This is a genomic window from Streptomyces mexicanus (genome assembly GCF_902506575.1).
Taxonomy (GTDB): Bacteria; Actinomycetota; Actinomycetes; order Streptomycetales; family Streptomycetaceae; genus Streptomyces; species Streptomyces mexicanus.
This window is the reverse complement of the sequence record NZ_LR732544.1, coordinates 3,224,955-3,271,187: the sequence shown is the minus strand read 5'-3', so window position 1 is coordinate 3,271,187 and position 46,233 is coordinate 3,224,955. Positions and strand designations below refer to the sequence as shown.

Sequence of the window (46,233 nt, the reverse complement as noted above, 5' to 3'; positions counted from 1 at the left end):
CGCCCCGCCGCCGTGCAGGACCCGGCCGGGTGCATGGGCATCTCGGTCAGGCCGGGGAAGTAGACGTGCAGGCTGACCGCCGGGCGCAGCGTGTCGTTGACGACCTCGTGCGCGTACCCGGGGGCGAACACGCGCTGCGCGCCGGCGCCCAGGGCGCGCGTGCCCCGGCGCGTGTGCTCGGTCAACGTGCCGCCCAGGACGGTCAGCACACCGGAGGAGGGCCCGTGGTCGTGCCGACCGGTGCCCTGGCCGGGCAGCCAGGACAGCAGCCAGACCTCGTAGCCGGGGCCGGTGCGCAGCCGGTGGTACCAGCGGGTCGTCGCGTCGTATCGGACGAGGGGCTCCCACTGCGCGCGGTCGGCCGCGACGGCGCGGGCCAGGCCGACGAACTCGGCCACCGTGGCCGGGTGCTCGCGCGGGGTCTGCAGCAGGTGCGGGACTTCGAGGAGGTCACCGGCGATCTGGAGGTCGCTGTCGCTGTTCATGGGTGCGGTGGTTCCTGGGAGAGGGAAGAGGGAGGCAAGGGCAGGGCGGCGGAACGAGGCGCCGGGCCGGAAGGAACGGAGAGAAGCGTCAGGCCCGGACGGCGGCTGGAGCGCGCGTGTGCGCGTGGCTCAACAGCCGCAGCAGCGACAGCTACAGCGGGCGCGGGCAGCACCGTGGGACCCGGCGGTGCGGGTCGAGACGAGTGCTGAAGGCGCGAGCATGCCCACAAGGAGACCGGCTCACACCTCCACTGTCAACTCGACGCCCGGTATGTGGGACATGTTTCACCTCATCCGGTTCATCTCTCAGGTGAAAGGTTTGCTCGCCGGGAAGGCGGGACACATGGCGCACATGCCGGGCGCGCAAACCCCGTTGCGATCCCGTGATCCGACTGTGATCCGGTTCGCTTCGGGGCGCGTGTCGGAACGGGATCGAAGGCCAGGGCGTCCTTCCTTTCGCGGGGCCCGAGAGGACTCCGCGCGGAGGGGGAGGCTCGTGGGGCCCTCGACTCTGTGTCAAGGTTTATGCCGATTTGAACACTTTCCGCACGGCCTTGGTTCCGCAGAGTGAATAAGGGGCTCAATAGCAGATCTCGGCTTGACTCGCCCGGAGCAGCACACTTGTAATTTCACTCGTGTCGTTCAGCCGAGATCGGTAACGGCTACATCACGGGGACGCGAAACAGACGAGGGGCGCACATGACCGAGCTGGTGCAGCAACTGCTGGTCGACGACGCGGACGAGGAACTCGGCTGGCAGGAGCGCGCGCTGTGCGCCCAGACCGACCCCGAGTCCTTCTTCCCCGAGAAGGGCGGCTCCACCCGCGAGGCCAAGAAGGTCTGCCTGGCCTGCGAAGTCCGCTCCGAGTGCCTTGAGTACGCCCTCGCCAACGACGAGCGTTTCGGTATCTGGGGCGGTCTGTCCGAGCGTGAGCGCCGCCGCCTGAAGAAGGCCGCGGTCTGAACCCGCGCCGGCACGGACGCCGGCCGGAACGCACACCCGAGCGAGCAGCCGGGCAGGCACACGGGCAAGCAGCCGAGCGAACACCCGGGCCGGCAGCCGAAGAAGCGCCACATCTCCCTGGAATCGTCACGAACGGCCCGTCGCCAGTGGGTTGTCCACAGGCGGCGGGCCGCTGTCCTGGTCAGCCAGTAGTGTGGTCGCTCGTCCGAGACGCCCCGCTGCCCCCAGGGAGCACGGGCGTCCACCGCAGTCCACCGAACCGGGGCCGTGTATCTCGATGTCCGTGCACAGCCATACGGCAGCCCACTACGACGTCGCCGCCGCAGCGCCGTCGGACCCCGCGCGCGCGACGCAGTTCGCCCCGGCGGCGTCCGACCCGACCCGCCCGCCCGAGTATCCGCGGCACGTCGTCACCGCCGTCCTCGTCTCCCACGACGGCGCCCGCTGGCTGCCCGACGCGCTGGCCGGACTGCTCGGCCAGGAACGGCCCGTGCAGTACGCCGTGGCCGCCGACACCGGCAGCGCGGACGACTCCGCCCAGGTGGTCGCCGACGCGCTCGGCCCGGACCGGGTCCTGCACTTGGCTCGCCGCACCGGCTTCGGCCAGGCCGTCGAGGAGGCCGTCCGCACCGCCCCCGTCCTCACCCCGGAGGAACTGCCGTACCTCAAGCGCCCCAGCGGCTGGGACCCCGTCTCGCGCACCTGGCGCGACGACGCCTACGACGTGCCCGACCTGCCCCACGGTGAACCGGTGCAGTGGCTGTGGCTGCTGCACGACGACTGCTCCCCCGAACCCGACGCCCTCGCCCAGCTGTTGAGGGTCGTGGACAACGAGTACGAACTCGGCCGCGAGGACGTGGCCGTCGTCGGCCCCAAGCTGCGCGGCTGGTACGACCGCCGCCAGCTCCTCGAAGTCGGCGTCAGCATCGCCAACTCCGGGCGCCGTTGGACCGGCCTGGACCGCCGCGAACAGGACCAGGGGCAGCACGACCACGTCCGGCCGGTGCTGTCGGTGTCCACCGCCGGCATGCTGATCCGGCGTGACATCTTCGAGCAGCTCGGCGGGTTCGACCGGCATCTGCCCCTGATGCGCGACGACGTCGACCTGTGCTGGCGCGCCCACGCCGCCGGCCACCGCGTCCTGGTCGCGCCCGACGCCGTCGTACGGCACGCCGAAGCGGCCTCCCGCGAGCGCCGCACCGTCGACTGCGTGGGCCGTACGGCCGCGTCCCCGCACAAGGTCGACAAGGCCGGTGCCGTCTACACCCTTCTCGTCAACACCCGTACGGCGGCGCTTCCCTGGGTGCTGCTGCGTCTGGTGCTGGGCACCCTGCTGCGCACCGTCGCCTACCTCGTCGGCAAGGTCCCCGGACAGGCCCTGGACGAGGTCCGCGGTCTGGTCGGCACCCTGCTGCGGCCCGAGCGGATCCTCGCCGGCCGGCGCAGGCGCGGCACACCGCGGATCGACAAGGGCGAGCTGCGCGCCCTGTTCCCGCCGCCCGGTGCGACCGTCCGGATCACCGTCGAACAGGTCGCGAGCAACCTCGTCGGCCGCTCCGACCCCGAGGTGTCCTCCGCCGGCCGGCACGGCGGCGGGCTGGAGTCCGGACCCGGCGGCGACGACGCGGACTTCCTGGAGATCGAGCAGTTCGCCCGGCTCAAGCGCATCGCCCGCAAACCCGGCCCGGTGCTCTTCCTGGTGCTGCTGCTGGTCTCCCTCGTCGCCTGCCGCAATCTGCTGGGCGGCGGCGCGCTCGCCGGCGGCGCCCTGCTGCCCGCCCCCGCCGACGCCTCCGACCTGTGGGCGCGCTACCTCGACTCCTGGCATCCGGTGGGCGCGGGCGGCACCCCCTCGGCGCCGCCGTACCTGGCGCTCGTGGCGCTGCTCTCCTCGCTGCTGCTCGGCTCCACCGGGCTCGCCGTCACCGTCCTGCTGGTCGGCTCGGTGCCGCTGGCCGGGTTCTCCGCGTACTTCGCCTCCCGCCCGCTCGTCCCCTCGCGGCTGCTGCGCGCCTGGGCGGCCGTCGTCTACGCCGTGCTGCCCGCCGCCACCGGCGCGCTGGCCGCGGGCCGCATCGGCACCGCCGTGCTGGCCGTGCTGCTGCCGCTGATCGCCCGCGCCGGCATCGCCGCGAGCGGCCTGGCCGGCCCCTCGGGCGCACGCGGCAGCTGGCGCGCCACCTGGGCCTACGCCCTCCTGCTGACCGTCACCACCGCCTTCACGCCCATCGTGTGGCCCATCGCGCTCGTGCTCGGCCTGGGCGTGCTGGTCGTGCGCCGCGGCGACCTCGTGGCCCAGGCCCTGCGCCTGCTGGCCCAGGTGGGCACCCCGCTGCTCGTCCTCGCTCCCTGGTCGCTGTCGCTGCTGCCGTTCGGCTTCTTCCAGGAGGCCGGACTGGAGTACGGGCCGTCGGCCGCCTCCGCCCTGGACCTGCTGGGCGCCTCCCCGGGCGGCCCCGGCACCGTGCACGGGCTGATGCTCATCGGCATCGTCCTGGCCGCGCTGGCCGCCCTGCTGCGCACCGAGCGCCGGGTCGCCATCCACGCCGCCTGGACCACCGCCCTGGTGGCACTCGTCTTCGCCGTCCTGGCCAACGACTCCGCGTGGGCCGGACCCGCCACCCTCGTCTACGGCCTCGCGCTGCTGGCCGCCGCCCTGCTCGGCGCCGACGGCGCACGCGCGCGCGTGGCCGAACAGAGCTTCGGCTGGCGCCAGCCGGTCGCCGCGCTGATCGCCTTCGCCTCCGCCGCGGGCCCGCTGCTCGTCGTCGCCGGCTGGATGATCCGCGGCGCCGACGACCCGCTGCAGCGGCGCACCGCGGTGCAGGTGCCGGCCTTCGTCGCCGAGGAGAGCCGCACCGGCGACCAGGCCCGCACCCTGGTCCTGGACAGCCGGTCCGCCGACCGCGTCCGCTACATGCTGGTGCGCGGCTCCGGGGTCCGCATGGGCGACGCCGAACTCGCCTCGGCGGCCGGCGGCAACAGCCGGCTCGACAAGGTCGTCGCCAACCTGGTCGCCGGCTCGGGCGCCGACCAGACCGACCAGCTCGGCGGCTTCGCCGTGCGCTACGTCCTCGTCCACAAGGGCGCACCCCGCGAGATCGGCCGCGTCCTGGACGCCACCCCGGGCCTGACCCGGCTCAGCCAGCAGGACGGCAACGCGCTGTGGCGCGTGGACCGGGAGGTCTCCCGCGCCACCATCCTGACCGGCTCCGGCTCCGGTTCCGGTTCCGGTTCCGACTCGGCATCAGGCACCGGGCAGCCCGTCACCGCAGGCCCCGTCGAGATCCACACGAAGATCCCGGCGGGTTCCGCCGGCCGCGTGCTGCGCCCGGCCGACACCGCCGCCCCGGGCTGGACGGCCCCCCTGGACGGCCAGCCGCTGACCCGCCCCACGGTCGACGGCTGGGCCCAGGGTTTCCGGCCCCCCGCCTCCGGCGGCCGCCTCGACGCCACCTACGACGACCCGATCGGCCACACCGCCTGGCTGTGGGCCCAGGGAGTCCTCGCCGTCGTCCTCGTCGTCCTGGCCCTGCCCGGCCGGCGCCGGGACGTCGACGACGACCTGCCCGAGGAGGAGCCGCTGCCCGCACAGCCGGTGGCCGGCGAGGGTCGCCGCGCCCGCCGGCTGCGCGCCCAGGCCGAGGCCGAGCAAGCCGGTCAGGCCGATGCGCAGACACCGCCGGGCCCCGACGCCGTGCCGCCGCTGCCGCCGCACGCCCCCGCGGCCGTACCCCATCAGCAGCCCTACGACGGATGGGACACCACCGCCCACGCCGACGCCGCACCGGCGCCCGGGTACGACGCCTACGGCGACCAGGGCTACCCGGCCGCCCCCGCCGACCCCGGCCCGTACGCCGAGGGCGGCTACGACCCGGCGTACCAGAGCGGCCCCACCGGTCCTTACCAGGGCGGCCCCGCCGACCCCTATCAGGGCGGCCAGTACGACCCGTACGCCTACGACGCCCACGCGCCCGCGGCCCCCTACGACCCGGCCTACCACCAGGGCTATGAGGAGCCCTACGACCCGGCACAGCACACCGCGCACGGCGTCGCCGGCGAGCACCCCGACGGGAGCCAGCAGTGAACCGCACGACCCTGTCCCTGATCGCCGGCGTGGCCGCCCTCGCCGCCGTCACCGGATTCGCCGCGCTGGACGCCCCGGACGCGGCGGGCACCGGCCCCGCCGGGGGGGACACCCGGCCGCCCGTCGAGCGCACCACCCTGGTCTGCCCGGCGCCCAGCACCTCCGACATCGCCGACACCTCGTACACCTCCTTCACGCCGGTCACCCAGGGCACGGCCGGTGCCGGCAAGGCGGAGCTGCAACCGGTCACCGAGCAGTCGGCGAACGGCACGGACAACGACGCGAGCGGCAAGGACGGCAAGGGCGGCAAGAAGGCCGACGCGCCCGAGCTGAAGCCCGGACAGCCCGGCACGCCCGCCACCGGCGACATCTCGGGCGGCGACGGCCCCGCGCTGATCGGCACCGCCGACGGCAGGTTCGCGCCGGGCTGGACCGTCCAGGAGACCACCGAGGTGGCCGCAGGCACCGGCCGCGGGCTGCTGGGCGTGGACTGCACCGCCCCGGACACGGACTTCTGGTTCCCCGGCGCGAGCACCGCCACCGACCGCACCGACTACGTGCACCTCACCAACCCCGACGACTCCGCCGCGGTCGTCGACATCGACCTGTACGGCAAGGACGGCGCCGTGAAGTCGACGCTGGGCGAGGGCATCACCGTGCCGCCGCACGCCGCCGAGCCGGTGCTGCTGTCCACGCTCGCCGACGCCCCGCAGGACGACCTCACCGTGCACGTGAGCGTGCGCAGCGGCCGGGTCGGTGCGGCGGTGCAGGCCCTGGACGACAAGCTCGGCGGGGGCTGGCTGGCCGCCGCCGCGGACCCGGCGGACACCCTGGTGCTGCCGGGCATCCCCAAGGACGCCACGTCCGTGCGGCTGATCGCCTTCACCTCCGCCGACGCCGACACCGACCTGAAGGTGAAGCTGGCCTCGTCCTCCGGGCTGATCACGCCCGCCGGCCACGACACCGTGCACGTCAAGGGCGGCATGACGACCGCCGTCGACCTGGGCGACATCACGCGCGGCGAGGCCGGCTCGCTGGTGCTGACCCAGGACTCCCCGGCCGTGCCGGTGGTCGCGGCGCTGCGGGTGATACGCGGCAAGGGCGACAAGCAGGAGACCGCCTTCATCCCGGCGACCGGCCCCGTCACCGCACGCGCCACGGCGGCCGACAACAGCGCCGAGGGCTCGACGCTGTCGCTCACCGCCCCCACCGCGACCGCGCAGGTCAAGGTCACCGCGTCGGCGGGCAGCGACGGCGGCACGGAGGTGTCGAAGACGTACACCATCCAGCGCGGCACCACGCAGGACATCACCCCACCGGTGCCGGCCGGCCTGAAGGGCACCTATGCCCTGACCGTGCAGCGCCTGTCGGGCGGCCCGGTGTACGGGGCGCGCACCCTGACCTCGACCGAGAACGGCGTCGCCGGTGTCACGACGCAGACCCTGCCGGACGACCGGGGCACGGTGGCGGTGCCGCAGGCGGACGAGGACGTGTCGGTGCTGCAGAGGCAGTGACGCTGCGCAAGCAGTGACGCGGCCGCCCACGCCAGGACCCGGCGCCGCTCAGTCCTCCCCGTACCTGGGGGCGTCGGCAGTCCTGCCGGTTCCTGGGGGCGCCGGAAGTCTTCCCGGTACCCAGGGGGCGACGGGCGCCGCTCAGTCCTCCCCGTACCGGGGATCCACCGTCTCCGGTGTCAGCCCGAGCAGTTCGGCCACCTGCTCGACCACGACCTCGTGCACCAGCGCGGCCCGCTCGTCGCGTCCCTTGCTGCGGATCTCCACCGGCCGCCGGTAGACGACGACCCGGGCCCGGCGCCCGTCGCGGGCGGGCATCGTGCCGCCGAGCGGCACCGGCTCGTCGCTCCACGCCTGGTCCGGCCCGTCCAGCCGCGGTACGTCCAGCACCAGGAAGTCGATGTCGGCCAGCTGCGGCCACCGCCGCTCCAGACGGTCCACGGAGTCCTGCACCAGATCCGCGAACACCTCGGCGCGGCTCGCGGCGAGCGGCACCTGCGGCGGTGCGATGGGGCCGCGCATGCCCCGGCCGTGGCGATCACGTCGGCGGGGCCCGGGGCCGGCGGCACGGGGCGGGACACGGGTGTCCATCACTGCTGAAGCGTAGTCCTCACCGCCCTCGTGCGCCCGGCTCCGCGCGCTGCGGGCAAGCGGTCGGTTGATACCGATTCCGGCCAAGCTCGGACTCGATTCCGTATCTCTCCAAGACCGGCGATCTCAAGGCAATTGACGGTTTTTGTACCCACTCGTGACCCGGCCAAGAGCTGTTCGAGATCTCGTCAGATGCCGTCCGCGCAGGTCAGCCGGGCACGCCGGAAGGGGGGTGTGGGGCGTTTCACAGCACGACACGGTGGGGTGACCTGGTGGAGAGTCGTCGCGGCCCGCTCAAGAGTGCGGTACCGTCCAACATCGTGAGCCCTGTACGTCGCTGTTCGCGCACCGCTTGCGGCCGTCCCGCCGTAGCGACGCTGACGTACGTCTACGCCGACTCGACCGCGGTCCTCGGCCCGCTCGCCACCTACGCCGAGCCCCACTGCTACGACCTGTGCGCCGAGCACTCCGAGCGCCTGACCGCGCCCCGCGGCTGGGAGGTCGTCCGGCTCCTGGACGGTTCGGCGCCCGCCCGCCCCAGCGGTGACGACCTGGAGGCGCTCGCCAACGCGGTGCGCGAGGCGGCCCGCCCCCAGGAGCGCGCCGCCCAGGCCGGTGGCGGGGGAGCGCGCGGAGCGGACCCGATGGAGGTCGCGCGCCGCGGCCACCTGCGGGTGCTCCGCTCACCGGACACCTGACAAAACCGTTCACCGCAGGCAAAGCCGTTCACCGGCGGCAAGTCGTTCGCCATAGGCACGCCGTTCGCCGTAGGCACGCCCTTCACTGCCCGGTCGCCCACGCGGCCTCGCAGCAGCCACCCCACGTCACGTCGTCGCATGCCGTGCCGCCGAAGCGTCGTCCCGGTCCGCCCGGACGGGTAGTTTGTGGTGACCTACAGGGACTTCGGAAGGGTGGCCGTGGCTGCTGATCTGTCGCAGATCGTGAAGGCGTACGACGTGCGCGGGGTGGTCCCGGACCAGTGGGACGAGTCGCTGGCCGAGCTGTTCGGGGCGGCCTTCGCCCAGGTGACCGGTGCCGACGCCCTCGTGACCGGGCACGACATGCGGCCCTCCTCGCCCGGTCTGGCCCGCGCCTTCGCCCGGGGGGCGGCGCGCTACGGCGTGGACGTCACCGAGATCGGGCTGTGCTCGACGGACCAGCTCTACTACGCCTCGGGCGCACTGAACCTGCCGGGCGCCATGTTCACCGCCTCGCACAACCCGGCCCGGTACAACGGCATCAAGATGTGCCGCGCGGGCGCGGCCCCCGTCGGCCAGGACACCGGCCTCGCCGAGATCCGCGCCCTGGTCGAACGCTGGCGCGAGACCGGCGCCCCCGAACCGGCCGGCCGCGAGGGAACCCTCACCCGGCGCGAGACGTTGCAGGAGTACGCGGCCCATCTGCGCTCCCTGGTCGACGTGACCTCCATCCGCCCGCTGAAGGTCGTCGTCGACGCGGGCAACGGCATGGGCGGCCACACCGTGCCCACCGTCCTGGCCGGCCTGCCCGTCGACCTCGTCCCGATGTACTTCGAACTGGACGGCACCTTCCCGAACCACGAGGCCAACCCGCTGGACCCGGCCAACCTCGTCGACCTGCAGCAGCGCGTCCGCGCCGAGGGCGCCGACCTCGGCCTCGCCTTCGACGGCGACGCCGACCGCTGCTTCGTCGTCGACGAGCGCGGCGAGCCCGTCTCCCCGTCCGCGATCACCGCCCTGGTCGCCGCCCGCGAACTGGCGCGCCACGGCGGCCAGGGCGTGATCATCCACAACCTCATCACCTCCTGGTCCGTCCCGGAGGTGGTCAGGGAGAACGGCGGCACCCCCGTGCGCACCCGCGTGGGCCACTCCTTCATCAAGGCCGAGATGGCCCGCACCGGCGCGATCTTCGGCGGCGAACACTCCGCGCACTACTACTTCAAGGACTTCTGGAACGCCGACACGGGCATGCTGGCCGCCCTGCACGTCCTCGCCGCCCTCGGCGGCCAGGACGGACCGCTGTCGGCCCTGGTGGCCCAGTACGACCGCTACGTCGGCTCCGGCGAGATCAACTCCACGGTCGCCGACCAGCACGCCCGCCTCGCCGCGCTCCGGGCCGCCTACACCGGCCGCGACGACGTGCGCCTGGACGAACTCGACGGCCTGACCGTCACCGCCGCCGACTGGTGGTTCAACGTCCGCCCCTCCAACACCGAGCCGCTGCTGCGCCTGAACGCCGAGGCCCGCGACGAGGCGACGATGACGAAGATCCGCGACGAGGCGCTGGCCGTCATCCGGGCCTGACCGGCCCCGGCACCGCGCCCCCACCGGCGGTAACCTGACCAGGCACGTCCGTACGACCCCGACCCACCCTCGACGCCCCGAAGGGAAACCCCTCATGCCGCTGGAAGCCGGCCTTCTGGAGATCCTCGCCTGCCCCGCCTGCCACGCTCCCCTCAAGGAGCAGGACGACGAGCTGATCTGCACCGGCCAGGACTGCGGACTGGCCTACCCCGTCCGCGACGGCATCCCCGTCCTGCTCGTCGACGAGGCCCGCCGCCCCGCGTGAACCGGGAACCAGGTATGTCGGGGGAGTCGGCGCACGGGGGACTCGCCATGGCAGCCGCCATGACACGCCATGACAGCGCCGTGACCGCGGACGCGACGCCCCGGCCCACCCGTCCCGTCGCCCCGCACCGACCGACGACCTGACGACCTGACGTCCCGACGACCCGACGTCCGGCGCCCCGGCGCTCGGAGCCCCGATCGGAGGCTGCCGCCCATGCTCGACGAATCGCTGCTCGACGCCCCGGAGGCGCTCGCCGAGGCCGACCGCCGCGGACTGCTCCGCGGCGCCGCCGAGGCCGGTGCCCGCGTCCGCACCGCCGCCCGGCACGCCGCCGAGGCCGGTGTCGGCGAGCTGAAACCCGACGGCCGCCCCCGCGCGGTCCTGATCGCCGGTCCCGGCGCCGCCGCCACCCACGCCGCCGACCTGCTCGGCACCCTCGCCGGCGCCGGCAGCCCGGTCACCCGGCTCGCACCCACCGGCGTCGCCTCCGCCGCCGGCGCGCTGCGCTGGGAACTGCCCGGCTGGGTCGGCTCCGTCGACCTGCTGCTCATCGCCACCCCCGACGGCACGGAGCCGAGCCTGAGCCTGCTCACCGACCAGGCCTACCGGCGCGGCTGCACGGTCGTCGCCGTCGCCCCCGCCCACAGCCCCCTCGCCGACGCCGTCGAGGCCGCGCACGGCCTGTTCGTCCCCATGGCCACGGCCCCCTACGACCAGGAAGAACCCCTCGCCGGATCGGCCCCGGGCGTGCTGTGGGCGTTGCTCACCCCGCTGCTCGCGGTGCTGGACCGGGTCGGTCTGCTCACCGCCCCGCCCGACGCCCTGCAGGCCGTCGCCGACCGGCTGGACCAGGTCGCCGAGCGCTGCGGACCCGCCATCGCCACCTACAGCAACCCGGCCAAGACCCTCGCCGCCGAACTCGCCGACGCGCTGCCGATCGTCTGGACCGAGGGCACCTCGGCGGGTCCCGCGGGCCGCCGGTTCGCCGCCGGGCTCGCCGAACTCTCCGGCATCCCCGCGGTCGTGGCCGAACTGCCCGAGGCACTGGCCGCGCACAGCGCCCTGCTCGCCGGCCCGCTGGCCGCCAGCGCCGACCCGGACGACTTCTTCCGCGACCGCGTCGAGGAGCCGCCCGCCCTGCACGCGCGCGTGGTGCTGCTCCGCGACCGCCCGCTCGGCGGCCTCACCGCCGCCCCCGCCGCCCGCGACCTGGCCCTCAGCCACGACACGCCGATCAGCGAACTGGAACCGCAGCCCGGCGGCGAGATCGAGACCCTCGCGGAGCTGATCGCCACCACGGATTTCGCCGCCGTCTACCTGGCGCTCGCCTCCACCCGGTGACCTGAACCCGCACCGGACACCTCGCGACGGACACCTGCGGACACACGCGACGGACACCTGCGGACACACGCGACGGACACCTGCGGACACACGCGACGGACACGGCAGAAAGAAGCACATGGACCGCCTCGACAACACCATCCGCCCCTACGCCTGGGGCTCCACCACCGCCATCCCGCACCTGCTCGGCGTCGAGCCCAGCGGCGAGCCGCAGGCGGAGATGTGGATGGGCGCCCACCCCGGGGCGCCCTCGCGCACCGCGCGCGGCACCCTCGTCGAGGTCATCGAGACCGACCCGCGGCGCGACCTCGGCCCCGAGACGGTCGCGAAGTTCGGCCCCCGCCTGCCCTTCCTGCTCAAGATCCTCGCGGCCGGCGCCCCCCTCTCCCTCCAGGTCCACCCCGACCTGAAGCAGGCCCAGGAGGGCTACACCGACGAGGAGCGCCGCGGCGTCCCCGTCGACGCGCCGCACCGCAACTACAAGGACGCCAACCACAAGCCCGAACTGATCTGCGCGCTCACCGAGTTCGACGGCCTGTGCGGCTTCCGCGCGCCGGCCGAGGCCGCCGACCTGCTCGCCGCCCTCGACGTGGACTCCCTCAAGCCCTACGTCGACCTGCTGCGCGCCCACCCCGAGGAAGCGGCCCTGCGCGAGGTCCTCCCCGCCGTCCTCACCGCCGACCGCGAGGAGATCGCGCACACGGTCACCGAGGCCGCGGCCGCCGGCGCCCGCCTCGGCGGCGCCCCCGCCCCCTACGCCGGCATCGCCCGCCACTACCCGGGCGACCCCGGCGTCCTCGCCGCGATGTTGCTCAACCACGTCCGGCTGCAGCCCGGCGAAGCCCTCTTCCTCGGCGCCGGCATCCCGCACGCCTACCTCAGCGGCCTGGGCGTGGAGATCATGGCCAACTCCGACAACGTGCTGCGCTGCGGCCTGACCCCCAAGCACGTCGACGTGCCCGAGCTGCTGCGCGTCGTCCGCTTCGAGGCCGCCGACCCCGGCGTGCTGCGCCCCGAGGCCGGCCCGGACGGCGAGGAGGTCTACGAGACCCCCATCGACGAGTTCCGCCTCTCCCGCTACGTCCTGCCCGAAGGCGCCGCCGCGCGCGACCTCACCCTCACCACCCCGCAGATCCTGCTCTGCACGGCCGGTGCCGTGCAGGCGGGCGAGCACCGGCTCACCCCCGGGCAGTCCGTGTTCGTGCCGGCGGGCGAGAAGGCCGAGGTGTCCGGAGCGGGCACGGTCTTCCGGGCCACGGTCGTCGTGTGACCCGCTGCGGCTCTCCCCGCCCCCGGGCGGGGGACGCGCCGATCCGCACCGCCTCGACGTGCGCACCGACCTGACGTTCCGCCCCGGCGTTCCGCTCCCGCGTTCAGCACCGACCTGACGTACCTGGCGTAGCGCTGCCGGACGGTGCTGCAACAATGGCCCACCGGCAAAGCACGGGCAAAGACCGGAACTGGCACGGGGACCGCACCCGGCACGCGCGGGTGCCGGCCCCCGACGGCCCGTGCGGACACAGGACGCAGGCGAAGGGACAACGCGAACACATGAGCGCGTCAGGCGGCACCAGGGCGATCGTGGCGGCACTCGGCGCCAACCTCGCGATCGCGGCATCGAAGTTCGTTGCCTTCGCCTTCAGCGGGTCGTCCTCGATGCTCGCCGAGGGCGTGCACTCGCTCGCCGACTCCGGCAACCAGTTCCTGTTGCTGATCGGCGGCAAGAAGGCCCAGCGCGAGGCCACCCCCCAGCACCCCTTCGGCTACGGCCGCGAGCGGTACATCTACGCCTTCCTCGTCTCCATCGTCCTGTTCTCCGTCGGTGGCATGTTCGCCATCTACGAGGGCTACGAGAAGATCCGCCACCCGCACGCGCTGGAGCACTGGTACTGGCCGGTGGCCGTCCTCGTCTTCGCGGTCTGCGCCGAGGGCTTCTCCTTCCGCACGGCCATCAAGGAGTCCAACGAGCTGCGCGGCAGGCTCTCCTGGGCGGAGTTCATCCGGCGTGCCAAGGCCCCCGAGCTGCCCGTCGTCCTGCTGGAGGACTTCGGCGCGCTGATCGGCCTCGTCCTCGCCCTCTTCGGCGTGGGCCTGTCCCTGCTCACCGGCGACGGCGTCTGGGACGGCATCGGCACCGTCTGCATCGGTGTCCTGCTTGTGCTGATCGCGCTCGTCCTGGCCGTCGAGACCAAGTCGCTGCTGCTCGGCGAGGCCGCCGGCGCCGACGTGGTCCGGCAGATCGAGGCCGCCCTGGTCGACGGCGACTCCGTCCCCCGCGTCATCCACATGCGCACCCTCCACCTCGGCCCCGAGGAACTGCTGATCGCCGCCAAGATCGCCGTACGGCACGACGACACCGCCGCCGAGATCGCGACCGCCATCGACGCCGCCGAGGCCCGCATCCGCGCCGCCGTCCCCATCGCCCGCGTCATCTACCTCGAACCGGACGTCTACAGCGAGACCGAGGCCGCCAAGGGCCCGGACCCGGAGGCGACCCCGGGCGGACCGAACCCGCACCCCACCCCCGGCCACTGAGCCCGCTGCCGCCCACCGCCACGGGGCCCGCCGGCGCCGGCGCCCGGAGGGCCCCGTCCGTGTTCCCGGACACTCCGGCAGCGCCGGCAGCCGGCTCCCGCGACCGCCGAACGGCTCGATCCGAGCGGAGGCGGACTGGGGACGACCCGACGCCTCGGTGTAGCTTGGGACGAAGCCAGACGTCGCTGCTGATGGCGGTCGGGCGGTCCGAGGACGGGCCGGCCGAGGGAGAGAGGGCCTCCGACGGACTGCGCTGCGCGCACGCGGGCATGCCTGTGTCCTCTTCGGGCACCCTGTGTCCGCCGCCGCGCAGGTCAGCCGTACCCACCTCGACCCGACCCCGAGGAGCAGCTCGCATGACGACTGTCGAGAACCGACAGGACTTCAAGGTCGCCGACCTGTCCCTGGCCGAGTTCGGCCGCAAGGAGATCACCCTCGCCGAGCACGAGATGCCCGGCCTGATGGCGATCCGCAAGGAGTACGCGGAGCAGCAGCCGCTGAAGGGCGCCCGGATCACCGGCTCCCTGCACATGACCGTCCAGACGGCGGTGCTGATCGAGACGCTGGTCGCGCTCGGCGCCCGCGTGCGCTGGGCCTCCTGCAACATCTTCTCCACCCAGGACCACGCGGCCGCCGCCATCGCGGTCGGCCCGAACGGCACCCCCGAGAACCCGCAGGGCGTCCCGGTCTTCGCCTGGAAGGGCGAGAGCCTGGAGGAGTACTGGTGGTGCACGGAGCAGGCCCTGACCTGGCCCGACAGCCCCACCGGCGGCCCGAACATGATCCTGGACGACGGCGGTGACGCCACCCTGCTGGTCCACAAGGGCGTCGAGTACGAGAAGGACGGCAAGGTCCCCTCGCCCGACACCGCCGAGTCCGACGAGCACCGCGTCATCCTCCAGCTGCTGACCCGCACCCTGGGCGAGAACCCCCAGAAGTGGACCCAGCTCGCCTCGGAGATCCGCGGCGTCACCGAGGAGACCACCACCGGCGTGCACCGGCTGTACGAGATGCAGCGCGAGGGCACCCTCCTCTTCCCGGCGATCAACGTCAACGACTCCGTCACGAAGTCGAAGTTCGACAACAAGTACGGCTGCCGGCACTCCCTGGTGGACGGCATCAACCGCGCCACCGACGTCCTGATCGGCGGCAAGACCGCCGTCGTCTGCGGCTACGGCGACGTGGGCAAGGGCTGCGCGGAGTCCCTGCGCGGCCAGGGCGCCCGCGTGATCGTCACCGAGATCGACCCGATCTGCGCCCTGCAGGCGGCGATGGACGGCTACGAGGTCACCACGCTGGACGAGGTGATCGACAAGGCCGACATCTTCGTCACCGCCACCGGCAACAAGGACATCATCATGGCCTCGGACATGGCCAAGATGAAGCACCAGGCCATCGTCGGCAACATCGGCCACTTCGACAACGAGATCGACATGGCCGGCCTCGCCAAGGTCCCGGGCATCGTCAAGGACGAGATCAAGCCCCAGGTGCACACCTGGACCTTCCCGGACGGCAAGAAGATCATCGTGCTGTCCGAGGGGCGCCTGCTGAACCTGGGCAACGCCACCGGGCACCCGTCGTTCGTGATGTCCAACTCCTTCGCGAACCAGACGATCGCCCAGATCGAGCTGTTCACCAAGCCGGACGCCTACCCGACCGGCGTGTACACGCTGCCCAAGCACCTGGACGAGAAGGTCGCCCGCCTCCACCTGGACGCGCTCGGCGTGAAGCTCACCAAGCTCCGCCCCGAGCAGGCCGCCTACATCGGCGTCGACGTCGACGGCCCGTACAAGTCGGACCACTACCGCTACTGACCGGCCACCGCGTCGCACCCCGCGACGCCTCCCGGTTCTTCGAGGCAGGCCCCCGCACCCCCGTGGCGGGGGCCTGCCCCGTTCCCCGGATTTACCCGGACGGACCCGTCAGACCCCAGGAACCCCATGCCCCGCGGCCGCTATTCGCTCCACGATCCGCACGATCACACCCCCCTCGGCGAAGAACACTTCCAGTGCGCCCCCGGACCCTCCGGCTGGCGCTACGTCTCCCAGGTGACCACCCCGGCAGGCGACCACCGCGGCTCCGTCGACCTCACCCTCGATCAGCTCGGCCGCCCGCTCCGCCTCGAACTGCACGCGGGAAGCTGGCAGGTGCGTGGCGCCGCGCTCGACGGCGTCACGTGGGTCCGTACCGACCCCACCGGCCTCCATGCCACCGAAGGCAATGTGCGCGCCCACGCCTTCACCGGCACCTCCCCCGCTTTCCTCGTCGCCACCGCGCTTCTCCTGCGCCTCACCCCCTCGGCCTCCGCGACCCGCGTACGCCTCGTCACCTTCACGGAACCGGTCCTCGCCCCCCGCACTGTGGACCAGTCCTGGGCCCTGGTGAAAAGAGAAGCACACGCCACTGACAACGGCCCTCTGACCGTGGACGAATACCAGGTCACAGCCCTGGACACGGGCGAACGGCACACCGTTCACCTCGCCGGCGACGTCGTCCTGGCCGCCCCCGGCATCGAGCTGGAGCACCTCGAGTCACCGCCCTCCGCCGTCGCCCCGTGACCCGGCCCGGCCCGGCAGGAGCACGACCGGCGAGCCGAGTGAGCAGTGAGCGGGGAGCGGTAGCGGCGAACGACGGTCAAAACAGGCCACGAGCGGCGGCCGGCGGCTAGGCAGGCGGCACGAAGCCGGTGGCAGGCCGCTCGGTCCGGGAAGCGTCACCCGCCGAAGCCGGGGAACCGGCGGCCGAAGGAGCCGACGTACCGGAAACGGGAGACGCGGGGGCCTGAGAGGCGGAAACGGGAGGTGTTGGTGTGGGGGAGGCGGAAACGGAAGGCGTGCTGATCGCGGACGTCTCAGCGCCCGGAGGCGCCGAGGCCGGAACCGCCGGCGCCGCAGGTACGCCACCCGGCGCCCGCACCGCGCCACCGGCCTGCGCAGTCGGCGCGCCCGCCGGCGCACCACTGCCGAACGCCCGCCGGGCCTCACGGGCCTGCCGCTCCTGCAGCACCGCCGCCAGGTACAGGGCGGGCGGGGTCTCCGGCGGGACCGGAGCCCCGGTGCGGGCCGCGAGATCGTCGGCCAGCCGCTGGGCCATGCCCCACCCGACCTGCGGATCCAGTTGCCCCATCCGCGTCAGGTACTGCCGCACCGCCAGCCACAGCCCGTCCGGCACCGCCGACAGGTCCAGAGCGGAGAACCGCCCGGCCAGCCAGGGCGGCGGCGGAGGCGCGAAAGCGGCCTGCCCGGCCGCCACCCGCTCCCGTACGACGAGGGTCCCCGCGAAGACGTCACCCAGCCGGCGCCCCCGCGCGGACACCAGGGAGGCGATGCACGCGACGACTCCGAAGGTCATCAGGATCTCCACGACGCCGATCGCTCCGCGCACCAGTGCGTGCCGGAACCGGATCGGACCGCCGTCGTCCCTGACCACCCGCAGCCCGCACGCCAGCTTCCCCAGAGACCGCCCGTGGCTCAGCGTCTCCACCGCGATAGGACCGCCCACCAGCACGAGCAGGAATGTCGCGATCGACACCGCGACCCGTGCCGCCTCGTCCAGCGAGGCCGTTGCCACCACGAGCGCAAGGGTCACCACGACATAGGCCGCCACCGCCACGGCGAGGTCCAGCACCACGGCCAGCGCCCTGCTGGGCAGCCTCGCGGGGCGCAGTTCGAGCGCCACCGCCTCACCCGTCACCAGCTCGCTCACGCCCGCCGTCCTTCCCCTGGCCTGCCCCGAGAACGGCCAGTCTGCCAAGCTGAGGGCAGTCCCGCCGTAGTACGACAACCTGACACATCCGCCGGAGAGTCGAACAACCAGCCGAGGAGCAGGCAGACACGATGGACCCGGACGTCTTCGTCTCCGCCCACCGCGCCGAGTGGGACCGCCTCGACGACCTGCTCCGCCGCCGGCGCAGCCTGACCGGCACGGAGGCCGACGAACTCGTCACCCTCTACCAACGCGCGGCCACCCACCTCTCCCTGATCCAGTCCAGTGCCCCCGACCCCCGGCTGACCGGTCGGCTCAGCCAGCTCGTGGCCCGTGCCCGCAACGCCGTCACCGGCACCCGCCGTGCCTCATGGCGCGACGTCACCCGTTTCCTCTTGGAGGGCTTCCCGGCCGCGGTCTACCGGGCCCGCCACTGGTGGGTACCCACGGCCGTCGTCTCCACCGTCGTCGCCGCTGTCCTGGGATGGTGGATCGGCACGCATCCGGAAGTACAGGCCGCGATCGCGGCCCCCGACGAGCTACGGCAGCTCACCCGCCCCGGCGGCGAGTACGAGACCTACTACTCCAGCCATCCCGCGGCCGCGTTCGCCGCCCAGGTGTGGACGAACAACGCCCAGGCGGCCGCCATGTGCCTGGTCCTCGGCGTCTTCCTGGGCCTGCCGGTGCTGTGGATCCTGTTCGAGAACATGCTCAACCTCGGCGTGGGCATGGGGCTCATGTCCTCCGCCGGCCGGCTCGACACCTTCCTGGGACTCGTTCTCCCGCACGGCCTGCTCGAACTGACCGCGGTCTTCGTCGCCGCCGGCACCGGCATGCGCCTGGGCTGGACCCTGATCGATCCCGGCCCGCGCACCCGCCGCACGGCACTGGCCGAAGAGGGCCGGGCGGCCGTGGGCATGGCCATCGGCCTCGCCCTGGTCCTCTTCGTCTCCGGCGCCGTCGAAGGCTTCGTCACCCCGTCCCACCTGCCCACCTGGGCCCGTATCGGCATCGGAATCGCCGCCGAACTGGCGTTTCTCGCCTACGTCTACGTCCTCGGCGGCCGCGCCGTCCGTACCGGGACCACGGGCGACCTCGCCGCCGATGGGCGCAGCGCCGCCGTGCCGACCGCCGCCTGATGTGCATCCAGGCATGATCAGCTGCTAGTCTCCTCTTCGCCCCACCGGAGCCGTTGACACGGAGCGGGTGGGGAGGTAGATTTATGTAGTTGCCTGGAGGTGGGGCTGGAGCCCCGCCACAGTGACAGCGAACATCTACTCGCTTCCGAGAACATTGATTCTCGACACGAAGCCCCCGATGAATCGGAAACGAGAGCCGGTCAGACCGGCACGGAAGTTCTGATAAAGTCGGAACCGCCGGAAAGGGAAACGCGAGAGCGGGAACCTGGAAAGCACCGAGGAAATCGGATCGAGAAAAGATCTGATAGAGTCGGAAACACCGAAGGGAAGCGCCCGGAGGAAAGCCCGAGAGGGTGAGTACGAAGGAAGCGACCGTTCCTTGAGAACTCAACGACGAGGCGGACGGTCACGCGGATGGACATTGCGAAAGCCAAGGTGTCGCGGCGGTAGACCTCGGCGCAGGCCGGGCAACGGGTGATGCGGCGGTTGTTGCAGCGGACGAGGAGTTGGCCGGCTGGGTGGGTGGTGGGGGCCGTGGTCGCGGTGCTGCTGGTCAGCTCGGGCTGGGCGCGCCGCAGGTCGCGGTCGAGGTCGGCGATGCGGTGGTACGCCTGCTCGGTGGCGGCGCGTCCGCCGTATGTGACGTCGTCGAAGTCCCGGGCGGCGGTGCGCAGCCGGTCGGCGTGCGCGGGCAGGGCGCGGCCCGCTTCGGCGGCGGCCTCGTCGGCGGTGCGGCCGGGACGTACGTCGAGCAGGGCGCGTTCCTCCAGGGAGCGCACGACGGCCCGCATGCGCTCCTGGACGGCCTGGTTCCAGTGGCCTTGGGCGGCGTGGGCCTCGGCGGCCGCGCGGTGTTCGGCGGCGGTGCGGGGGCGGTCGTCGAACAGGGCGGGTGCGGTGACGGGTTCGCGGCGGGGACTGCCCAGGCGCCACCACAGGGCGCCCAGTACGGCGAGTACGGCGACGATGACGACGACGAGGCCGGCGGTTCCGCCCGGTGTCGCGGCCGAGGCGGGGTCGAACAGCTTGCCGATCCAGTCCCAGAGGGGGGCCAGGGCGCGTCGCAGCAGGCCGGGGGCGTTCTCGTGGGACATCCGCCTGGGCAACTCGCGCCGGGCGGCCTCCCCCGCGGCATCGCGCGGGGGGGGCACCGGCGGTTCGCCACCGCCGTCCTGCCGGGCCGGCAGGGCGGTGGCGCGGGCGGCACCCAGCAGGGTCCGTACGGTGTCGTACGCCGCCGGCGGTGGCGTCGGCGGCGTGGTGAGAACTCCCCCCGGCAGGCTCACGGCATCAGCTCCCCGAGGAGGGTGCGCCGGAGCCGTAGTCCTGGATGCCGGCGGCGCGGGCCAGTTCGAGGTCGAGGGCCTCGCGGCGGATGCGCTGGTCGATGTAGAGCAGCACGGTGACCCCGGCGGTGATCGGGAACGTGATCGTGGAGCCGATCACCGATCCGATGCCGCTGACGACGAGGTACGTCCAGCCCAGGCCGCCGGTGCCGTTGAGCAGGCCGGAGACGCCGTCGCCGCTGAACGCCGCGGCGATGAGGCTGAAGGGGATGACGACGATCGCGGAGACGATGCTCGCGATGATCGCGGCCAGCAGCTGGATGCCGAAGACCCGCCACCAGGAGCCGCGGACCAGTTTGACCGAGCGGCCCATGGCCTTCTTGATGCCCTGCTTCTCCAGCATGAGCGCGGGGGAGGCCAGGGAGAAGCGGACCGTCAGCCACACGGCGACGACTGCTGCGGCCAGGGCTCCCAGGACGGCGAGCGCGGTGCCGGCGGTGGTCGCTCCGGAGAGGGCGACGAGGACGCCGGGCAGGGTGCCGACGGCGAGGATCCCCAGGCCGATGAGCAGGACCACGATGATCAGGCCGAACAGCCGGAGGACCTGCGGGCGGGCGTCCCGCCAGGCCTCGCCGACGGTGACCGCTCTGCCGAGCACCGCGCGGCTGGTGACCGTGGTGAGCAGGGCGGTGGCCAGAACGGTGCCGATCATGGACACCACGAAGACGACGCCGGAACCGATGAGGGAGTCCCCCATGGCATGCAGGACGTCGTCCGGGGTGGCGTTCGGGTCGTTGAGGGCGTCGCTGCCGGTGAGGTCGTTCAGGGCCAGCCCCTGCACCAGGACGACGATGATCTCGGTGATGACGGCGACGACCAGGGAGATGCCGAGCACGGTGCGCCAGTGGGTGCGCATCGTGGACACCGCGCCGTCGAGGATCTCGCCGACGCCGAGCGGGCGGAGCGGGATGACACCCGGCTTGGCCGCGGGCGGTGGCCCGCCCCAGCCGGCTCCCCAGCCTCCGCCCCAGGCGCCGTAGCCACCGGGACCGCCGTAGCCGCCGTACCCACCGGGACCGCCGTGGCCGCCCGGGCCGCCGTAGCCGCCGCCGGCCGGTGGCTGAGGGCCCCAGCCCGGGCCGGGAGGCGGTGGTGGCGGCGCCTGGCCGGGCGCCGGGCTGCCCGTGGGCGCGGTCCACTGGCCGGGCGGCGGCTGCTCCTTGGACCACTTCACGCCCGGGCCCTGTGGCTGCGTCCCCGGCTCGTCCGCGGGCTGCGCCGGCTGCGCGGGGTCGTGCTCGGGGCGGCCGGTGTCGTCGGCGGGGCCGGACGGCTGCCCGTCGGGCGGGGAGGATCCGGGCGAGGCCCAGCCCGGAGTGTCGTTCATCGTCGCTCCTTCACGGTGCCCGTCCGCGGTCGCGGCGGCAGGTCGGCTGCCATCGTGCCATGGGGTGGTCTTCGACGGACCGGCCGCGGTGGGGGCTGTGCCACTTCAATTGTCAGGGGGATACGGGGAAGACTGACGGCATGGCTGATCAGTACGCGCAGACCCGTCAGGACAACCGGCCGGCGGGTACGCCGGTCATCCGCTGGGAGGAGCCGCCCGAGGGCCCCGTCCTGGTCCTTCTCGACCAGACCCGGCTGCCCGCCGAGGAGGTGGAGCTGGTGTGCACGGACGCGCCCGCGCTGGTGGAGGCGATCCAGTCGCTGGCGGTGCGCGGCGCGCCGCTGCTGGGGATCGCCGGGGCGTACGGCGTCGCGCTCGCCGCCGCCCGCGGGTTCGACGTGGACGACGCCGCGCGGGCGCTGGAGAACGCCCGGCCCACCGCGGTCAACCTCTCCGTCGGCGTGCGCCGGGCGCTGTCCGCCTACCAGGCCGCGCTCGCCAAGACCGGCGATCCCCGGCAGGCGGCCCCGGCCGCGCTGGCTGCGGCGCGGCAGCTGCACCAGGAGGATGCCCGGGCCAGTGCCCGGATGGCCGAGCACGGGCTGGCGCTGCTGGACGAGCTGCAGCCCGGCGGCGGGCACCGGATCCTCACCCACTGCAACACCGGATCGCTGGTGTCGGGCGGGGAGGGCACCGCGTTCGCGGTGGCGCTCGCGGCACACCGCGCGGGCCGGCTGCGCCGGCTGTGGGTGGACGAGACGCGGCCGCTGCTGCAGGGTGCGCGGCTGACGGCGTACGAGGCGGCGCGCAACGACCTGGCGTACACGGTGCTCACCGACAACGCGGCCGGTTCGCTGTTCGCGGCGGGTGAGGTGGACGCGGTGCTGATCGGCGCGGACCGCATCGCGGCCGACGGCTCGGTGGCGAACAAGGTGGGCAGCTATCCGCTCGCGGTGCTGGCGCGCTACCACCATGTGCCGTTCATCGTGGTGGCCCCGGTGACGACGGTGGACCCGGACACCCCGGACGGGGCGTCCATCGAGGTCGAGCAGCGTCCCGGCTACGAGGTCACCGAGATCATGGCTCCGCAGGCGCCGGTGACGGGGGCGGGCGGGGGTCTGCCGGTCGCGCCGCTCGGCACGCAGGCCTACAACCCGGCCTTCGACGTGACCCCGCCGGAGCTGGTCACCGCGATCGTCACCGAGGAGGGCGCGGTCTCCCCGGTGACCGCCGAGGGGCTGGCCGAGCTGTGCGCCCGCTCGCGCCGGTCGACGGTGGGTCAGCGGCCGTAACCGCTGCGTGGTCCCGGAAGGGCGGTCGGCGTCCCGTTCTCGGGCCGAGGCAGACAGTGACGACTGCCTACGACTATCGTCACAGGCCAGTGACCTGCCTCACCAGCACCCCTGAGACCGTTACGAGAATGGGATGATGTCGTTTATGAAGGGACGAGTCCTTGTCGTCGACGACGACACCGCACTGGCCGAGATGCTCGGGATCGTGCTGCGTGGTGAGGGTTTCGAGCCGTCTTTCGTAGCCGACGGCGACAAGGCGCTGGCCGCTTTCCGTGAGACCAAGCCCGATCTGGTGCTGCTGGACCTGATGCTGCCCGGCCGGGACGGCATCGAGGTGTGCCGGCTGATCCGGGCGGAGTCCGGGGTGCCGATCGTGATGCTGACGGCCAAGAGCGACACCGTGGATGTCGTCGTCGGCCTGGAGTCCGGCGCCGACGACTACATCGTCAAGCCGTTCAAGCCCAAGGAGCTGGTGGCCCGGATCCGGGCGCGGCTGCGCAGGTCGGAGGAGCCGGCGCCGGAGCAGCTGGCCATCGGCGACCTCGTCATCGACGTGGCCGGTCACTCGGTGAAGCGGGACGGGCAGTCCATCGCGCTGACCCCGCTGGAGTTCGACCTGCTGGTGGCGCTGGCCCGCAAGCCGTGGCAGGTGTTCACGCGCGAGGTGCTGCTGGAGCAGGTGTGGGGCTACCGGCACGCGGCCGACACGCGGCTGGTGAACGTGCACGTCCAGCGGCTGCGCTCGAAGGTGGAGAAGGACCCGGAGAAGCCCGAGATCGTGGTGACCGTCCGTGGTGTCGGTTACAAGGCCGGGCCGAGCTGACATGTCCGGGGACAGTGCCGCTTCGGCGCCCGGACGCACCGGGGCCCGCGCCGGGCGGCCTGTCGGCCGGAACAGCGCGGGCTCCTTCTGGGCGCGCCTGCTGGAGGGCGGGCTGCTGCACGGTGGTGTGCAGGGCAGCCCGGTCCTGCGGCTGCTGCTGCGCTGGGTGCGCCGGCCGCTGCTGCCGGTGATGCGGCTGTGGCGGCGCAACATCCAGCTCAAGGTGGTCGTCACCACGCTGCTGATGTCGCTGGGCGTGGTGCTGCTGCTGGGCTTCGTCGTCATCGGCCAGGTCCGCAACGGGCTGCTCGAGGCCAAGGTGAAGGCGTCCCAGAGCCAGGCCACCGGCGGGTTCGCGGTGGCCAAGCAGAAGGCCGACGAGGCGGCGGCCGGCACCTCCGACGACGGCACCGGCTCCGACGGCCACTCCTCGCAGAACGTCATCTCCTGGATGAGCGAGCTGGTGCTGTCGCTCTCCAGCGGTGGCCAGGGCGCCTTCGACGTGGTCACGCTGCCCGCGGGCGACGAGAGCGGCGGCGGGCGCGGCCCGCGCGCCTCCGGCCAGGTGGACCCCACCGCGAGCGTCCCCGGCGACCTGCGCTCCCGGATCAACAGCAGCACGACCGCCGCGCAGAGCTACACCCGCATCATCTACAAGGACACCGACAAGAAGCCGGAGCCCGCGCTCGTCATCGGCAAGCGGGTCGACGACCCCAACGGTGACCCGTACGAGCTGTACTACCTCTTTCCGCTGACGCAGGAGGAGAAGTCGCTCAGCCTGGTCAAGGGCACCCTGGCGACGGCCGGTCTGTTCGTCGTCGTGCTGCTCGGGGCGATCGCCTGGCTGGTGGTGCGGCAGGTGGTCACGCCGGTGCGGATGGCCGCCGGGATCGCCGAGCGGCTGTCGGCCGGGCGGCTGCAGGAGCGGATGAAGGTCACCGGCGAGGACGACATCGCGCGCCTGGGCGAGGCCTTCAACAAGATGGCGCAGAACCTGCAGCTGAAGATCAACCAGCTGGAGGACCTGTCGCGGATGCAGCGCCGGTTCGTCTCCGACGTCTCGCACGAGCTGCGCACACCGCTGACGACCGTGCGGATGGCGGCCGACGTCATCCACGAGGCGCGCGAGGACTTCGACCCGGTCACGGCGCGCTCGGCGGAACTGCTCGCCGACCAGCTCGACCGGTTCGAGTCGCTGCTGGCGGACCTGCTGGAGATCAGCCGCTTCGACGCCGGCGCGGCGGCGCTGGAGGCCGAGCCGGTCGACCTGCGCGAGGTCGTGCGGCGCGTGGTCAGCGGCGCGGAACCGCTCGCGGAGCGCAAGGGCACGGTGATACGGGTCGTCGGCGACCAGCAGCCCGTGGTCGCCGAGGCCGACGCGCGCCGGGTGGAGCGCATCCTGCGCAACCTCGTCGTCAACGCCGTCGAACACGGCGAGGGCCGTGACGTCGTCGTCCGGCTCGCCGCGGCCGGCGGTGCGGTCGCGGTCGCGGTGCGCGACTACGGCGTGGGGCTCAAGCCGGGAGAGGCCACCCGCGTCTTCAGCCGGTTCTGGCGGGCCGACCCGGCCCGCGCGCGGACCACCGGCGGCACGGGGCTGGGGCTGTCGATCGCCCTGGAGGACGCCCGGCTGCACGGTGGCTGGCTGCAGGCGTGGGGCGAGCCGGGCGGCGGCTCCCAGTTCCGGCTGACGCTGCCGCGGACCGCCGACGAGCCGCTGCGGGGCTCGCCGATACCCCTGGAGCCCAAGGACTCTCGGCGCAACCGGGGACTGGACGGCGCCGGCCTGCCCGGCGGCGACGGCAAGCGGGCCACCGTCCCGGCACAGGCGACCGGCGAGCGGAGCGCGATGCCGGTCCGGGACCCGAGGGCGAACCGGACGGCCGCGGCGGTACCGGCGGCCGACCCGACGGCGCTGCCGGGCAGCGGCGCACGCGTGGTGCCCCGGCCCGCCTCGGGCGCCCGCCCGCAGCCGGCCGCACCCGCCTCCGCGGCACGGCCGGCGACGACGGAACGGACCACGCGCCCCACGGCCCCGGAGGGAGCCGGGCCGCGGGACGCGACGCAGGAAGGGGAGGCATTCGGTGGGCGCTGACCGCGCGGGGGGCGCGCGGCGGCGACCGATGCGCGCGCTGGCGTACGCCGGTGTGGGGGCGGTGCTGCTGACGGGGTGCGCCTCGATGCCCGACAGCGGGGACCTGCGCAACGTGGAGTCCACACCGCGCCAGGACGCCGAGGTCCGCGTGTTCGCGACGCCACCGCGGGACGACGCGCCGCCGTCGGAGATCGTGCAGGGCTTCCTGGAGGCGCTGACCAGCGACGATCCGCAGTACGCGACGGCGCGCCAGTATCTGACCGGCGCGGCCGCGCGGCGGTGGGCGCCGGAGCGGTCCACGACCGTGCTCTCCGGCGGGCCGGACATCCGGGTCGACCGTACGACGGGGCAGGAGGACGCCGACGCGTACGCGTTCACGCTGACCGGCACCACGGTGGCACAGGTGGACCACGAGCAGTCGTACACGCCCCTGCACGGCCGCTACAACCAGCCGGTGCACCTGACCCGGAACAGGAAGACGGGGCAGTGGCGCATCGACAGGCTGCCGCAGGGCGTCGTCATGGGGCAGTCGGACTTCCAGCGCAACTACGTGTCCGTCGACAAGTACTACTTCGCCTCCAACACCGGCGAGGAGACGGGATCGGTGGGTCCCGTCACGGCCGTCGCCGACCCCGTGTACGTGCGGCGGCGGGTGGACGCGATGACGCAGATGGTGCGTTCGCTGCTGGCCGGTCCCACGCACTGGCTCGGCCCGGTGGTCAGGTCGAGCTTCCCGACGGGCACGGCGCTGCGCAAGGGCGTGACCGCGCTGACCCCCGACGACCAGAACCGGCTCACGGTGCCGCTGAACGGCAACGCCTCCCGGGTCGGGCAGCGCCAGTGCCGGCAGATGGCGACCCAGCTGCTGTTCACGCTGCAGAACCTGACGCCCACCGTGGACACGGTCACCCTGGAGCGGCCCGACGGCAGCACGCTGTGCACGCTCGGCGAGGACCGCGCCGAGACCCTGGCCACCCGCGGCTCGCTGAAACAACCGGAATACCTGTACTTCCTCGACGACAAGCAGCGGCTGGTCCGGCTCGCCGCCGGCACCACCGGCACCTACCCGGACCCGGTGCCGGGCCCGCTGGGCGAGGGACTGCAGCGGCTCACCTCGGCGGCCGTCTCCTGGGACGAGCGCACCGCGGCCGGGGTGAGCGCCGACAAGGCGGCGCTGTTCGTCGCCCCGCTGGCGTCGGGCAGCACGCTCGGGGCGCCGGTGGTGCGCAGCCGGGGCAAGACCAAGAACGACCGGCTCACCCCGCCCAGCTGGGACGCGCGCGGTGATCTGTGGGTGGCCGACCGCGACCCGGCACGGCCGCGGCTGATGGTGCTGGAACACGGCTCGGGCGAGCCGGTCGAGGTGCGGGTGCCCGGGCTGGACGGGCGCATCGACGCGGTGCGGGTGGCCGCCGACGGGGTGCGCATCGCGCTCGTCGTCGAGCACAAGGACGCCACGAAGTCCCTGCTCATCGGGCGGATCGAACGGGACGGCGAGAGCGGGGTCCGGCCGGTGGTGTCGGTGCTCGAACTGCGCTCCGCGGCGCCCGAACTGGAGGACGTCACCGCGATGTCGTGGGCGGGCGACAGCCGGCTCGTGGTGGCCGGGCGCGAACAGGGCGGCGTGCAGACGATGCGGTACGTCCAGGTCGACGGCTCCACACCGGAGGGCCCGGCGCCCGCCGCGCTGACGGGAGTGAAGTCGATCGCCGCGACCGCCGACGGCCGGCTGCCGCTGGTGGCGTACTCGGAGGACGGCATCGTGCGGCTGCCGGCCGGGGCGCAGTGGCAGAAGGTGGTCAAGGACGGCTCGGCTCCGGTGTATCCCGGCTGAGACGGCCCGGCGCCCCGGACGATCTCCCTGGTCATCAGGGGGCACCTGCGGTGCGTGCACCCGTGTGAGGGAACGCCGTGCGGGCGTCCACGAGGTTGTCCACAGGCGGCGGCCGCCCGTTGTCCACAGCGGTGGCCGGGGTGGCGCCGGGTTGGGACAGTGGAGCCATGCGCGGGTGGTGGCAGGACCTGACCGACCTGGTGCTGCCGGCCGAGTGCTCCGGCTGCGGCAAGCCGCGCACGGTGCTGTGTCCCCGGTGCCGTGCCGCGCTCGGTGGTGCGGTGCCGCGCCGGGTACGGCCGGTGCCCGAACCACCGGGGCTGCCGGCCGTGCACGCGGCGGCCGTGTACGCGGACGAGGTGCGGGCGACCCTGCTCGCCCACAAGGAACGGGGCCGGCTGGTCCTCGCCGCTCCGCTGGGCGCCGCCCTGGCGGGCGCGGTGCGGGCCGGACTGCGGGAGGCGGCGACGGGTGCGCGGCCGGGTGCGGTGAGCGTGCCGGTGGAGTGCGGCCGGTCGGTGGTGGCCGGGACCGGCGCGGCCCGGGGCGGTGCGCCGGTGCTGCTGGTGCCCGTGCCCTCGGCCCGGGCGGCCGTACGGGCCCGTGGGCATGATCCGGCGCGGCGGATCGCGCTGGCGGCGGCGGGCGAGCTGCGCCGCAGCGGCATCGCGGCCCGGGTACTGGCCGTCCTGCGGCAGCGGCGTGCCGTGTCCGACCAGGCACGGCTGGACTCCCGGCAGCGCCTGGACAACCTCGCCGGGGCGCTCGGGACGGTGCCGGGAGGTGCCCGGCTGCTGCTGACCGGGCCGGTCGTGCTGGTCGACGACCTGATGACCACGGGCGCCTCGTTGCGCGAGGCGGCACGGGCGGTGAAGTCGGCCGTGTACGCGGCGCGGGTCCGGGAAGAGATGGGGGAACACAGAGCGGGAGGGCCGCGGAAGGAGGGGAACCCGGTGTATCGCGCAGCGGAATTCGTGGGCGCGGACGACGCGGGTGATGTCATCTGCGCGGCCGTCGTCGCGGCCTCGCCGGATTCCTTCGTCATAAACAGGAACTGACAGAAAACGCGCGTCGTTGCAGGTAATACGAGCACCAATTCACCTGAACGGAGGTACCTCAGGGTAGAGGGTGACGCCATCCGCCCGCGCGAGATATGTTCAGTTGTGAGGGAAAGGCGCCCGTCGGGCGCCGGTCTTCCCCTCATATCGGAATGCCGCGCCGCGGGTTTGTGATTTTTTCCGCGACCCGTGCGGGCAGGGTGTGGATCCCGCCCACGGGGGAGGAGGTGGACGTCACCGAGTCCGAGGTTCCGGACCCGACCGGGACCAGGTGCAAAGGGAGTTGCTCCGCCGTCGAAGCGGAGCGTTCCGGGAACGGAGTTCTGCGTGGACATCGTCGTCAAGGGCCGCAAGACCGAGGTGCCCGAGCGGTTCCGCAAGCACGTGGCCGAGAAGCTGAACCTGGAGAAGATCCAGAGGCTCGATGCCAAGGTGATCAGCCTCGACGTCGAGGTGTCCAAGGAGCCCAACCCCCGACAGGCCGACCGCTGTGACCGAGTGGAGATCACGCTCCGCTCCCGCGGTCCGGTGATCCGGGCGGAGGCAGCCGCCAGCGATCCGTACGCGGCGCTCGACCTGGCGGCGGAGAAGCTGGGTGCCCGGCTGCGCAAGCAGCACGACAAGCGTTTCTCCCGCCGTGGCGCACGGCGGGTCTCGGCGGCCGAGGTCCCCGACCACGTCCCGGGCGTGGCGACACTGAACGGCACCGGCGCGACCGCGACGGAAGAGGGGGCGGATCAGGTCCCCACCAAGAAGGTCGGGTCGCTCGAGGTGCAGGGGGAGGGACCGCTCGTCGTCCGCGAGAAGACCCACGTCGCCGCTCCGATGACCCTCGACCAGGCCCTGTACGAGATGGAGCTGGTCGGACACGACTTCTATCTGTTCGTCGACTCCGAGACCAAGGAACCCAGCGTCGTCTACCGGAGGCACGCCTACGACTACGGCGTGATCCACCTCAGGACGGACACGATGATCACCCAGGAGCACTCTCCCGAGGCGGGCGGCACGCTCGGCGGCTGACCCACCCGGCCGACCACGAGCCGGTGCCCCTGGAGCGCGTGTGCGCCCCCAGGGGCATCGGCGTGCGACTCCCACGCGCCCCCCGCGCGCACCTCTTGGTCACCGCAGTGTCGGCCGGACATGGAATCATGGCCGCAACGGCTCAACGGACAGGCCGTTGCCTTGGGTTGGCCACGGTGCCGCACGCCGGGCCAGAGCCTCAGGGGGAGGAAGCAGCGATGACGGACAGCTTCGGACCGATGCGGGACGAGGATGCCGACGGCGATGTCGCCGGCATGGGCCCGGACACGGGCACGTCCCGCAAGGAGCCGATCAGAGTCCTTGTCGTGGACGACCACGCCCTCTTCCGTCGCGGCCTGGAGATCGTGCTCGCCGCCGAGGAGGACATCCAGGTCGTCGGGGAGGCGGGCGACGGCGCCGAAGCCGTCGACAAGGCCGCCGACCTGCTGCCCGACATCGTTCTGATGGACGTACGGATGCCCAGGCGGGGCGGCATCGAGGCCTGTACCTCCATCAAGGAGGTCGCCCCCAGCGCCAAGATCATCATGCTGACGATCAGCGACGAGGAAGCCGACCTCTACGACGCGATCAAGGCCGGGGCGACCGGCTACCTGCTGAAGGAGATCTCCACCGACGAGGTGGCCACCGCCATCCGCGCGGTGGCCGACGGCCAGTCGCAGATCAGCCCCTCCATGGCGTCGAAGCTGCTCACCGAGTTCAAGTCGATGATCCAGCGCACCGACGAGCGTCGGCTGGTCCCCGCGCCCCGGCTGACCGACCGGGAGCTGGAGGTCCTCAAGCTGGTGGCCACCGGGATGAACAACCGGGACATCGCCAAGGAGCTGTTCATCTCGGAGAACACCGTGAAGAACCACGTGCGCAACATCCTGGAGAAGCTCCAGCTGCACTCCAGGATGGAGGCGGTGGTCTACGCGATGCGGGAGAAGATCCTGGAGATCAGGTAGACCCCGGCGATTCGATCGATCCAGCGGATCCAGTAGATCCAGTAGATCCAGTAGATCCGGTAGGTCCGGTAGGCCGCCGGGTCTTCCGCCCGGGCGGGAGGACCCCGGCCCGGGCGCGGGACGGCGCCGGCTCAGTGGTCAGGCCAGGATGCGGGCCAGCTCCTGCGTGAGCGGTGCGTGCAGTTCGGGAGCGTCCACCCGCTCGACACGGACGTCCGTGCAGTCCACCCAGCTCGCCGCCTCGACCAGGGCCTGCGCCACCGCCGGTACGGCCCTGGCCCCGTCCAGAGTGATCTGCTTGGCGACCAGGGTCCGGCCCTCGCGGGCCGGGTCCACCCGTCCGACCAGCCGGCCCCCGGCGAGCACCGGCATCGCGAAGTAGCCGTGCACCCGCTTGTGCCTGGGCACATAGGCCTCCAGCCGGTGGGTGAAGCCGAAGATCCGCTCGGTGCGCGCCCGCTCCCAGATCAGGGAGTCGAACGGGGACAGCAGCGTGGTGCGGTGCCGGCCGCGCGGCGGCGTGGCCAGCGCCTCCGGATCCGCCCAGGCCGGCTTGGACCAGCCCTCGACCCGGACCGGCACCAGACCCGAGTCCGCCAGCACCGCGTCGACCTGCTCGCCCTTGAGCCGGTGGTAGTCGGCGATGTCCGCACGGGTGCCCACGCCCAGGGACCGCCCGGCCAGCCGGACCAGGCGGCGCAGGCACTCGGTGTCGTCCAGCTCGTCGTGCAGCAGCTCCTGCGGGACGGCGCGCTCGGCCAGGTCGTAGACCCGTTTCCAGCCGCGCCGCTGGACACAGACCACCTCGCCGTACATCAGGGCGCGCTCGACGGCGACCTTCGCGCCGGACCAGTCCCACCACTCGCTCGTCCGCTTCGCCCCGCCCAGCTCCGTGGCCGTCAGGGGGCCTTCGGTGCGCAGCTGCTTGATGACCTGCTCGTAGGCGCCGCCGGGCAGCTCGTGGTTCCAGTGCGGGCGGTTGCGGTAGGCGCGGCGGCGGAAGGCGAAGTGGGGCCACTCCTCGATGGGCAGGATGCAGGCGGCGTGCGACCAGTACTCGAAGGCGTGCGGGCGCACCGGAGCGGCGCCGCCCACGGTGGCGGTCCAGTAGGCGTCGTGGACGGCCTTGCGGCCGACCGCACCCAGCCGGGCGTAGGGGATCAGCTCGTGGGAGCGGGCGAGGACGGAGATGGTGTCGAGCTGGACCGCACCGAGGCTGCGCAGGACACCGCGGACGCCGGCCCGCCGGTCGGGGGCACCGAGCAGGCCCTGGGCGCGCAGGACGATCCGGCGGGCTTCGTCGGCCGAGAGGTCGAGGGTGGGACGCGGGAGCGTGGTCATGCCTGAGCACGATAGGAGCCGGCACTGACAACGGCAGCTGAACTGCGATGTTCGCCGGTGGCCCGCGGACGGCTGCGGTCAGGACCCGGGGCGCGGTCAGGCCCGGGACACGGGTCAGGCCCGGGGGGCACGGTCAGCGCTGGGCCACGATCAGGCCCGGGCGGGTGCCGGCAGGTACGGGGCCGTCGACGGCAGGCCCAGGTCCGAGGGCAGCAGCGAGCCCACCCAGCAGTCCCGGCGCACCCCCTGGTTGTCGAGCGCGCAGCGCAGGACGCCCTCGACGGTGAAACCGGCCCGTTCGGCCACCGCGCGGGAGGCCGTGTTGCCGACCTCGGCGCGCCACTCCAGGCGGTCGACGGCGAGGCGGGTGAAGGACCAGCGGGCCGCGGCGCGCGCGGCCTCGGTGATGTAGCCGCGGCCGCGGTGCTCCTTCGCGCACCAGTAGCCGATCTCCGCCGTGCCGGTGGAGCGCAGGTGGATGCCGAGCATGCCCACCAGGTCCCCGTCCGGTGCGCCGAGGAAGAGGCCGAAGGCGTACATCGAGCCGTCGGCCCAGCCGTAGGGGACCGTCTGCTCGCAGAAGACCCGCGCGTGCTCGTGCAGGTAGGGGGAGGGCAGCGTGGTCCAGCGCTGGATGTCCGGATCCTGCGCGGCGGCGTACACCGCGTCGGTGTCCCGCGGGCCGACGGTGCGCAGGACGAGGCGGTCGGTGGTGAGCGTGACGGGTTCCATCGGCCGATTCTGCGCGGGTGGGAGCCGAGGCGCCATGCTTTTTCGCCCCGCGTGAGGTCGCGATCACAATTCGCGCAATTCCCGGGCGGGACGCGGCACCATCGGCGCACCCCGGCCGTTGTCCTCTGTGAAGGCGACTGTCCGCTATGAAGGCGACGCGGAGCAATGGATGGGGTGCCCTCGCGGCAGGCCCTCCCGGCTGGGCGCTGTCCTCGCATACGATGGCCGTTGCTCAGTAGCGTCACATGGAAACTGACCGTCCCAGGCCCGACCGGCAAGGAGACCAACCCCCGTGTCCGTCCTCTCGAAGATCATGCGTGCAGGCGAAGGCAAGATCCTGCGCAAGCTGCACCGCATCGCGGACCAGGTCAACTCCATCGAAGAGGACTTCGTCGACCTCTCCGACGCCGAGCTGCGGGCCCTCACCGATGAGTACAAGCAGCGGTACGCCGACGGCGAGTCCCTGGACGACCTGCTCCCCGAGGCCTTCGCCACGGTGCGCGAGGCCGCCAAGCGCGTCCTGGGCCAGCGCCATTACGACGTGCAGATGATGGGCGGCGCCGCCCTGCACATGGGGTACGTCGCCGAGATGAAGACCGGTGAGGGCAAGACCCTGGTCGGCACCCTGCCCGCGTACCTCAACGCCATCTCCGGCGACGGCGTGCACATCGTGACGGTCAACGACTACCTGGCCGAGCGCGACTCCGAGATGATGGGCCGCGTCCACAAGTTCCTCGGCCTGTCCGTCGGCTGCATCCTCGCCAACATGACGCCGGCCCAGCGCCGCGAGCAGTACGCCTGCGACATCACCTACGGCACGAACAACGAGTTCGGCTTCGACTACCTGCGCGACAACATGGCCTGGTCCAAGGACGAGCTGGTCCAGCGCGGGCACAACTTCGCCATCGTCGACGAGGTCGACTCCATCCTCATCGACGAGGCCCGTACGCCGCTGATCATCTCCGGCCCGGCCGACCAGGCCACCAAGTGGTACGGCGACTTCGCCAAGCTGGTCACCCGCCTCAAGCGCGGCGAGGCCGGTAACCCGCTCAAGGGCATCGAGGAGACCGGCGACTACGACGTCGACGAGAAGAAGCGCACGGTCGCCATCCACGAGTCCGGCGTCACCAAGGTCGAGGACTGGCTGGGCATCGACAACCTCTACGAGTCGGTGAACACGCCGCTGGTGGGTTACCTGAACAACGCCATCAAGGCCAAGGAGCTGTTCAAGCGCGACAAGGACTACGTCGTCATCGACGGCGAGGTCATGATCGTCGACGAGCACACCGGCCGTATCCTCGCCGGCCGCCGCTACAACGAGGGCATGCACCAGGCGATCGAGGCGAAGGAAGGGGTGGACATCAAGGACGAGAACCAGACGCTCGCCACGATCACCCTGCAGAACTTCTTCCGCCTCTACAAGAAGCTCTCCGGCATGACCGGTACGGCGATGACCGAGGCCGCCGAGTTCCACCAGATCTACAAGCTCGGCGTGGTCCCGATCCCGACCAACAAGCCGATGATCCGCAAGGACCAGTCGGACCTGATCTACCGCACCGAGGTCGCCAAGTTCGAGGCGGTCGTCGACGACATCGCCGAGAAGCACGAGAAGGGCCAGCCGATCCTGGTCGGCACCACGTCCGTCGAGAAGTCGGAGTACCTCTCGCAGCAGCTCAGCAAGCGCGGCATCCAGCACGAGGTGCTCAACGCCAAGCACCACGAGCGCGAGGCGCAGATCGTCGCCCAGGCCGGCCGCAAGGGCGCCGTGACCGTCGCGACGAACATGGCCGGCCGTGGTACGGACATCAAGCTCGGCGGCAACCCCGAGGACCTCGCCGAGGCGGAGCTGCGCCAGCGCGGCCTCGACCCCGAGGAGCACATCGAGGAGTGGGCCGCGGCCCTGCCCGAGGCGCTCAAGCGGGCCGAGGAGGCCGTCAAGGCCGAGAAGGAGGAGGTCGAGAAGCTCGGCGGCCTCTACGTGCTCGGCACCGAGCGGCACGAGTCGCGCCGGATCGACAACCAGCTGCGCGGCCGCAGCGGCCGTCAGGGCGACCCGGGCGAGTCCCGCTTCTACCTCTCCCTCGGTGACGACCTCATGCGCCTGTTCAAGGCGCAGATGGTCGAGCGTGTGATGTCCATGGCCAACGTCCCCGACGACGTGCCGATCGAGAACAAGATGGTCACGCGCGCGATTGCGTCCGCGCAGGCACAGGTCGAGACGCAGAACTTCGAGACCCGCAAGAACGTCCTGAAGTACGACGAGGTCCTCAACCGTCAGCGCGAGGTCATCTACGGCGAGCGGCGCCGCGTCCTGGAGGGCGAGGACCTGCGCGAGCAGATCCAGCACTTCATGGACGACACGATCGACGCCTACGTGCAGGCGGAGACCGCCGAGGGCTTCCCGGAGGACTGGGACCTGGACCGGCTGTGGGGCGCCTTCAGGCAGCTGTACCCGGTCAAGGTGACCGTGGAGGAGCTGGAGGAGGCGGCCGGCGACCGCGCCGGTCTGACCGCCGAGTTCATCGCCGAGTCCATCAAGGACGACATCCACGAGCAGTACGAGGCCCGCGAGGCGCAGCTCGGCTCGGAGATCATGCGCGAGCTGGAGCGCCGGGTCGTGCTGTCGGTGCTGGACCGCAAGTGGCGCGAGCACCTCTACGAGATGGACTACCTCCAGGAGGGCATCGGCCTGCGCGCGATGGCGCAGAAGGACCCGCTGGTCGAGTACCAGCGCGAGGGCTTCGACATGTTCTCCGCGATGATGGACGGCATCAAGGAGGAGTCCGTCGGCTACCTGTTCAACCTGGAGGTCCAGGTCGAGCAGCAGGTCGAGGAGGTCCCGGTCGAGGACGCGGCGCCGTCCCTGGAGAAGGCGCCCCAGGACGCGGTGCCGGCGCAGGCGGGACGCCCGGAGATCCGGGCCAAGGGGCTGGACGTGCCGCAGCGGCGCGACCTGCACTTCTCCGCGCCGACCGTGGACGGGGAGGGCGGCATCATCGAGGGCGAGTTCGCCACCGACGGCCAGCCGCTCCGCTCCGAGTCCGACGGGCTCACCCGCGCCGAGCGCCGCAAGCAGGCCAAGGGCGGGCGGCGCCGCAAGAAGTGACGGCCGCGGCGGCAGTCGGCCGCGAACCGTGAGGAAGGGCCGGGCACCTCGGAGGAGGGCCCGGCCCTTCCGCGTGCGCGGTGCGCGGCGCCACGCCCGGCCGCGCTCAGGCACCCTCGGCGCGGCCAGGCGCACTCGGCGGCGCTGCGGCATGCTCGGCGCGGCCGGGTGAGCCCAGCGGCGCCTCGGGCTTCCCCAGACGCGCCCAGCGGCGCCCCTCGGGCTTCCCCAGACGCGCTCAGGCTCGCCCAGACGCACCCAGAGGCACTCAGACGTGCCCGGACCGCGCCCCTGCGCATCCACGCGCGCCGGGCTCGCCCCTACGCGCTCAGTCGTCGTGGCGGCGCGGTGGGCGGGGGCCGCCGAGTTCCACCGCCGTGCAGCGCCAGCGCAGGTCACTGCCCTGCTCCAGCCGGAACGCCAGCGCGCGAAGCTGTTCTCCGGCGGCGATGCGGGCGAAGACCTCCAGGGCGCCCGGGCGCGGCTCGCAGTGGCCGATGTCGCGCACGACGGGCCGGGTGCCGCGGGCACGCAGCGGGAAGCGCTCGGCGAGCCGGGCCAGATCGTCGTAGGCGTGGCCGACGGTGTGCCGCAGCATCCAGTGGACGGGCCGCTGCCCGCTGAGCACGGCGAGCAGCTTCTCGGCGAAGACGTCCGTGGTGACAGGGTCGGCCGTCGGGCCGACGCCACTCGGCCCTACGCCGCTCGGCGCGGCGGACACGGCCCGTGCGGCCGATGGCGGCACGACGGCGGACTGCTGTGCGACGGCGGACTGCTGCGCGACGGCCGCTCCCGTCCGCGGCCGGGCAACGGCGGCTGCGCCCGCATGCTGCCGGACGGCGGAGGCGCCCGCCTGCGCCCGTGCGGCGGCCTTGATGCCCGCCCGCCGGCCGGCTGCGGGGGTCATGGCCGCCGGCTGTCCCGTTGCCGCCGTCCTGCCCGGTCCCTGCCCCGTAGCGGCTGTCGCGCCCGCCGGTTGTCCCGCAGCGGGTCCCGTGGCCGCCTGGTGCCCCGCAGCGGCCGTCCTGCCCGTTCCCGGCCGGACAGCCGCAACCGTCCCTGCCGGTCCTGTCCGTCCCGCCCATGGCTGGGCTGTCCGTCCCGCCCATGGCTGGGCGACGGCGCGTGAGGCGTTCTGGACGCGGTCCGCGGCCGTGCCCGGCCGGGTCCGGGATGCCGAGGCCGTGGCGGCCGTGGCAGCGCCTCGCGCGAGTCCTGCGGCCGCGGGAGCGCCCGGCCGGGATCCGGGAGCCGAGGGAGTGCCCGGCCTCGTTCCCGGCGCCGAGAAAGCGCCCGGCCCCGATCGCGCCGCGGGAGCACCCGGCCCCGACCCCGGCGCCACAGGCGTGCCCAGGGGGCCGGTGGTGTTCGTCGGGCGGCTCGAGCGGGTGCCCGGGGTGCCGGCGGGGCGGCGGGTGTCGTGGCGGCCCGGCGGGCGGGAGCCCGGACGGCGCTGGGCCCTGGTCATGACCTTGTACATGAGTCCCCGTTCTGGTCGTGACGGCACGGTCTGTACCGAGCGGTAACTTCCTGCTGGGGATCTTGTACGGGACCCGTTCGGGGCGGGCAAGGACGGCGCGGTGCGCTCTGGGCGGCCGGCACATTCACTCATCCGGGGGGTCGCACATCGGCGAAACCTTGGGAGGCCGGGGTGGCACCGGGTGAGTCGCGGGGCGCTCGGTGGACGCCTGCGCGGGGGCGGTCAGGGACACGAAAGGGGACGCCGCACGTATCCTGAAGGCCGTCTCCGGCAAGCCCCGCGGAGTCCTCCGACCCACGACATGACCAGGAAAGCGGCCAGCCATGCGCGTCTACGTACCCCTGACCCTCCCCGGTCTCGCCGAGGCGCACAGGACGGGTGAGCTGGGCGCGGACGGTCTTGTCGCCTACGCCGTCACGCCCGCCCTGCGCGAGTGGTACCTCTCCGACGACATGGAGGAGCTGGAGTACGCCGCGCTGAACCGGGCCGCGCTGGCCTCGCTGCGGCTGCTGGCGGCCGACCCGGCCGTACCGCGCCGCCGGGTCGTGGTCGCCGTCGACGTGCCCGACGGCACGGCGAGCGCCGACCCCGACCGCAGCCTGGACCCCGCGGCGCTGGGCGAGGTGCGGGTGACGGGGGCCGTACGGCTGGCCAAGGCGGCCGCGGTGCACGTGGACGCGGACGACGCGGAGAAGGACGTGGCTGCGGCGGCGCAGGCGCTGGGGGCGGCGGACGAGGGCGACGACGACGCGCAGTTCGTCGTGGACGGCGCCGAGGACCACGAACTGCTCTGGTACGCCACCCAGGAGATCCCCAACCTCGTCGGTCAGGGCGGCGGGACCTCGGACGGGATCTGACTGTCAGTGGCGGGGGGTACGTTTTCCGGCATGGGGAAGCAGTCAGGGGCGCACATCGTCTGGGACTGGAACGGCACGCTGTTCCACGACAACGACGCGGTCGTCGGCGCGACGAACGCCGCCTTCGCGGTGATCGGCCTGGAGCCGATCACCCTGGAGCAGTACCGCGCGCTGTACTGCGTGCCGGTGCCGAAGTTCTACGAGCGGCTGATGGGCCGGCTGCCCACCCCGGACGAGTGGGACCTCATGGACGAGGTCTTCCACCGCTACTACGCCGAGCACCGGGTCCGCTGCGGGCTGGCCGAGGGAGCGGTGGAGCTGCTCGAGGGGTGGACGTCGGCCGGGCACAGCCAGTCGATCCTGAGCATGTACGGGCATGAGGAGCTGCTCCCGCTGGTGCGGGGCCTGGGCATCGAGACGCACTTCATACGCGTCGACGGGCGGACCGGGCCCTCCGGCGGCAGCAAGGCCGAGCACATGGTGCGACACCTGGGCGCGCTGGCCGACGCCGTGAACCCCGCGCGCACGGTGGTGATCGGGGACGCAGCCGACGACGCGCTGGCCGCGCGGCACGCGGGAGCGCGGGCGGTGCTGTACACGGGCGGCTCCCACAGCCGTGCCAGCCTGGAGGAGGCCGGCGTGCCGGTGGTGGACACCCTCCACGAGGCGGTCGCCGAGGCACACCGCCTCGCGGCCTGAGCCGCCCCGGCGCGTCGTTCGGACAGCGTTCCGCCTGGCCGGGGCACGTGCCCCACGTCTGGTCGCCACGTCGCATACGCCGTTCCGGATCCCGTCACCCCTGTGCAGAACGTCAAAGTTCGACCCCCGGTTTTGTACACATACGGCTCATGACGGGTGACCCGGAAGGAGCGATAGCCTTGTGGCGTGATCAGCGCGATAGTTCGCGGGGGCGCCGTCGTCTCCGCTCTGCGCCCGGAGTGCACGGAGGACATCCGTGACCGGGCGGCGGTCGCTGGTCCTCGCGGGCGGCACGGAGCCTCGACGGCTCCCAGGACGCCGCGTCAACCCCGGGCAGCGACGCCGGCGAGAGCAGCGTCACACCCGCCGGGCGTGTCGAAAATGGCCGATATCCCCCCGCTCATCTCACCCAGCGGCATAGCGTCGGAAGGGACCGGACACCCCGGTCCGCGACGTCATGCCGAAAGGGAAGAGACCGTACTTCCTTCAACGTCACGCAACGGCGCGCGACAGGAGCCAGAGGACAATGCAGACCAAGCTGGACGAAGCCAAGGCCGAGCTGCTCGAGAGGGCCGCCCGGGTAGCTGAGAACAGTCCGGCCGGGGGACACCTCCCGACCGGGACGACGGACCAGGGCACCCCGGACCGGGACGCCGTGCTCGCGTTCCTCCAGCGCTACTACCTGCACACCGCCCCGGAGGACCTTGCCGACCGCGACCCGGTCGACGTCTTCGGAGCCGCTTTCTCGCACTACCGCCTGGCCGAGCACCGCCCGCAGGGCACGGCGAACGTGCGCGTGCACACCCCGACGGTCGAGGAGAACGGCTGGACGTGCAGCCACTCCGTCGTCGAGGTCGTCACCGACGACATGCCGTTCCTGGTCGACTCGGTCACCAACGAGCTGACCCGGCAGGGCCGCGGCATCCACGTGGTCGTCCACCCGCAGGTCGTGGTGCGCCGGGACGTGACCGGCAAGCTCCTCGAGGTGCTGCCCGAGGCGTCGGCGGGCGAGCCGCTGTCGCACGACGCCCACGTCGAGTCCTGGATCCACGTGGAGATCGACCGCGAGACGGACCGCGCCGACCTGAAGCAGATCACCGCGGACCTGCTGCGCGTGCTCTCCGACGTGCGTGAGGCCGTGGAGGACTGGGAGAAGATGCGCGGCGCGGCCACCCGGCTCGCCGACGGCCTGCCCGACGAGCCGCTGCCCGCCGACCTGCCCGGACAGCAGGTCGAGGAGGCCCGCGAGCTGCTGCGCTGGCTGGCCGACGACCACTTCACCTTCCTCGGCTACCGCGAGTACCGGCTGCGCGAGGACGACTCCCTGGCGGCCGTGCCCGGCACCGGGCTCGGCATACTGCGCGCGGACCCGCAGCACTCCGGCGACGACAACCACCCGGTCAGCGAGTCCTTCGAGCGGCTGCCCACGGACGCGCGCGTCAAGGCCCGCGAGCACAAGCTGCTCGTGCTGACCAAGGCCAACAGCCGGGCCACCGTGCACCGGCCGTCGTACCTGGACTACATCGGCGTCAAGAAGTTCGACGAGCAGGGCAACGTCGTCGGTGAGCGGCGCTTCCTCGGGCTGTTCTCCTCGGCCGCCTACACCGAGTCGGTGCGCCGGGTGCCGGTGATCCGCCGCAAGGTGGAGGAAGTGCTGGAGCTGGCCGGCTTCTCGCCCAACAGTCACGACGGGCGCGACCTGCTGCAGATCCTGGAGACCTACCCGCGCGACGAGCTGTTCCAGACGCCGGCCGCCGAGCTGCAGTCGATCGCCACGTCCGTGCTGTACCTGCAGGAGCGCCGCCGGCTGCGGCTGTACCTGCGCCAGGACGAGTACGGGCGCTACTACTCGGCGCTGGTCTACCTGCCGCGCGACCGCTACACCACCGGCGTGCGTCTGCGGATCATCGACATCCTCAAGGAGGAGCTGGGCGGCACCAGCGTCGACTTCACCGCCTGGAACACCGAGTCGATCCTGTCCCGGCTGCACTTCGTGGTCCGCGTCCCGCAGGGCACCGAGCTGCCGGAGCTGTCCGACGCCGACAAGGAGCGCATTGAGGCCCGCCTGGTGGAGGCCGCCCGCTCCTGGGCGGACGCCTTCTCCGAGGCGCTGACCGCCGAGCTGGGCGAGGAGCGCGCCGCCGAGCTGCTGCGCCGCTACACCCACGCCTTCCCCGAGGGCTACAAGGCCGACCACACCCCGCGCGCCGCGGTCGCCGACCTGGTGAACCTGGAACAGCTGGGCGAGGACAAGACGTTCGCGCTGAGCCTGTACGAACCGGTGGGCGCCGGCCCCGAGGAACGCCGTTTCAAGATCTACCAGAAGGGCGGCTCGGTCTCCCTCTCGCAGGTCCTGCCGGTGCTCAGCCGGCTCGGCGTGGAGGTCACCGACGAGCGGCCCTATGAGCTGCGCTGCGCGGACCGCACCACGGCGTGGATCTACGACTTCGGTCTGCGTATCCCGCTCGCGGCGACCGGCGGGGACCACCTCGCCGACGACGCCCGTGAGCGGTTCCAGGACGCCTTCGCCGCCGCCTGGACCGGCAAGGCGGAGAACGACGGGTTCAACGCGCTGGTGCTGAGCGCCGGGCTCACCTGGCGCCAGGCGATGGTGCTGCGCGCCTACGCCAAGTACCTGCGCCAGGCGGGCTCGACCTTCAGCCAGGACTACATGGAGGACACCCTCCGCAACAACGTCCACACCACCCGCCTGCTGGTCTCGCTGTTCGAGGCGCGGATGTCGCCGGAGCGGCAGCGGGCCGGGCACGAGCTGGTCGACGCGCTGCTGGAGGAGGCCGACGCGGCCCTGGACCAGGTGGCCTCGCTGGACGAGGACCGCATCCTCAGGTCCTTCCTGACGGTCATCAAGGCCACCCTGCGCACGAACTTCTTCCAGAAGAACGCCGCGGGCGAGCCGCACGACTACGTCTCCATGAAGTTCGACCCGCAGGCCATCCCGGACCTGCCGGCGCCGCGCCCGGCGTTCGAGATCTGGGTGTACTCGCCGCGGGTGGAGGGCGTGCACCTGCGCTTCGGCAAGGTCGCCCGCGGCGGTCTGCGCTGGTCCGACCGGCGCGAGGACTTCCGCACCGAGATCCTCGGCCTGGTCAAGGCGCAGATGGTGAAGAACACCGTCATCGTGCCGGTGGGCGCCAAGGGCGGCTTCGTCGCCAAGCAGCTGCCCGACCCGGCGGTGGACCGGGACGCGTGGATGGCGGAAGGTATCGCCAGCTACAAGACGTTCATCTCGGCGCTGCTGGACATCACCGACAACATGGTCGCGGGCGAGGTCGTCCCGCCCCGGGACGTCGTCCGGCACGACGGCGACGACACCTACCTCGTCGTCGCCGCCGACAAGGGCACCGCGACGTTCTCCGACATCGCCAACGAGGTCGCCGGGAAGTACAACTTCTGGCTCGGTGACGCCTTCGCCTCCGGCGGCTCGGCGGGCTACGACCACAAGGGCATGGGCATCACCGCCCGCGGCGCCTGGGAGTCGGTCAAGCGGCACTTCCGCGAGCTGGGCGTTAACACCCAGAGCGAGGACTTCACGGTCGTCGGCATCGGTGACATGTCCGGTGACGTGTTCGGCAACGGCATGCTGCTGAGCGAGCACATCCGCCTGGTCGCCGCCTTCGACCACCGGCACATCTTCATCGACCCCAACCCGGACGCGGCCACCTCCTACGCCGAGCGCCGCCGCCTGTTCGAGCTGCCGCGCTCCAGCTGGGCCGACTACAACACCGAGCTGCTGTCGGCGGGCGGCGGGATCTTCCCGCGCTCCCTGAAGTCCATCCCGGTCAACGCGCACATCCGCGAGGCCCTCGGCATCGACTCCGGCGTCACCAAGATGACCCCGGCGGACCTGATGCGGGCCATCCTCAAGGCCCCGGTGGACCTGCTGTGGAACGGCGGCATCGGCACGTACGTCAAGGCCTCCACCGAGTCGAACGCGGACGTCGGCGACAAGGCCAACGACGCCATTCGCGTCGACGGCCGGGACCTGAGGGTCAAGGTGGTCGGCGAGGGCGGCAACCTGGGCTGCACCCAGCTGGGCCGGATCGAGTTCGCGCAGGCCGGAGGCAAGGTCAACACCGACGCCATCGACAACAGCGCGGGCGTGGACACCTCCGACCACGAGGTGAACATCAAGATCCTGCTCAACGGCCTGGTCACCGACGGCGACATGACCGTCAAGCAGCGCAACAAGCTGCTCGCCGAGATGACCGACGAGGTCGGCGCGCTGGTGCTGCGCAACAACTACGCGCAGAACACGGCGATCGCCAACGCGCTCGCCCAGTCCAAGGACATGCTCCACGCCCAGCAGCGCTTCATGAAGCACCTGGTGCGCGAGGGCCACCTGGACCGGGCGCTGGAGTTCCTGCCCACCGACCGCCAGATCCGGGAGCGGCTGGCCGCCGGAGCCGGTCTGACCGGCCCGGAGACGGCCGTCCTGCTCGCCTACACCAAGATCACGGTCGCGGAGGAGCTGCTGCGCACGTCCCTGCCGGACGACCCGTACCTGCGTGGTCTGCTGCACGCCTACTTCCCGACGCCGCTGCGCGAGCGGTTCGCCGAGCAGATCGACAACCACCCGCTGCGCCGCGAGATCACCACGACGGTGCTGGTCAACGACACCGTCAACACCGGTGGTACGACCTACCTGCACCGGCTGCGGGAGGAGACCGGCGCGTCGCTGGAGGAGATCGTCCGGGCGCAGACCGCGGCCCGCGCGATCTTCCGCTCGGCGCCGGTGTGGGACGCGGTGGAGGCCCTGGACAACAAGGTCCCGGCCGACGTCCAGACCCGGATCCGGCTGCACTCGCGCCGCCTGGTCGAGCGCGGCACCCGCTGGCTGCTGAACAACCGGCCGCAGCCGCTGCAGCTGAGCGAGACGGTGGAGTTCTTCTCCGACCGGGTCGAGCAGGTGTGGGCGCAGCTGCCCAAGCTGCTCAAGGGTGCGGACCTGGACTGGTACCAGCAGGTCTACGACGAGCTGTCCGCCGCCGGTGTCCCCGACGAGCTGGCCACCCGCGTGGCCGGGTTCTCCTCGGCCTTCCCGGCCCTGGACATCGTCTCGGTGGCCGACCGCATGGGCAAGGACCCGATGGACGTCGCCGAGGTGTACTACGACCTCGCCGACCGGCTGGACATCACCCAGCTGATGGACCGCATCATCGAGCTGCCGCGCGCCGACCGCTGGCAGTCCATGGCCCGCGCGGCGATCCGCGAGGACCTGTACGCGGCCCACGCGGCGCTGACCGCGGACGTGCTGGCCGTGGGCGACGGCACCTCGACGCCCGAGCAGCGGTTCCAGGTGTGGGAGCAGAAGAACGCGGCGATCCTGTCGCGGGCGCGCACCACGCTGGAGGAGATCCGCAGTTCGGACGCGTTCGATCTGGCCAACCTGTCGGTGGCGATGCGGACGATGCGCACGCTGCTGCGCACGCACTCCTAGAGCCTGACGGCGCCGCGCCCGCCCGCGCGGCGCCGCACGGCACCCGACACGACACAAGAGGCGCCCCGGGCCGCGAAGGCCCGGGGCGCCTCTTGTCGTTCTCTTCCCGTGGTCGGGGAAACGCCGCACAACAAATTTACCCTTTCCTGCTAATCGGGATCATTCGGATAAAGTTGCGCGCGTGACTGTGAACCTCACCGAGAGCCCTCCGGCCTGGGTCTTCCCGCACGATGCGCGCCGCGCCGCCTGAGGCGCGCCCCTCCGGCCGCGTCGCACCGCGCTCGCCGGGCACCGGACGACGGCTGGCCGCCTCCCGGGCCGCCGCCGCGCTGCTTCTCGTGCTGCTGCTCGTGGTGATCGTGCGGCTGCCCTGGGCCGGTGACCTGGGCATGCACGCGGCCACCGTCGAACGACTGCGGCACAGCCTGCGCCACCCCGGCAACCCGCTCGTGGACGCGGACACCCCCAGCCCCTACTACTCGCCGTGGATGGTGCTGCTCGGCTGCGTGGCCCGACTCGGCCGGCTGCCGGTCTTCGATGTCCTGCGGCTCGCCGCGCTGGCCGGGCTGACGCTGCTGGCGACGGGCGTGTGGCGGTACGTACGGACACTGAGCACCCACCGGGCCGCACCCGCGCTGGCCGCGTTCAGCCTCGTGCTGCTCTGGGGGACCGCCGTCATCAACTGGAGCGGGTTCGTCTCCCTGAACTCCCTGGCGCTGACGGTGTCGTACCCGAGCGTGTTCGCCCTGGGCCTGGCGTTCCACCACTGGGCCTGGCTGACCCGGGCGCTGCGCGCCCCCGGTGGGTGGGGGGTGTGGCTGGGGCTCGGGGCGCTGTGGGCGGTGATCCTGCTGTGCCACCAGTTCACCGGGATCATCGCCACGCTCGGCGACCTGGCCGTGGTGATCGCCGCACGTCCGCCGCGGGCGCGGTGGCCGCGGCTCGCCGCCGGCACGGCGGTGGGGCTGCTGGTGCTGTGGCTGTGGCCGTACTACGACTTCTTCGCCCTGTTCTGGGCCGGTGACGACCTGGACGGGGTGCACCGCGCCCTCTACACCGAGTTCGCCGGCCGGTACTGGCTGGCGCTGCTCGGCGTGGCCGCACTGGTGTTGCGCCTGCGCCGGGACCGGTGGGACGTGCTGGCGGGCTTCTTCGCGCTGGGCGCGCTGGTGTGCGCGGCGGGATACGCCAGCGCCCACTACGAGTGGGGCCGGGCCCTGCCCGCGGCGCTGATCCCGGCGCAGCTCGCCGCCGCGCTGGAGGGGCTCCACCGGGGCCACCGGCGCGCGGTGCGCATCGGCTGGGCCCGGGCGCTGGCCGGCGCGCTGGCCGTGGGCGCCTGGACCCAGGCCGGTGTGCTCGGCTACGTCGTGGGGCGGGCCGCGCTGCCCGAGGCGCTCGCGGTCCACTACACCCCGCCCTGGTCCACCTACGAGTGGATCACCCCGTACGTGCGCTGCGGCGACGTCGTGATGGCTCGCGACTTCCCCAACCGGCTCCTGCCGGCCTACGGCCCCCGCACCGTCGCCCCCGGCTACCCGGACTTCTTCCTGCGGGACGCGGCACGGCGCGAGAAGGCTGTGCAGATCTACTACACCCGCCGCACACCGCCCGGCGAGCGGCGGGAGATCCTGCGCCGGTACCACGTGCGCTGGGTCCTCGACAGCACGCGCCCGATGCAGCCGGGCCTGCGCCCGGTGACCCACGGCCCGGACGACCAGGTGCTGTACGCGGCCACGCCCTGACCGGGCGGGGTGCGGCGGGGGGAGGAGAACTGCACAGCCCTCTCCCGCCCGGGCGCGGCCCCCCGGGAGAAAGCCGGGGAGCCCGGGGGGGCGGGGCGGGGGGCGGGGGGCGGCAGGGGGCGGGGGGGGGAGGGGGGGGGCCCCACCA

At 72.7% G+C, this 46,233-nt stretch carries 32 protein-coding genes; 24 read left to right on the top strand and 8 right to left on the bottom strand.

Annotated elements, in window-relative coordinates:
* A partial coding sequence (locus tag GV126_RS14540) for a cysteine dioxygenase (RefSeq protein WP_159666499.1) occupies positions 1–485 on the bottom strand: 485 nt, incomplete at its 3' end.
* 699 nt (positions 486–1,184) lie between these two features.
* On the opposite strand from GV126_RS14540, the gene GV126_RS14535 reads away from it, so the two are divergent.
* From GV126_RS14535 to GV126_RS14525, 3 genes are all read left to right on the top strand, one after another.
* Complete coding sequence (locus GV126_RS14535) at positions 1,185–1,448, top strand: WhiB family transcriptional regulator (RefSeq protein WP_003975777.1); 264 nt, start codon at positions 1,185–1,187, stop codon at positions 1,446–1,448.
* Positions 1,449–1,725: 277 nt separating this feature from the next.
* A complete protein-coding gene (locus GV126_RS14530; protein WP_159666496.1) occupies positions 1,726–5,535 on the top strand; it encodes a glycosyltransferase family 2 protein in 3,810 nt (1,269 codons plus the stop codon).
* On the top strand, positions 5,532–7,049 hold the full coding sequence (locus tag GV126_RS14525) for a DUF5719 family protein (protein ID WP_159666494.1): 1,518 nt from the start codon (positions 5,532–5,534) through the stop codon (positions 7,047–7,049). The genes GV126_RS14530 and GV126_RS14525 overlap by 4 nt, the downstream gene beginning before the upstream one ends.
* A 141-nt stretch (positions 7,050–7,190) precedes the next feature.
* Here the strand turns inward: GV126_RS14525 and GV126_RS14520 are convergent, their stop codons facing one another.
* Positions 7,191–7,640, bottom strand: a complete 450-nt coding sequence (locus GV126_RS14520; RefSeq protein WP_159673690.1) for a metallopeptidase family protein — start codon at positions 7,638–7,640, stop codon at positions 7,191–7,193.
* A gap of 272 nt (positions 7,641–7,912) precedes the next feature.
* Between GV126_RS14520 and GV126_RS14515 the strand changes: the two genes are divergently transcribed.
* The 8 genes from GV126_RS14515 (at position 7,913) to GV126_RS14480 (ending at position 16,621) form a co-directional block, all read left to right on the top strand.
* Complete coding sequence (locus GV126_RS14515) at positions 7,913–8,338, top strand: DUF3499 domain-containing protein (RefSeq protein ID WP_051405367.1); 426 nt, start codon at positions 7,913–7,915, stop codon at positions 8,336–8,338.
* A 219-nt stretch (positions 8,339–8,557) separates the two neighbouring features.
* Positions 8,558–9,922, top strand: coding sequence for a phosphomannomutase/phosphoglucomutase (locus GV126_RS14510; RefSeq protein ID WP_159666491.1), 1,365 nt, complete (start codon positions 8,558–8,560; stop codon positions 9,920–9,922).
* 94 nt (positions 9,923–10,016) lie between these two features.
* A complete protein-coding gene (locus GV126_RS14505) occupies positions 10,017–10,187 on the top strand; it encodes a Trm112 family protein (protein WP_159666488.1) in 171 nt (56 codons plus the stop codon).
* Between the two features lie 213 nt (positions 10,188–10,400).
* Complete coding sequence (locus tag GV126_RS14500) at positions 10,401–11,528, top strand: SIS domain-containing protein (RefSeq protein ID WP_159666485.1); 1,128 nt, start codon at positions 10,401–10,403, stop codon at positions 11,526–11,528.
* A gap of 118 nt (positions 11,529–11,646) precedes the next feature.
* Complete coding sequence (gene manA, locus GV126_RS14495; protein WP_159666482.1) at positions 11,647–12,798, top strand: mannose-6-phosphate isomerase, class I; 1,152 nt, start codon at positions 11,647–11,649, stop codon at positions 12,796–12,798.
* Positions 12,799–13,079: 281 nt separating this feature from the next.
* Positions 13,080–14,063, top strand: a complete 984-nt coding sequence (locus GV126_RS14490) for a cation diffusion facilitator family transporter (RefSeq protein WP_159666479.1) — start codon at positions 13,080–13,082, stop codon at positions 14,061–14,063.
* Positions 14,064–14,419: 356 nt separating this feature from the next.
* On the top strand, positions 14,420–15,877 hold the full coding sequence (ahcY, locus tag GV126_RS14485) for an adenosylhomocysteinase (protein ID WP_159666476.1): 1,458 nt from the start codon (positions 14,420–14,422) through the stop codon (positions 15,875–15,877).
* A gap of 126 nt (positions 15,878–16,003) precedes the next feature.
* Positions 16,004–16,621 carry a hypothetical protein gene (locus tag GV126_RS14480; protein ID WP_159666473.1) on the top strand — a complete coding sequence of 206 codons (618 nt, stop codon included), beginning with the start codon at positions 16,004–16,006 and terminating at the stop codon, positions 16,619–16,621.
* Positions 16,622–16,727: 106 nt separating this feature from the next.
* On the opposite strand, the gene GV126_RS14475 is transcribed toward GV126_RS14480, so the two are convergent.
* Complete coding sequence (locus GV126_RS14475) at positions 16,728–17,768, bottom strand: RDD family protein (protein WP_159666470.1); 1,041 nt, start codon at positions 17,766–17,768, stop codon at positions 16,728–16,730.
* 131 nt (positions 17,769–17,899) lie between these two features.
* Between GV126_RS14475 and GV126_RS14470 the strand changes: the two genes are divergently transcribed.
* Positions 17,900–18,907 carry a stage II sporulation protein M gene (locus tag GV126_RS14470; RefSeq protein ID WP_159666467.1) on the top strand — a complete coding sequence of 336 codons (1,008 nt, stop codon included), beginning with the start codon at positions 17,900–17,902 and terminating at the stop codon, positions 18,905–18,907.
* Positions 18,908–19,107: 200 nt separating this feature from the next.
* Here the strand turns inward: GV126_RS14470 and GV126_RS36470 are convergent, their stop codons facing one another.
* Together GV126_RS36470 and GV126_RS14460 are read right to left on the bottom strand one after the other, a co-directional pair.
* Positions 19,108–20,193 (bottom strand): DUF4129 domain-containing protein, encoded by a 1,086-nt coding sequence (locus GV126_RS36470; protein ID WP_438947845.1) that lies wholly within the window; start codon positions 20,191–20,193, stop codon positions 19,108–19,110.
* Between the two features lie 4 nt (positions 20,194–20,197).
* Complete coding sequence (locus tag GV126_RS14460) at positions 20,198–21,580, bottom strand: DUF7847 domain-containing protein (protein WP_159666464.1); 1,383 nt, start codon at positions 21,578–21,580, stop codon at positions 20,198–20,200.
* A 140-nt stretch (positions 21,581–21,720) separates the two neighbouring features.
* On the opposite strand from GV126_RS14460, the gene mtnA reads away from it, so the two are divergent.
* From mtnA to GV126_RS14425, 7 genes are all read left to right on the top strand, one after another.
* Positions 21,721–22,872: an S-methyl-5-thioribose-1-phosphate isomerase gene (gene mtnA / locus GV126_RS14455; protein WP_159666461.1), complete on the top strand. Its 1,152-nt coding sequence runs from the start codon at positions 21,721–21,723 to the stop codon at positions 22,870–22,872.
* Positions 22,873–23,005: 133 nt separating this feature from the next.
* Positions 23,006–23,695 carry a two-component system response regulator MtrA gene (gene mtrA / locus GV126_RS14450; protein WP_003975799.1) on the top strand — a complete coding sequence of 230 codons (690 nt, stop codon included), beginning with the start codon at positions 23,006–23,008 and terminating at the stop codon, positions 23,693–23,695.
* Between the two features lies 1 nt (position 23,696).
* The gene (mtrB, locus tag GV126_RS14445) at positions 23,697–25,790 is read left to right on the top strand and encodes an MtrAB system histidine kinase MtrB (RefSeq protein ID WP_159666458.1); all 2,094 of its coding nucleotides are present in this window, start codon (positions 23,697–23,699) and stop codon (positions 25,788–25,790) included.
* Entirely contained in the window at positions 25,780–27,624 is a 1,845-nt protein-coding gene (locus GV126_RS14440; RefSeq protein WP_159666455.1) for an LpqB family beta-propeller domain-containing protein, read from the top strand. The genes mtrB and GV126_RS14440 overlap by 11 nt, the downstream gene beginning before the upstream one ends.
* Positions 27,625–27,791: 167 nt before the next feature.
* A complete protein-coding gene (locus GV126_RS14435) occupies positions 27,792–28,682 on the top strand; it encodes a ComF family protein (RefSeq protein ID WP_159666452.1) in 891 nt (296 codons plus the stop codon).
* A 327-nt stretch (positions 28,683–29,009) separates the two neighbouring features.
* The gene (hpf, locus tag GV126_RS14430) at positions 29,010–29,702 is read left to right on the top strand and encodes a ribosome hibernation-promoting factor, HPF/YfiA family (RefSeq protein ID WP_159666449.1); all 693 of its coding nucleotides are present in this window, start codon (positions 29,010–29,012) and stop codon (positions 29,700–29,702) included.
* A 218-nt stretch (positions 29,703–29,920) separates the two neighbouring features.
* Complete coding sequence (locus GV126_RS14425; RefSeq protein WP_159666446.1) at positions 29,921–30,667, top strand: response regulator; 747 nt, start codon at positions 29,921–29,923, stop codon at positions 30,665–30,667.
* Positions 30,668–30,805: 138 nt separating this feature from the next.
* On the opposite strand, the gene GV126_RS14420 is transcribed toward GV126_RS14425, so the two are convergent.
* Together GV126_RS14420 and GV126_RS14415 are read right to left on the bottom strand one after the other, a co-directional pair.
* Positions 30,806–32,008: a winged helix-turn-helix domain-containing protein gene (locus GV126_RS14420; protein WP_159666443.1), complete on the bottom strand. Its 1,203-nt coding sequence runs from the start codon at positions 32,006–32,008 to the stop codon at positions 30,806–30,808.
* Positions 32,009–32,158: 150 nt separating this feature from the next.
* Positions 32,159–32,740, bottom strand: coding sequence for a GNAT family N-acetyltransferase (locus GV126_RS14415; RefSeq protein WP_159666440.1), 582 nt, complete (start codon positions 32,738–32,740; stop codon positions 32,159–32,161).
* A gap of 292 nt (positions 32,741–33,032) precedes the next feature.
* Between GV126_RS14415 and secA the strand changes: the two genes are divergently transcribed.
* Positions 33,033–35,846: a preprotein translocase subunit SecA gene (secA, locus tag GV126_RS14410; protein ID WP_159666437.1), complete on the top strand. Its 2,814-nt coding sequence runs from the start codon at positions 33,033–33,035 to the stop codon at positions 35,844–35,846.
* Between the two features lie 328 nt (positions 35,847–36,174).
* Here the strand turns inward: secA and GV126_RS36465 are convergent, their stop codons facing one another.
* The gene (locus GV126_RS36465) at positions 36,175–36,753 is read right to left on the bottom strand and encodes an Rv3235 family protein (protein WP_236569990.1); all 579 of its coding nucleotides are present in this window, start codon (positions 36,751–36,753) and stop codon (positions 36,175–36,177) included.
* 896 nt (positions 36,754–37,649) lie between these two features.
* Here GV126_RS36465 and GV126_RS14400 point away from each other — a divergent pair.
* From GV126_RS14400 to GV126_RS14385, 4 genes are all read left to right on the top strand, one after another.
* A complete protein-coding gene (locus tag GV126_RS14400) occupies positions 37,650–38,183 on the top strand; it encodes a DUF6912 family protein (protein ID WP_159666434.1) in 534 nt (177 codons plus the stop codon).
* 30 nt (positions 38,184–38,213) lie between these two features.
* Positions 38,214–38,882 (top strand): HAD family hydrolase, encoded by a 669-nt coding sequence (locus GV126_RS14395; protein WP_159666431.1) that lies wholly within the window; start codon positions 38,214–38,216, stop codon positions 38,880–38,882.
* A 526-nt stretch (positions 38,883–39,408) separates the two neighbouring features.
* Entirely contained in the window at positions 39,409–44,340 is a 4,932-nt protein-coding gene (locus GV126_RS14390) for an NAD-glutamate dehydrogenase (RefSeq protein WP_159666430.1), read from the top strand.
* 230 nt (positions 44,341–44,570) lie between these two features.
* Complete coding sequence (locus GV126_RS14385; RefSeq protein WP_236569989.1) at positions 44,571–46,085, top strand: hypothetical protein; 1,515 nt, start codon at positions 44,571–44,573, stop codon at positions 46,083–46,085.
* The last annotated feature ends 148 nt before the right edge of the window (positions 46,086–46,233 follow it).

Excerpts from the sequence above, each read along its gene's own strand:
- GV126_RS14535 (WP_003975777.1), top strand. The coding sequence starts at position 1,185 with ATGACCGAGCTGGTGCAGCAACTGCTGGTCGACGACGCGGACGAGGAA.
- GV126_RS14530 (WP_159666496.1), top strand. The coding sequence starts at position 1,726 with ATGTCCGTGCACAGCCATACGGCAGCCCACTACGACGTCGCCGCCGCA.
- GV126_RS14520 (WP_159673690.1), bottom strand. The coding sequence starts at position 7,640 with ATGGACACCCGTGTCCCGCCCCGTGCCGCCGGCCCCGGGCCCCGCCGA.
- GV126_RS14505 (WP_159666488.1), top strand. The coding sequence starts at position 10,017 with ATGCCGCTGGAAGCCGGCCTTCTGGAGATCCTCGCCTGCCCCGCCTGC.
- GV126_RS14500 (WP_159666485.1), top strand. The coding sequence starts at position 10,401 with ATGCTCGACGAATCGCTGCTCGACGCCCCGGAGGCGCTCGCCGAGGCC.
- manA (WP_159666482.1), top strand. The coding sequence starts at position 11,647 with ATGGACCGCCTCGACAACACCATCCGCCCCTACGCCTGGGGCTCCACC.
- GV126_RS14490 (WP_159666479.1), top strand. The coding sequence starts at position 13,080 with ATGAGCGCGTCAGGCGGCACCAGGGCGATCGTGGCGGCACTCGGCGCC.
- ahcY (WP_159666476.1), top strand. The coding sequence starts at position 14,420 with ATGACGACTGTCGAGAACCGACAGGACTTCAAGGTCGCCGACCTGTCC.
- GV126_RS14480 (WP_159666473.1), top strand. The coding sequence starts at position 16,004 with ATGCCCCGCGGCCGCTATTCGCTCCACGATCCGCACGATCACACCCCC.
- GV126_RS14470 (WP_159666467.1), top strand. The coding sequence starts at position 17,900 with ATGGACCCGGACGTCTTCGTCTCCGCCCACCGCGCCGAGTGGGACCGC.
- GV126_RS14460 (WP_159666464.1), bottom strand. The coding sequence starts at position 21,580 with ATGAACGACACTCCGGGCTGGGCCTCGCCCGGATCCTCCCCGCCCGAC.
- mtnA (WP_159666461.1), top strand. The coding sequence starts at position 21,721 with ATGGCTGATCAGTACGCGCAGACCCGTCAGGACAACCGGCCGGCGGGT.
- mtrA (WP_003975799.1), top strand. The coding sequence starts at position 23,006 with ATGATGTCGTTTATGAAGGGACGAGTCCTTGTCGTCGACGACGACACC.
- mtrB (WP_159666458.1), top strand. The coding sequence starts at position 23,697 with ATGTCCGGGGACAGTGCCGCTTCGGCGCCCGGACGCACCGGGGCCCGC.
- GV126_RS14435 (WP_159666452.1), top strand. The coding sequence starts at position 27,792 with ATGCGCGGGTGGTGGCAGGACCTGACCGACCTGGTGCTGCCGGCCGAG.
- GV126_RS14425 (WP_159666446.1), top strand. The coding sequence starts at position 29,921 with ATGACGGACAGCTTCGGACCGATGCGGGACGAGGATGCCGACGGCGAT.
- GV126_RS14420 (WP_159666443.1), bottom strand. The coding sequence starts at position 32,008 with ATGACCACGCTCCCGCGTCCCACCCTCGACCTCTCGGCCGACGAAGCC.
- GV126_RS14415 (WP_159666440.1), bottom strand. The coding sequence starts at position 32,740 with ATGGAACCCGTCACGCTCACCACCGACCGCCTCGTCCTGCGCACCGTC.
- GV126_RS36465 (WP_236569990.1), bottom strand. The coding sequence starts at position 36,753 with ATGACCCCCGCAGCCGGCCGGCGGGCGGGCATCAAGGCCGCCGCACGG.
- GV126_RS14400 (WP_159666434.1), top strand. The coding sequence starts at position 37,650 with ATGCGCGTCTACGTACCCCTGACCCTCCCCGGTCTCGCCGAGGCGCAC.
- GV126_RS14395 (WP_159666431.1), top strand. The coding sequence starts at position 38,214 with ATGGGGAAGCAGTCAGGGGCGCACATCGTCTGGGACTGGAACGGCACG.
- GV126_RS14390 (WP_159666430.1), top strand. The coding sequence starts at position 39,409 with ATGCAGACCAAGCTGGACGAAGCCAAGGCCGAGCTGCTCGAGAGGGCC.
- GV126_RS14385 (WP_236569989.1), top strand. The coding sequence starts at position 44,571 with ATGCGCGCCGCGCCGCCTGAGGCGCGCCCCTCCGGCCGCGTCGCACCG.